This window comes from Streptomyces sp. NPDC020875 (genome assembly GCF_040641415.1).
In the GTDB taxonomy this organism is placed as follows: Bacteria; Actinomycetota; Actinomycetes; order Streptomycetales; family Streptomycetaceae; genus Streptomyces.
In genome coordinates this window covers 1-57,671 of the sequence record NZ_JBFADP010000010.1, presented here as the reverse complement: position 1 = coordinate 57,671, position 57,671 = coordinate 1, and the positions used below count along the sequence as shown (strand labels likewise).

The 57,671-nt window shown below is 72.9% G+C and carries 44 protein-coding genes (1 of these 44 running past the window's edge); 13 read left to right on the top strand and 31 right to left on the bottom strand.

The annotated features are described in order from the left end of the window. The 14 genes from AB0G74_RS08020 to AB0G74_RS07955 form a co-directional block, all read right to left on the bottom strand. On the bottom strand, positions 1-952 hold the 5' portion of the coding sequence (locus AB0G74_RS08020; protein ID WP_361141883.1) for an FHA domain-containing protein. The gene continues 518 nt to the left of window position 1, outside the view; only the first 952 of its 1,470 coding nucleotides appear in the window; it begins with the start codon at positions 950-952; the stop codon falls past the left edge of the window. Positions 953-1,021: 69 nt separating this feature from the next. Next, entirely contained in the window at positions 1,022-2,380 is a 1,359-nt protein-coding gene (locus AB0G74_RS08015; RefSeq protein WP_361141881.1) for a VWA domain-containing protein, read from the bottom strand. A 228-nt stretch (positions 2,381-2,608) separates the two neighbouring features. After that, entirely contained in the window at positions 2,609-4,417 is a 1,809-nt protein-coding gene (locus AB0G74_RS08010) for a protein phosphatase 2C domain-containing protein (protein ID WP_361141879.1), read from the bottom strand. Between the two features lie 3 nt (positions 4,418-4,420). Then, a complete protein-coding gene (locus AB0G74_RS08005; RefSeq protein WP_361141877.1) occupies positions 4,421-7,141 on the bottom strand; it encodes a tetratricopeptide repeat protein in 2,721 nt (906 codons plus the stop codon). Continuing rightward, positions 7,138-8,484, bottom strand: a complete 1,347-nt coding sequence (locus tag AB0G74_RS08000) for a hypothetical protein (RefSeq protein WP_361141875.1) — start codon at positions 8,482-8,484, stop codon at positions 7,138-7,140. The genes AB0G74_RS08005 and AB0G74_RS08000 overlap by 4 nt, the downstream gene beginning before the upstream one ends. Positions 8,485-8,503: 19 nt before the next feature. Continuing rightward, positions 8,504-9,460 carry a glutamate ABC transporter substrate-binding protein gene (locus tag AB0G74_RS07995; RefSeq protein ID WP_361142005.1) on the bottom strand — a complete coding sequence of 319 codons (957 nt, stop codon included), beginning with the start codon at positions 9,458-9,460 and terminating at the stop codon, positions 8,504-8,506. A gap of 128 nt (positions 9,461-9,588) precedes the next feature. Then, a complete protein-coding gene (locus tag AB0G74_RS07990) occupies positions 9,589-10,878 on the bottom strand; it encodes a hypothetical protein (protein WP_361141873.1) in 1,290 nt (429 codons plus the stop codon). A gap of 737 nt (positions 10,879-11,615) precedes the next feature. Continuing rightward, the gene (locus AB0G74_RS07985) at positions 11,616-12,605 is read right to left on the bottom strand and encodes a BadF/BadG/BcrA/BcrD ATPase family protein (RefSeq protein ID WP_361141871.1); all 990 of its coding nucleotides are present in this window, start codon (positions 12,603-12,605) and stop codon (positions 11,616-11,618) included. Beyond that, positions 12,596-13,861 (bottom strand): 6-phospho-beta-glucosidase, encoded by a 1,266-nt coding sequence (locus tag AB0G74_RS07980; RefSeq protein ID WP_361141869.1) that lies wholly within the window; start codon positions 13,859-13,861, stop codon positions 12,596-12,598. Before AB0G74_RS07980 ends, AB0G74_RS07985 begins: the two co-directional genes overlap by 10 nt. 7 nt (positions 13,862-13,868) lie before the next feature. Then, positions 13,869-14,768: a carbohydrate ABC transporter permease gene (locus tag AB0G74_RS07975; RefSeq protein WP_361141867.1), complete on the bottom strand. Its 900-nt coding sequence runs from the start codon at positions 14,766-14,768 to the stop codon at positions 13,869-13,871. Then, positions 14,765-15,709, bottom strand: coding sequence for a sugar ABC transporter permease (locus AB0G74_RS07970; protein ID WP_361141865.1), 945 nt, complete (start codon positions 15,707-15,709; stop codon positions 14,765-14,767). Before AB0G74_RS07970 ends, AB0G74_RS07975 begins: the two co-directional genes overlap by 4 nt. A gap of 17 nt (positions 15,710-15,726) precedes the next feature. Further along, a complete protein-coding gene (locus AB0G74_RS07965) occupies positions 15,727-17,121 on the bottom strand; it encodes an ABC transporter substrate-binding protein (RefSeq protein WP_361141863.1) in 1,395 nt (464 codons plus the stop codon). A gap of 136 nt (positions 17,122-17,257) precedes the next feature. Further along, positions 17,258-18,421 carry an ROK family transcriptional regulator gene (locus AB0G74_RS07960; RefSeq protein ID WP_361141861.1) on the bottom strand — a complete coding sequence of 388 codons (1,164 nt, stop codon included), beginning with the start codon at positions 18,419-18,421 and terminating at the stop codon, positions 17,258-17,260. Between the two features lie 393 nt (positions 18,422-18,814). Beyond that, positions 18,815-19,936 carry a mechanosensitive ion channel family protein gene (locus AB0G74_RS07955; RefSeq protein WP_361141859.1) on the bottom strand — a complete coding sequence of 374 codons (1,122 nt, stop codon included), beginning with the start codon at positions 19,934-19,936 and terminating at the stop codon, positions 18,815-18,817. A 315-nt stretch (positions 19,937-20,251) separates the two neighbouring features. Between AB0G74_RS07955 and AB0G74_RS07950 the strand changes: the two genes are divergently transcribed. Next, entirely contained in the window at positions 20,252-20,788 is a 537-nt protein-coding gene (locus AB0G74_RS07950) for an HNH endonuclease (protein WP_361141857.1), read from the top strand. A gap of 160 nt (positions 20,789-20,948) precedes the next feature. Here the strand turns inward: AB0G74_RS07950 and AB0G74_RS07945 are convergent, their stop codons facing one another. After that, the gene (locus AB0G74_RS07945; RefSeq protein WP_361142003.1) at positions 20,949-23,948 is read right to left on the bottom strand and encodes a beta-N-acetylglucosaminidase domain-containing protein; all 3,000 of its coding nucleotides are present in this window, start codon (positions 23,946-23,948) and stop codon (positions 20,949-20,951) included. A gap of 341 nt (positions 23,949-24,289) precedes the next feature. On the opposite strand from AB0G74_RS07945, the gene AB0G74_RS07940 reads away from it, so the two are divergent. Both AB0G74_RS07940 and AB0G74_RS07935 read left to right on the top strand, forming a co-directional pair. After that, positions 24,290-24,562 (top strand): hypothetical protein, encoded by a 273-nt coding sequence (locus AB0G74_RS07940; RefSeq protein WP_361141856.1) that lies wholly within the window; start codon positions 24,290-24,292, stop codon positions 24,560-24,562. Between the two features lie 58 nt (positions 24,563-24,620). Next, positions 24,621-24,854 (top strand): hypothetical protein, encoded by a 234-nt coding sequence (locus tag AB0G74_RS07935; protein ID WP_361141854.1) that lies wholly within the window; start codon positions 24,621-24,623, stop codon positions 24,852-24,854. A gap of 216 nt (positions 24,855-25,070) precedes the next feature. Here the strand turns inward: AB0G74_RS07935 and AB0G74_RS07930 are convergent, their stop codons facing one another. Then, positions 25,071-25,610, bottom strand: coding sequence for a MarR family transcriptional regulator (locus AB0G74_RS07930; protein WP_361141852.1), 540 nt, complete (start codon positions 25,608-25,610; stop codon positions 25,071-25,073). Positions 25,611-25,748: 138 nt separating this feature from the next. Here AB0G74_RS07930 and AB0G74_RS07925 point away from each other — a divergent pair, with 138 nt between their 5' ends. Further along, positions 25,749-26,816, top strand: a complete 1,068-nt coding sequence (locus tag AB0G74_RS07925; protein WP_361141850.1) for an EamA family transporter — start codon at positions 25,749-25,751, stop codon at positions 26,814-26,816. On the opposite strand, the gene AB0G74_RS07920 is transcribed toward AB0G74_RS07925, so the two are convergent. The 5 genes from AB0G74_RS07920 to pepN (AB0G74_RS07900) all read right to left on the bottom strand — a co-directional run bounded on the left by AB0G74_RS07920 (position 26,771) and on the right by pepN (AB0G74_RS07900) (position 33,168). Further along, positions 26,771-27,466 (bottom strand): ATP/GTP-binding protein, encoded by a 696-nt coding sequence (locus AB0G74_RS07920; protein ID WP_361141848.1) that lies wholly within the window; start codon positions 27,464-27,466, stop codon positions 26,771-26,773. The two genes, AB0G74_RS07925 and AB0G74_RS07920, sit on opposite strands and share 46 nt — an antisense overlap. Next, on the bottom strand, positions 27,447-27,803 hold the full coding sequence (locus AB0G74_RS07915) for a DUF742 domain-containing protein (RefSeq protein ID WP_361141846.1): 357 nt from the start codon (positions 27,801-27,803) through the stop codon (positions 27,447-27,449). The genes AB0G74_RS07920 and AB0G74_RS07915 overlap by 20 nt, the downstream gene beginning before the upstream one ends. Beyond that, a complete protein-coding gene (locus AB0G74_RS07910) occupies positions 27,800-28,213 on the bottom strand; it encodes a roadblock/LC7 domain-containing protein (RefSeq protein ID WP_358823594.1) in 414 nt (137 codons plus the stop codon). Before AB0G74_RS07910 ends, AB0G74_RS07915 begins: the two co-directional genes overlap by 4 nt. After that, a complete protein-coding gene (locus AB0G74_RS07905) occupies positions 28,210-29,742 on the bottom strand; it encodes an ATP-binding protein (protein WP_361141843.1) in 1,533 nt (510 codons plus the stop codon). Before AB0G74_RS07905 ends, AB0G74_RS07910 begins: the two co-directional genes overlap by 4 nt. An 843-nt stretch (positions 29,743-30,585) precedes the next feature. Further along, complete coding sequence (gene pepN / locus AB0G74_RS07900; protein ID WP_361141841.1) at positions 30,586-33,168, bottom strand: aminopeptidase N; 2,583 nt, start codon at positions 33,166-33,168, stop codon at positions 30,586-30,588. A gap of 214 nt (positions 33,169-33,382) precedes the next feature. On the opposite strand from pepN (AB0G74_RS07900), the gene AB0G74_RS07895 reads away from it, so the two are divergent. Next, positions 33,383-33,997, top strand: coding sequence for a DUF1203 domain-containing protein (locus AB0G74_RS07895; protein WP_361141839.1), 615 nt, complete (start codon positions 33,383-33,385; stop codon positions 33,995-33,997). Here the strand turns inward: AB0G74_RS07895 and AB0G74_RS07890 are convergent. The 3 genes from AB0G74_RS07890 to AB0G74_RS07880 form a co-directional block, all read right to left on the bottom strand. Beyond that, entirely contained in the window at positions 33,951-35,261 is a 1,311-nt protein-coding gene (locus AB0G74_RS07890; protein WP_361141837.1) for an MFS transporter, read from the bottom strand. The two genes, AB0G74_RS07895 and AB0G74_RS07890, sit on opposite strands and share 47 nt — an antisense overlap. A 176-nt stretch (positions 35,262-35,437) precedes the next feature. Beyond that, positions 35,438-36,034: a helix-turn-helix domain-containing protein gene (locus tag AB0G74_RS07885; protein WP_361141835.1), complete on the bottom strand. Its 597-nt coding sequence runs from the start codon at positions 36,032-36,034 to the stop codon at positions 35,438-35,440. A gap of 220 nt (positions 36,035-36,254) precedes the next feature. Beyond that, entirely contained in the window at positions 36,255-37,289 is a 1,035-nt protein-coding gene (locus AB0G74_RS07880; RefSeq protein WP_361141833.1) for an aspartate-semialdehyde dehydrogenase, read from the bottom strand. A 194-nt stretch (positions 37,290-37,483) separates the two neighbouring features. Between AB0G74_RS07880 and AB0G74_RS07875 the strand changes: the two genes are divergently transcribed. Together AB0G74_RS07875 and AB0G74_RS07870 are read left to right on the top strand one after the other, a co-directional pair. Beyond that, positions 37,484-37,996 carry a sigma-70 family RNA polymerase sigma factor gene (locus AB0G74_RS07875; protein WP_361141831.1) on the top strand — a complete coding sequence of 171 codons (513 nt, stop codon included), beginning with the start codon at positions 37,484-37,486 and terminating at the stop codon, positions 37,994-37,996. A 1-nt stretch (position 37,997) separates the two neighbouring features. Then, positions 37,998-38,876 carry a hypothetical protein gene (locus AB0G74_RS07870; RefSeq protein WP_361141830.1) on the top strand — a complete coding sequence of 293 codons (879 nt, stop codon included), beginning with the start codon at positions 37,998-38,000 and terminating at the stop codon, positions 38,874-38,876. Between the two features lie 220 nt (positions 38,877-39,096). On the opposite strand, the gene AB0G74_RS07865 is transcribed toward AB0G74_RS07870, so the two are convergent. Both AB0G74_RS07865 and AB0G74_RS07860 read right to left on the bottom strand, forming a co-directional pair. Beyond that, positions 39,097-42,441 (bottom strand): S8 family serine peptidase, encoded by a 3,345-nt coding sequence (locus tag AB0G74_RS07865; RefSeq protein WP_361141829.1) that lies wholly within the window; start codon positions 42,439-42,441, stop codon positions 39,097-39,099. A 578-nt stretch (positions 42,442-43,019) separates the two neighbouring features. Further along, positions 43,020-44,090, bottom strand: a complete 1,071-nt coding sequence (locus AB0G74_RS07860) for a hypothetical protein (RefSeq protein WP_361141827.1) — start codon at positions 44,088-44,090, stop codon at positions 43,020-43,022. Between the two features lie 197 nt (positions 44,091-44,287). Between AB0G74_RS07860 and AB0G74_RS07855 the strand changes: the two genes are divergently transcribed. Beyond that, positions 44,288-44,626, top strand: a complete 339-nt coding sequence (locus AB0G74_RS07855; RefSeq protein WP_361141825.1) for a hypothetical protein — start codon at positions 44,288-44,290, stop codon at positions 44,624-44,626. 394 nt (positions 44,627-45,020) lie between these two features. On the opposite strand, the gene pepN (AB0G74_RS07850) is transcribed toward AB0G74_RS07855, so the two are convergent. Beyond that, positions 45,021-47,636, bottom strand: coding sequence for an aminopeptidase N (gene pepN / locus AB0G74_RS07850; RefSeq protein ID WP_361141824.1), 2,616 nt, complete (start codon positions 47,634-47,636; stop codon positions 45,021-45,023). 143 nt (positions 47,637-47,779) lie between these two features. Between pepN (AB0G74_RS07850) and AB0G74_RS07845 the strand changes: the two genes are divergently transcribed. Then, positions 47,780-48,421, top strand: coding sequence for a DsbA family protein (locus AB0G74_RS07845; RefSeq protein WP_361141822.1), 642 nt, complete (start codon positions 47,780-47,782; stop codon positions 48,419-48,421). A gap of 175 nt (positions 48,422-48,596) precedes the next feature. Here AB0G74_RS07845 and AB0G74_RS07840 read toward each other — a convergent pair whose 3' ends face one another. The 3 genes from AB0G74_RS07840 to AB0G74_RS07830 all read right to left on the bottom strand — a co-directional run bounded on the left by AB0G74_RS07840 (position 48,597) and on the right by AB0G74_RS07830 (position 52,228). Then, the gene (locus AB0G74_RS07840) at positions 48,597-49,232 is read right to left on the bottom strand and encodes a superoxide dismutase (protein ID WP_361142001.1); all 636 of its coding nucleotides are present in this window, start codon (positions 49,230-49,232) and stop codon (positions 48,597-48,599) included. A gap of 409 nt (positions 49,233-49,641) precedes the next feature. Next, a complete protein-coding gene (locus tag AB0G74_RS07835; RefSeq protein WP_361141820.1) occupies positions 49,642-50,637 on the bottom strand; it encodes a 2-hydroxyacid dehydrogenase in 996 nt (331 codons plus the stop codon). A 133-nt stretch (positions 50,638-50,770) separates the two neighbouring features. Next, the gene (locus tag AB0G74_RS07830) at positions 50,771-52,228 is read right to left on the bottom strand and encodes an amino acid permease (RefSeq protein WP_361141818.1); all 1,458 of its coding nucleotides are present in this window, start codon (positions 52,226-52,228) and stop codon (positions 50,771-50,773) included. 490 nt (positions 52,229-52,718) lie between these two features. Here AB0G74_RS07830 and AB0G74_RS07825 point away from each other — a divergent pair, with 490 nt between their 5' ends. From AB0G74_RS07825 to AB0G74_RS07815, 3 genes are all read left to right on the top strand, one after another. After that, on the top strand, positions 52,719-53,303 hold the full coding sequence (locus AB0G74_RS07825; protein WP_361141816.1) for a biotin transporter BioY: 585 nt from the start codon (positions 52,719-52,721) through the stop codon (positions 53,301-53,303). A 160-nt stretch (positions 53,304-53,463) separates the two neighbouring features. Next, complete coding sequence (locus AB0G74_RS07820; protein WP_361141814.1) at positions 53,464-53,952, top strand: ribose-5-phosphate isomerase; 489 nt, start codon at positions 53,464-53,466, stop codon at positions 53,950-53,952. Between the two features lie 117 nt (positions 53,953-54,069). Beyond that, positions 54,070-54,894: a DNA-formamidopyrimidine glycosylase family protein gene (locus AB0G74_RS07815; RefSeq protein WP_361141812.1), complete on the top strand. Its 825-nt coding sequence runs from the start codon at positions 54,070-54,072 to the stop codon at positions 54,892-54,894. Between the two features lie 76 nt (positions 54,895-54,970). Here the strand turns inward: AB0G74_RS07815 and AB0G74_RS07810 are convergent, their stop codons facing one another. After that, on the bottom strand, positions 54,971-56,200 hold the full coding sequence (locus AB0G74_RS07810; RefSeq protein WP_361141810.1) for a GNAT family N-acetyltransferase: 1,230 nt from the start codon (positions 56,198-56,200) through the stop codon (positions 54,971-54,973). A gap of 199 nt (positions 56,201-56,399) precedes the next feature. Here AB0G74_RS07810 and AB0G74_RS07805 point away from each other — a divergent pair, with 199 nt between their 5' ends. Beyond that, a complete protein-coding gene (locus AB0G74_RS07805) occupies positions 56,400-57,545 on the top strand; it encodes a PP2C family protein-serine/threonine phosphatase (RefSeq protein WP_361141808.1) in 1,146 nt (381 codons plus the stop codon). Positions 57,546-57,671 lie beyond the last annotated feature (126 nt).

Genomic DNA, 57,671 nt, shown 5'->3' with positions numbered 1-57,671 from the left:
AGGGCGGCTGGTACGCGCCCTGCGGCGGACCCTGCGGCGGGGACGACTGCGACGGCGGGCTCAGCGGCCAGTCGTCGACCGGGGGAGCCTGGCCGGGGCCCGGCCCGCCGGGGCCCGGTGCGGGCGGCTGCGGGGCCGGGGGCTCGGCGGGCTGGAAGGCCGACGGCGCGGGCTGCCGCTGGAACGCGGACGGCGCGCCACCGGGGCCGCCCTGCGGGCCGTGCGGGTCCTGGCCGCCCTGGAACGGCGAGGCCGGCGGCTGCTGCTGGGTGAAGGACGGCGGGGGCGGCGGTGTCCGGCCGCCGGGTTGCTGGTGTCCCGGGATCTGGCCGGGCATTCCGTGTCCCGGCGCCTCGTGCAGCGGCTCGGCGGGCCGGTTCAGCTGAGAGGGGCGCGAGCCCTGGTAGTCGAACGGGTCGTGCGACTGCGGGCCGGGGCCCTGGCCGCCGTGGCCGGGCACCTGCGGCCCGGCACCGTGGCCGCCGGGCGCGCCTCCGCCGGGGAACCCCGGGCCCTGCCCCTGGGCGCCCGGACCGGGCGGGGGCGGCGGGAAGCCGGGCGGCTGGGAGCCCTGGCCCGGGAAGCCGGGGCCGCCCTGCGGCCCGGGTCCGGACGGCGGTCCGGGCTGGTTGGTGAACCCGGCGGGCAGGTTGAGGCCCGGCCGGGGACCCGTCGCCACCGGGGTGTACGACGTCGCCGTGTTCGTCAGGAAGTTGTACCGGCACTCCTCGCAGAAGGGCGCGTTGGCCTCCCGGGGCGTACGGCACTGGGGACACAGCTCTGCTTGCGCGGTGGCGTTCGGGTCGCCCGGGGGCGGCGGGAAGCCGTACCCCGGCTGCGGCGGAGGAGGCGGTACGGCCCCCGTGGGAGCGCCGGGGCCCGCCATGCGGTGGCCACAGACCTCGCACCAGTCGTCGGAACCCGACTGGTGTCCGTTCGGGCAGGTCGGCATGGAGGCGCCTCCCCCTCTCCTGTCCGGCCCGAGGGCCGCTGCTTCATCCGTCCTGACGGTGGTACGCGGCTATTTCTTGACGCGGACCGTCTTCGTCGAGCGCGTTTCGAGAGTCATCTCGTCGGCCTCGGCGACCTTTGCTTTCAGTCGCACAGTACCCGTCGCCACGTCGACCACGTCCACCACCTTCGAAAGGAGTTTCGCAGTGTCCGCGTTTCCGGAGGCCGCGGCGAGCTGGACGGCCCGGCCCAGTTTGGCCGTTGCGTCGGGTATATCTCCCGATTTACGGGCATCCAGCCCTTGTTGTATGACCTGTGCCAGTTCGGCCTGGCCGGTGTAGTGCGCGACCTGGGGGTTGATCGCGGTCGACGCGGCGAGGTCGTCCGTCCACACCGCCCGGACCAGGCCCTGCGAAAGCACCTCGGGAGCGCCGCCGTCCGGCGCCGGGACGATCAGCGACGCCCGGGCCGCCAGCATCTCCCGGCCGACGGCGGCGGCCGGGACCCGGACGCAGACGTGGTAGTCCCGGGACTCGTCGCCCCAGGAGCCGGTGGGATAGTCACCGGCGCGCGGACCGGCCTCCGTACGGCGCCCGGTGAGATCCTCGACACTCGGCGCCACCTGCTTCACGAACAGGACCTCGACCCCGACGGGTGTCCACAGCCGCAGGGCGACGTCCGCGACCGCCTTGCCCATCGTCCGCTCCATCACGGCCGTGAAGTCGGCCGCGAGACGCGCCGGATCGGCCACGATGTCGGCGGTGCCGAGCAGCGCCGAGGCGATCCCGGTGACCTCCTTCACCTCCCAGTCGGTGCCCACGCCCCGGGCGTCGCAGGTGAACCGGCCCGTGACGGATTCCAGCGCCGCCGCCAACTCGGCCGGTGCCTCGTGCTCGTTCCGGCCGTCGGTGAGCAGGATGCCGTGGCGGATCCGGGCCCCGGAGCCGCCGAGCAGTTCACCGGCGAGCCGGAGCCAGGTGCCGATGGCCGTACCGCCGCCGGAGGTGAGCCGCCGCAGGGCGAGCTTCGCCTCGGCCCGGGTGGCGGCCCCGGCGACCGCGAGCCGGCCGCCGTCCGGATAGATCTGCCGGGCGACATGCGTTCCGGCGACGACGGCGAACTCCGTACCGTCCCGCAGGGTGTCGACCGCGGCGGCCGTCGCGTCCCGGGCGTTGCGCATCTTCTGCGGCGGGTAGTCCATCGACCCCGAGCAGTCCACCATGATCACCACGGCGGCCGACGGGCCGTGGGCCGGGATGCCCGCCGGTGCCCCGGAGGCCGATGGCAGTGGCGCGCCGCCGGTGGTTCCGCCGCCGGTCGAGGTGACCGTGACGATCGCGCTGACCTCCCGGCCGCCCTCCGGCAGGAACTCGTTCTGATAGACGTCGACGGCGAACCCGGGCACCCGGGACTTGGCGAAATCGGCCATCGTAAGGACTCCTTGCACGCTCCGAAAGGGCACGACAGAGGAACAGAGGGGCCAGCGGGGGGAGGCGGGAGAAGCGGGAGGACAGATGAGGTGCCGGGTGCGGGCCCCGCGCGTCCGGCGTAGGACCGGTCCGCGACCGGGGCTGCGCCCGGGGCGCGGCGTACGGGTGTTACGGATCGACGGCCGGGACGCCGGGGCCCCCGGGTCCGGGCGGGCGTCGGCGGCGGGTCAGGACGGCCCACCCCCCTGCGGTCCGACGGCGAACGGGACGACCGCCACCGTCACATTGTCGTGGCCCCCGCCGTCGAGGGCGTGTCCCACCAGCACCTGGGCGGCGTGGAGCGGCCGTACGGCGGCGTCGGCGGGGACCACCCCGGCCATCTCGTCGGCGCCCTCCGCGTAGTTCCACAGACCGTCGGTGCAGACCACGACGACCCCGGAGCGGTCCGGCTTGAACGCGGCCGTGTGCGGGTCGAGTTCATACGCGTCGGCGCCCAGCCAGCCCGTGATCGCGTGGGCGCGCTCGTCCGCGTACGCCTCCGCCTCGTTCATCAGCCCGGCGGCCACCATCTGGGCCGCCCAGGAGTCGTCCTCGGTGAGCCGGGCGGCCGGGGCGGACCGGTCGTCGGGCACCCAGTAGACCCGGCTGTCGCCGACCCAGCCGACGACCAGCAGCTCACCGGTGGTGACCGCGCCGACGATGGTGCACGCGGGGGCGTTCTGCCGCCCGTGGGGGTCCTGGTCGGGCGCCTCGGCGCCGGGTTCCGGCGCCGCCAGGGCGTTGACCGCGCCCGCGGCGGCCACGATCGCGTCCCGCATGCCCTGTTGGGGATGCGTGCCCCGGGGCAGGGCATCGACCAGGGAGTCCCTTGCCGCCCGGGCGGCGGCCTGGGACGCCTCGTCGGGCCTGGTGGCCGAGGAGACGCCGTCGCAGACGATCGCCACGACGGCGGGGGAGCCGTCGGGGAGGGCGGTGGATGCCACGCCGAACGAGTCCTCGTTGCGGTGGTGGCGCAGACCCCGGTCGCTGACGGCGGCGACCGAGTCCAGTTCACGTTCCATGTGGTCGCGCTCCCGGGGCTGGGCGTGTCCGCAGTTCTCGCAGTAGCCGTCGGTGTCGACCCGCCCGGCGCGGCAGGCGACGCAGAGCTTCGTGCCGTCGGCCGTGTGCGGGCTCCGGGGGTCGGCGGCCCCGGGCTTGGGGGCCGTCGCCGGTGCGGCGGCCGGGGGCGCGGTCGGCGCCGGAGGCGGCTGGAGCGTGAAGCCCCCGGATCCGGCGGCCGGCTGATCCGGCTGGCCGGGCCGACTCGATTGACCGGGCTGATCGGGTACGGGCCCGGCGGGATGTCCTGATCCCGTCGTGTACGTCGTCGGCCCGGCGGGCCGCCCGTACGCGTCGGTGGGCGTCGGCACGGCCGTCGCGGCGGGCGCCCGGTGGTCGGTGAGCGCGGCGGGGACGGCGGCACTGTTCGCGGGCCCGCTCATCTCGGCCAGCGCCGCGATCCGCGACCGCGGCGGCTCACCCGACGCCGCCGCGCCCCCGGCGGCCTGGGGCGGTCGGCCCGGCGGCGGTACGGCTCCGGAGGCGCCGGGCCCGCCCGGCTGCCCGGCCGGACCGGTCGGCTGGGCGGGAACAGCCGGGGCGGGTACGGCCGGGGCGGCGGCTCCGGGCGGCGTGTCCGGTACCGGCGGTACGTAACCCGGCGGCGTACCCCCATGGGTGGACTGGCCGGACGGTACGGAGGGTTGACCCGGCGCCGGTACCGCCTCGGCGGCCGGGGTCACCGGATACCCGGCGGGACCCGCGGGATCCGCCGCCGGGAACGAGGGAGCCCCGGGCGGGGCGGCGGGGCGCGGCGGTACGGCCGGCGGGGCCGGGACGCCGATGGCGAGGGTCGGGCGGTCGCCGGAGCGCCCGGCGGGGGCGGGCGGCAGCTCAGTACCGCACCGACCGCAGAAGCGGTCGTCGGACTCCACCGGGTCTCCGCAACCCGGGCAGACGGCCGTTCCGGCCTGCTGAGGATTCTGCGACGGCATCGATCACACCCACGTCCGGGGGCGGAAGCGGTTGGCACGCTCCACCAGGTCCATGCGCTCCTCGCCCCGCCGGGCGAGCCGGGCGAGTACCCGGTAGGAGCGTTCCAGCCCGAAGCGGAGGCCCCGCTCGTCGAGCGGGCTGCCGAGCAGCGCACCACGGGACGCGCGACCCCGCTGGGGCGATGCCGCCGCGCCGGGCCCGGGCGGCGGTGCTCCGGGACTACCGGAGAGTACCCAGTCCAGGGCCGTACCGAGTACTTCGGTGGCGAGTGATTCCCGGCGGACCGCGTCGAGTCCGGCCTCCTCCAGGGCCTGTACCTGGTGCGCGGCGGCCGTCAGTTCGGCCAGCAGCTCCTCCTGCGGGGAGCGTCGGCGCAGCCGGGACCGTACGGCCGCGACCCGGGCCGCCGTGTAGTGGATCGACGCCTCCGGCACCGACTCCAGCGTTCTGACGGCCCCCGCCCGGTCACCGGTGGCGAGTTGGACCCGGGCCAGGCCGAACGCGGCGCTCACATAGCCGGGATCGGTCGTCCACACCAGCCGGAAGTACTCGGCGGCGTTGTCCAGCTGGCCCAGGATCTCCGCACAGATCCCGAGGGCCAGCTTGGGCGCGGGCTCGCCCGGGAAGGCGTCGTACACCGCGTCGAAGGCGAGCGCCGCCCCCTCCTTGTCCCCGACCACCAGGGACGCCAGACCCCGGTACCAGATCACCCGCCAGTCGTCGCCGGACCGGCGCTCCAGCTCCGTCAGGACGGTGAGCGCCGCCGTCGGGTCGGCCATCTCCAGCCGGGCCCGGACCTCCCGCAGCCGGGTCTCGGCCGACGGCGACGGCGCGGTCGCGAGCGCGGCGATCAGCTCGGCGGGCGCGGCGGTCAGCAGCCCGGCGAGGAAACCGGCGTTCGGATCGTCCTGGTCGACCCGGGGGACCGGGAGGGCCAGCGCCACCGCCGGAAGGTCCGGCGGGCGCAGATGAGGCGCGAGCCGCCCCACGGCCTGACCGGCCGGGCCGCCCGTGCCGATGGCAAGGGCCGCGCCGGATACGGCCGCCGATACGGGGGCACCGGCAGCGCCGACGGAGCCGGAGCCCAGCGGCGCGGGGCCGCCGGAGGACTGGGCCGGGATCACCAGCCGGGCGCCGGTGCCCCGGCCGGCCCCGGTCCCCGCCCGCTGCCGGTCCCCGGCCGCCGGACGGGCCCCCAGCAGGGAGACGTCGTCGGTGAGTTCCGCGAAGAGCAGACTGTCGGTGACCTTCACCTCCGGCCCGAACAGGGTGGAGAGCGCCGGGCGCGCCCGGCCCGTCTGGATCGACACGACCTCCCGCAGCACCCCCGTCAGCTGCTCGGCCATCTCCTCGGCCGAGGCGAACCGCCGGGCCGGATCCGGGTCCGTCGCCCGTACCAGCAGCCGGTAGAACGACTCGTAGGTCCGGAAGACCTCGACCTTCTCCGGGTCGGGCAGGGAGTCGGCGTACACATTGGTGTACCCGGTGAAGTCGATGGTGAGGACGGCCAGGGTCCGGGCCACCGTATAGAGGTCGGAGGCGACGGACGGCCCCAGCTCGGGGACCTCCGGCGCCTGGTAGCCGACGGTGCCGTAGATCGCGGACTCGTCGTCGTCCATCCGGCGGACCGCGCCCATGTCGATCAGTTTCAGCTGGTCGGCCTGCTGGATGGCGTTGTCGACCTTGAAGTCGCAGTAGAGCAGATTGCGGCTGTGCAGATGGCCGAGTGCCTCCAGCGCCTCGATCCCGTACGCGCACGCCTGCTCGACCGGGAGCGGATCGCGCCGCCCGCCGTTGTCCCGCCGGTCGTTGGCGATCTCCTTCAGCGACTTGCCGCCGACGTACTCCATGACGATATAGCCGTCGAGTGAGCCGGTGCGCTGGTCGAGGTGCTCGACGAAGTTGTAGATCCGGACGATGTTGGCGTGCTCGATCTCGGCGAGGAAACGGCGCTCGGAGATCGCCGCCTCCATGGCGTCCTGGTCGCCGGTGTCCAGCAGGCCCTTGAGCACCACCCAGCGGTCGGAGACCGCGCGGTCGACGGCGAGATAGACCCATCCCAGACCGCCGTGTGCCAGACACCCCACGACCTCGTACTGGCCGCGCACGATATCGCCCGGCCGGAGTTTGGGGACGAAGGAGTACGGATGGCCGCAGGAGGTGCAGAAGCCCTCGGTGCGCCCGGTCAGCTCACCCCGCGAGCGGCCCACCGGCGCACCGCAGTCGGAGCGGGAGCAGAACCGCTTCCGCTCGGGCACCTCGGGGTCGGTCATCACCGCGGACCGGGGGTCGGGGCGTGGCACCTCGGGCACCGAGACCAGCCCCGCGCCCAGCCGGTTGCGTGCGGAGCCCCGGCTGGTGGAGCCGCTGGAACGGACCGAGACCGAACGGGACGGCGTGGTCGGCGTACTCGTACCGGAGCCGGAGAGGGAGCGGGAGAGCCGGCCCGAGACCGAACGCCGGGACGCCGATGACCGGGCCGATCGTGAGGACCTGGCCGACCGGGCGGAGCGCGCCGACCGCCCCGACGCCGCCGACCTCGACGGACCCCCCGTACCTCGCGCGGACGCCGCCGAACGGCCCGGGACACCACCGCCCGCCACCGGCGCGAGACCGCAGGTATCGCAGTAGAACTCACCGCCGCCGACGTCCTCGTACGTTCCGTCGCAGTCGGGACGCCCACAGCTCCCCGGCCCGCCGCCCCCGTCGCCGTTACCGCTCACACGCCCCCCTCGCGGTCGCCGGAGCCGGTCCTTCCGGGCTCCGTTTGCGCCAGCGCCTCCGCCGCCGCCCGCTGATATCTCAAGACCGCCTGCTCGGCCACCCGCAGATCGCACGGCGCGCTCCACAGCATCCTGCGGGCCGTGTCGTACCGCTCGACCAGCAGGGGGTCCTCGGCCAGCCCGTGCCGGGCCGTCTTCGCCTTGTACGCGTCCAGCCGCCCCCGCAGCTCGGCCCGGACCGCCAGCGGGGCCGTCACCGCCGTCAGCGACTCCCGGGCCCGGATCAGCTCCTCCTCGGCCTCCCGCTCCAACGACTCCAGCAGTGGCGACAGCCGGTGCCACAGGGAGTGCCTGCGGTACTCGGCGGCCGTCACCAGACGCTCCTGGAGCGCCGTCGGCGGGCCGCTGACCGCCGGCACCTCCGTGGCGGCGATCTTCGCCAGCACCTCGCCGCGGGCGGCGCGCGCCTCGCTCAGGGTCCGGTCGGCCCGCGACAGCACGTCCCGCAGCCGGACCAGCCGCTCCTCCGAGTCCTGGCGGACCCCGAGCACCGCCTCGATCTCCCGCCGGATGTCCTCCAGCGCCCGGGCCGCCCGGTCGTACCGGTCGGTGTCGGCGCGGCCGCCGCCCGGTGCCGAACTACGCGTCCCGGGCCGCCAGAACGCCAGCGGATCGGAGATCACCTGCGCCCGCAGCAGGGTCAGCTCGCGGGTGATCGCCTCCAGGTCGTCGCCCGCCGGATGCTCACCGGGCCGTACGCCCACCGAGTGCGCCAGGGAGCGGGTGCGCCGCAGTTCGGCGGAGAGCAGGTCGATCCGGGCGGGCAGCGCCGACCAGACCGTGTCCGCCGTCACCACCATGTCGAGGGAGGCCGCGTACAGCTCGTTCATCCGCTCGACCAGACCTTCGAGGGAGAACCGTTCCGCGAGCTTCGCCGGGGTGCCGGGCACCAGCGCGTCCGGGGCGCCCGCCGCCGGGCCCGGAACCGTCACACCCCGGCCGCGCAGCCGCTCCGTCAGCTCCGCCAGGTCCTCCCGGCTGGCCCACCGCCGCCGCGCCCTGATCTCCCGGATCTCGGTCAGCGCCGCCGAGTACGCCTCGAAGTACCCCCACAGCAGGGCGATCGACCGCTCGGCCGCGGCCCACCGGTCCCGGGTGACCCCGGTCAGCTCGGCCCCTTCGAGGAGTCTGCGGCCCGCGTGGTCCTGGAGGGCCAGCAAGGAGGACTCGACCGCCTCGTGCTCCGCGCCCAGCCGGGCCAGCGCACGGTCGACCTCGTCCCGGTCCATCACCGGCCCGGGCGGACCGCCTCCGGGCCCGGAGAATGATCCGGCGACGCCCATCGATCACCTCTTTCGTCGGTCAGCGGCCGCGGTACTGGGCGGGCGGCACGGACTTGCCGGGCAGATCGTCCTCGAGCCAGTATTCGTACGCGCGCTGCCACTCTCCTCGCCGGTACTCCTCCAGCACCAGATTGATCCGCCGCACCAGATCGTCGTTGCCGAGTTTGGTCGCCACCCCGTAGTACTCGGTGGTGAAGGGCCCCTCGCCCTTCAGCTCGACCGCGGGGTCCTGGGCCGCCTGGCCTGCGGCGAGCGCGTCATCGGTGAGGACCGCGTCGACCAGCCCCTGCTGGAGCCGGACCAGACAGTCCAGTTGATTGGGTACGGTCAGAACGTCCTCGTCGGCCGGTTTCCCGTCGTTTTGGTCCCGGAAGACCGCGCCGAAGGTGTTCTTCCGCAGCTCGTCATAGGCCGTGGAGCCCTCCGCCGAACAGACCCGCTTGCCTCGGAGCGTGCTGTTCCAGCCGGTGACGGCGGACTGCTTCGGCGCCAGGATCTGCTGCCCCGCCTGGAAGTAGGCGGTGGAGAAAGCCACCTGCCTGCTCCGCTCGCAGTTGATGGTCATCGTCCGGACCACGATGTCCACCGTGCCGTTGTTCAGCGCCGGTATCCGCTGGTTCGTGGGGACGGCCCGGAAGACCACGGCTTTCGGGGTGCCGAACAGATTCCGGGCGATCGCCCGCGCCAGATCGATGTCGAAGCCCGTCAGTGTGTCGGTCTCCGGATTGCGATAGCCCCAGCGGTAGCTGTTCTGGTCCACCCCGACGACGAGATGGCCGCGCTTCTTGATCGCCTCGATCGCCGGCCCGCTGTCCGAGGACGCGGGCAGCGACGCCTCGGGGGACTCGCAGTCGTCCACGGTGGCCGGGACCGCCCGGCTCACCCCGGCGCCCCGATCCGGCCCGGCGATGGCCGACCCGGCGTCCCGGGAGAGCGGAATCAGCGTCGCGGCGGCCAGGGCGCACGCGGCGGCCATTGCGGCGACCCCGCCCCAGCCCCGCCGGACGAACCACCGCCGGGGGGACCGGTCTTTGCCGCCCTCGCCGCCCCCGGCGGGCCCGTCTCCGCCCCGCGCGGCCTCCCCGTCCGACATCACGCCCCCTCTCACCGGTACTCCGACAGCCTGCGATTGATCCCGAGCACCGCGCCCAGCGCGCCCAGCACCCCGAGCACCGCCGCCCCCGCGGGCAGCAGCCCGAGGGCGCTCCGGCCGCTCTCGGCGGCTTCGGTGAACTGCCGCTGCTCATGCGCCAGCGCCCGGTCCAGCTCCGCGTCCACCAGGTCGAACTCCCGGCCCGTCGAACCCGCGCCGCCGAGGACCCGATTCCGCGCCTCCTCGTATCGCCCGGCCCGGTCGGCGGCGCTGACCTTGGTATGCGCCTTCTGCCAGAGCTCCACGCTCCTGGCCGCCTTCCGCAGTGGCGCCAGACCCCGCTCGTCGCCCCGCGCCAGCCGCTGCGCCCGGCCCAGGGCGTTGACGAGAACCCCCATGTTCTCGTCGTACTCCGTTTCGTACTTGTCGCGCTTCCCGTCGTCCGTGAGCACCGCGCCCCGGGCGACCAGGACGAGATTCTCGTTGGCCCGGGCCTTCAGGGAGCTGATCCGGGCCTCGTTGAGCGCCCGCAGCGACTGCTCGCCACCGGTCCGTGCCTCACCCAGCTGCGCCGCGGCCACCGCGTGCGCGGCGGTCAGCCAGAGCAGCAGCGCCACCGACGCCGCCGTGGCGGCCAGCAGCCCGTGGTTGAAGACCCGGTTCGTCCGCAGGAAGTTGCGCCGCTGGGCCCAGGCCAGCACACCGATCGCGACCACCCCGGCCAGCAGGGCGAGCACCGGCCAGGCCGTGGCGTCCTCGTCGTCCCGGTCCAGCCGCGCGGTCTCCGCGTCGTACAGCCGCTGCGCGGCGGGCAGCAGTACCTTCGTCATCCGCTCGTTGGCGAACCGCAGATACGCGCCGCCCAGCGGCTTGCCCTGCCGGTTGTACGTCCGGGCGGTCTCCACGAAGCCCGTATAGACCGGCAACTGCTCGTTGAGCGTCCGGATCTGGCGGCCCGACTCGCTGTCGGCCACCGTATGCGTCGCGGCCTTCACCAGCAGCTGGGAGGCGCGGGCGATGTCCTTCTCGTACTGCTCGCGGACCTCGCGCGGCTCCTTCACGGCGCCCGCCAGGAACCCGCTGGACGCGGCCGTGTCGGCGGCCGCGAGGGAGCGGTAGACCAGCGCCGCGTCGGCACTCAGCGGCTGGCTGCGGCCCACCACGTCGTCGGCCGCCGCCGCCCGCTCGGAGACCTCGGCCGCCGTCACCGCGCCGAACGCGAGCACCAGGGCCGCCAGCACTGCCCCGATGATCCGCAGCCGGCCCGGTTCGGTCGCCGCCGCCGCGCGCAGCCGCGCCATCGCCTCCCCGGCGCTCCCCGGCCCTGATCCCGGTCCGGGCCCCGGCTCCGGCGCGGCACCCGGGCCGCCGAAGGAACCGGGCCCGGGGGATCCGGGCGCGGACACGGGAGCCGACGGGTGCGCGGCGCGCACCTTCGGCGGGTATGTCATCTGACCTCCCCCTCGGTCATCGACGGCGGTCCGGCCTCACCACGGGCCGGGCCGGGCGGACCCTTGGCGAGAAGTATGGCGTCGAAGACCGTCACGCACAGCAGGCTTGACTGGATCTTGCACCGGAACGCCGGCCACGGGCCCGAGGTGATGAACCCCGCCCCCCGCCGTGCGCCCCCACCCGGCCGTCCAGCGCCGGATGCCGTCAACCGCCCCGCGTTCTCGCCCCGGACCGATCCCCGGGGGTCACCCGGGCCCGTCGGCCGTCGCCTCGCACGGCCCGCGCCGCACACGCGGCCGTACGCCCTCTCGTCCTGCGGATCTCGTTCCCCCTGTATACGCTCCCGCGCCGCCCGCGGTTCCAGCCGGGGCCACCCCTGTGGACAACCTGGCGAAGGCTCGCCACCCGCGAGCCCGATACCGGCCCCCGGCATCGATACCGAGCACCGGGCCCCGAGCCCCGACAACCGCTCCGACAGCCGCCCCGACAGCCGCCCCGACAGCCGTCCGGGAAGCCGGACGCCCCCGCCCGGCCCGTGTCGGCGGGCCCGGTGGAGGCGTGCGGTGTCATGACGTACGGATACCGGCTACATCTTGTAGTGCTCCCGGACCCTGGCCCGGGCCTCCGGCGGAGCGCCCACCCGGTCCAGACCGAGCAGGGCCGCCCCCAGTACCGGGGGCGCCGTCAGCCAACGGGGCGCCGCCTTCGGGGCCTTCGCCGCCAGCAGGGCGGTGATCCGGGCGTCCAGTTCGGAATGACGGGCCGCCAGCACGCTGCCGCCCAGCACCACCGGCACCGCGTCGGCCAGCAGACCGAGCCGGTCCAGGGTGACCGAGGCCATCGCCACCACCTCCTCGGCCAGCCGGTGGACGAGCGCCGCCGCCACCGGGTCGCCCCCGGCGCTGGTGGCGAAGAGCACCGGGGTCAGCTCGTGCACCCGGGCGTAGGGCAGGTTCCGCCGGTGCAGCGCCTCGATCAGTTCGGCCATCGACCCCAGCCCGAAGTGCGCCGGCAGCGTCCGGGCCAGCGCCGACGGCTGGCCCCGGCCGTCCTCCGCGCGCGCGGCGGCCCACAGGGACTCCTCCGCGAGCCCCAGTCCGCCGCCCCAGTCGCCGGAGATCTTCCCGATCGCCGGGAACCGGGCGGTCCGCCCGTCGGGCAGCATCCCGACGCAGTTGATGCCCGCGCCGCAGACCACCGCGACGCCCCTGGGTTCGTCCACCCCGGCCCGCAGCAGGGCGAAGGTGTCGTTCCGTACCACCGTGGTACGGCCCCAGCCCCGGGCGTGCAGGGCGGCCGTCAGCTCCGCCTCCTCCACCGGCAGATCGGCGTTGGCGAGACAGGCCGACACCTCGGCCACCTCGTCCACCGGGCGGCCCGCGATCCGGGCCGCCTCCAGGGCCGCCGCGACGGGCCCGGCGAGGGCCTCCACCGCCGCGGCGACCCCGACCTTCGGGGGCTGGAAGCCCACTTTCTCCCGTGCCGAGCCGAGGACCGATCCGTCCGGCCCCACCAACGCGACATCGGTCTTGCTGTTCCCCGCGTCGATCGCGAGGACCGCTGCGGTCACGCCCACGCCAGGTGCTCCCGGTTGTGCGCGATCAGCCGGTCGGTCAACCGCTCCGCCGGGGTGAACTGGCCGATCAGGGGATGCGCCAGCAGCGCCCGGAAGACCCGCTCCCGGCCGCCGCGCAGCGCCGCGTCCAGCGCCAGGTCCTCATAGGCGGTGACATTGGCGATCAGCCCGGCGAACACCGGGTCGACCTTCGGCACCGGCAGCGGGGCCGCGCCCTTGGCGCCCACCGCGGCCTGGACCTCGATCACCGCGTCGTCCGGCAGGAACGGCAGCGTCCCGTTGTTGAAGGTATTGACCACCTGGTACGGGCTGCCCGCCCCGCCCAGCAGCGCCGCCGCCAGATCGACGGCCGCCTCCGAGTAGAACGCCCCGCCCCGCTTGGCCAGCAGTTCCGGCTTGGTGTCCAGTTCGGGGTCCCCGTACGTCTTCAGCAGCTGCCGTTCCATCTCGGCGACCTCGGCCGCCCGGGACGGCTTGGTCCGCAGCTCCTCCACGACATCGTCGTGCTGGTAGAAGTAGCGGAGGTAGTACGAGGGCACCACGCCGAGCCGGTCCTGGACGGCCCTCGGCATCCGCAGATCGGCGGCGATCGCGTCACCGTGCCCGGCGAGCAGCTCCGGCAGCCGGTCGGGTCCGTCGGGCCCGCCGATCCTGACCCCGGTCTCCCAGGTCAGATGGTTGAGCCCGACATGGTCCAGATGGACCTCGGACGGTGTCACGTCCAGCAGCCGGGCGAACTTCCGCTGGAAGCCGATGGCGACATTGCAGAGCCCGACGGCCTTGTGCCCGGCGGTCAGCAGGGCCCGGGTCACGATGCCCACCGGATTGGTGAAGTCGATGATCCAGGCGTCCGGGTTGGCCCGCCGGACCCGCTCGGCGATGTCGAGGACGACCGGGACGGTCCGCAGCGCCTTGGCGAGGCCGCCCGCGCCGGTGGTCTCCTGCCCGATACAGCCGCACTCCAGCGGCCAGGTCTCGTCCTGGAGCCTGGCCTCCTGCCCGCCGACCCGCAGCTGGAGCAGGACGGCGTCGGCGCCCGCCACCCCGGCGTCCAGGTCGGACGTCGTCACGATCGTGCCGTCGTGCCCCTGCTTGGCGAAGATCCGCCGGGCCAGCCCGCCCACCAGCTCCAGCCGTTCGGGAGCGGGGTCGACCAGGACCAGCTCCGTAATGGGGAGCGTGTCCCGCAGCCGGGCGAACCCGTCGATCAGCTCCGGGGTATAGGTGGATCCGCCACCTACGACTGCCAGTTTCATATGATTCCTAGCCCTTCACTCCGGTCAGTGTCACACCTTCGACGAACGCCTTTTGGGCGAAGAAGAAGACGAGGATTACGGGGGCCATGACCAGAACGGTCGCGGCCATGGTCAGATTCCAATCGGTATGGTGCGCGCCCTTGAACGATTCGAGGCCGTAGCTGAGCGTCCAGGCGCCGGGTTCCTCGGAGGCGTAGATCTGCGGGCCGAAGTAGTCGTTCCAGGCATAGAAGAACTGGAACAGTGCCACGGCCGCGATCCCCGGCCTGGCCATCGGCAGCACGATCCGGATCAGGGTGCGCAACTCACCGCAGCCGTCCACCCGGGCCGCGTCCAGATACTCGTCGGGGACGGTGAGCAGGAACTGGCGGAGCAGGAAGACGGAGAAGGCGTCGGCGAAGGCCATCGGCACGATCAGCGGCCAGAGGCTGCCCGCGAGGTCCAGTTCCTTCGCCCAGAAGAGGTACATCGGCACCACGACGACCTGCGGCGGCAGCATCATCATCGCGATGACCAGCATCATCGCGAGCCGCTGTCCCCGGAACCGGAACTTGGCCAGGGCGTAGGCCACCGGGATCGAGGACACCACGGTGAGTACGGTGCCGAGTCCGGCGTAGAGCAGAGTGTTCCGCCACCAGGTGAGAAAGCCGGGAGTGTTGAAGACATCCGCATAGTTGCCCCACTCCCAGGTCCTGGGGACCAGGTTCCGGGTGAGCGCCTGCTGATCGGACATCAGGGATGTCAGTACGACGAAGACGAAGGGGAGGACGAAGAAGAGGGCGGCGGCCACGGCGAGGGAGTGCACGGCGATCCAGCGCAGTACCGCCCGGCGGCGGGCGGCGCGGGCGGCGGGCCCGCGGGTGCCGGGGCGGTGGCGCCCGGGGGCCCGGGTCGGGGTCGCGGTCATCGGTCACCCACCCCGATCAGTCCGCCGCGGCGCCGCATCAGTACCGCGGTGAAGAGCATGGAGAGCGCGAAGAGCACCAGGGCGACGACGGCGGCCGAGCCGTAGTCGAAGCGCTGGAAGCCCAGGTCGTAGACGAGTTGGGGCAGGGTGAGGGTGGATTTCTCGGGGTAGCCGGGCTCGAACTGCTGTCCGCTGCCGCCGATGATCCCCGACGCGACCTTCCCCGCCACCAGCGGCTGGGTGTAGTACTGCATGGTCTGGATCACCCCGGTGACCACGGCGAACAGCACGATCGGGGCGATATTCGGCAGGGTGACGAACCGGAACCGCTGGAACGCCGATGCGCCGTCCAGTTCGGCCGCCTCGTACTGATCCTTGGGCACGTCGAGCAGCGCGGCCGTGAAGATCACCATCAGATCGCCGATCCCCCAGAGCGCCAGCGCCGTCAGTGCCGGTCTCGACCAGTCGGCGTCGGTGAACCAGCCGGGCGCGGGCAGTCCGGCCGACTCCAGGAACGAGTTCACCGGCCCCGTACCGGGGTTCAGCAGAAAGACGAAGGCCAGGGACGCGGCGACCGGCGGGGCGAGATAGGGGAGGTAGAAGAGGGTACGGAAGACGCCGCCGCCGGTCTTGATCCGGACCACGAGCAGCCCGATGCCGAGGCCGAACACCACCCGGCAGCCGACCATGACGACGACGAACCAGAGCGTGTTCTCCAGCGCCGGGACGAAGAGCCGGTACTGGGAGAAGACATAGGTCCAGTTCTCCAGACCGTTGAAGACGGGCGGCCGGAAGCCGTCGTACTGGGTGAAGGAGAAGTAGACGGTGGCGATCAGCGGATAGGCGAAGAAGACCCCGAAGCCGATCAGCCAGGGCGACAGGAACGCGAGGGTACGGAGCGCCGAGCGGCGGCGCTTCGAACGCAGGGTGTGGGTGCTCATCCCGGACGGTTCCGCCGCTACTTCTGCTTCTCGATATCGGTGTCGATCTGCCGGGCGGCGGCCTCCAGACCCGCTTGGAGATCCTTCACCTTCCCGGCCTCGTACCGGTATCCGAGGTCCTGGAGGGTGATCTGATAGGCGCCGCCGTCGACCTGGGCGGGGGTGGTGGACGACTTCGGGTGCCGGGCGATGTCGATGAACGTCCGGAACGCCGGGTCGTACTTCAGGCCGGGTGATTCCAGGGCCGCGACGGTGGAGGGGATATTGCGGATGCCGTTGGCGAAGGCGACCACCGCTTCGGTGTCCGTGGTCATGTACTTCACGAGCTCCCAGGCCGCGTTCTGCTTCTTGCTGGTGGCGGCGATGCCCATGATCGTGCCGGAGAGATAGCCCATGCCGTAGTCGGCGGCGAGTTCGTCGGCGACCGGCAGCGGAGCCGTACCGATCTCGAAATCGACCCCGGCGTCTTCGGCCATGCCGAGCCGCCATTCGCCGTCGAGCTGCATGGCGACCTGGCCGGTGTGGAAGGGGTGTTCGGCGCCCCATTCGTCGCCGAAGGTATTGCGGAACTTTTCCAGCCTGGTGAAGCCGCCGAGCCCGTCGACCAGGTTCTTCTGGAAGGTCATCATCTTCGCGAAGGCCGGGTCGTCGGCGATCTTCGACTTGCCGCCGGTGTCGAAGTAGGTCGGCGACCACTGGGACGCGTAATGGGACGTGGTGGTCTCGTAGCCGTGGTAGTTGGGCATGAAGCCGAGTTGCCGGTAGCCGTCGCCATGCGGCTGGGTGAGCTTCAGTGCCACCTTCTCGAACTCGCTCCAGGTCTTCGGAGGTGCGGTGATCCCGGCCCGCCGGAACGCGTCCTTGTTGTAGTACAGCCCGTAGGCGTCGTGCAGCAGTGGCAGCGAGCACTGATTGCCGTCGAACCGGGTGTACTCCAGCAGCGGCTTGTGGAACACCTTGGTGGCGTCGATCTTCGACTTGTCCAGGAACGGCTGGAGATTCACCAGGGCGCCGGTGTCGCAGAACTTCCCGACGCTGTCGGTGGTGAAGGAGGCGATCACATCCGGTGCCTTGGAGCCGCCCGCGCGCAGCGCCTGCTGGATCTTGGGGTCCGTCATGTTCTTCACGGTCTTCACCGTGATGTTGGGGTGGGCGGCCTCGAAGCGGCGGACGTTCTCCTCGATCGCCGCGACCTCGGCCTCCGCCGACCAGCCGTGCCAGAGGGTGAGGGTCGTTTCGGCCCGGGGGTCGTCGTCGGCGGCCGACTCGTTCGATCCGGTACAGGCTCCCGCGAGCAGGGCGAGGGCCGCCGTCAGGGCGAGGGCGCCGGTGGTCCGGCGGCCGTGGACGGCGGTACGGCCCCGGGCGCGGCCGGCGCTGCGGGGCGGGGTGCTCTCCGTGCGTATGGACATGGTGTCTCCTTGGGGCGGTTCGGCCGGATCAAGGGATGGGGGATGTCCGTGCGAGGGATGAGTGGGACAAGAGGGATGAGGGGGGGAGGAGGTGGGCGGACCGGTCGGTGCGGATGGGGTCGGGTTCGGGCCGGGTTCAGCGGGCCGAGGTGTCGAAGACCTCGTCACGGGTGGTCGCCAGGGCCCTCTCCAGCGCCCCGCGCAGTACCGGTTGTTCCCGTACGGCGGAGAGCAGCAGCCGGGGCCGGGGCGCGGCCAGTTCGGTCAGCTCCGCCTGGACCCGGGCGAGCAGCGGCTCCCCGCCCGCGGTGATCGCCTCCCCGGCGAGTACCACCAGCTCCGGGTCGAGGACCGCGACGACGGAGGCGAGTCCGGTCGCCAGCGCCGTGGCGTACGAGTCCAGCAGGGCGCGGCAGGGCCCGTCACCGGCCTCGGCGGCGCGGGCGACCAGCGCCGGGGCGACCTCGGTGTAGTGGCCGCCGCCGATGTTCCCGACGCCCAGTTCGCGGGCGAGCCGGGGCAGTACCTGGGCCCCGGCCAGTTCCTGGAAGCCGCCGCCGTTGGCCCGGGCGACCCGGCGGACCAGCGGGGTGCCGGGCACGGGGAGGAAGCCGACCTCGCCCGCGCCGCCGGTGAAGCCCCGGTGCAGCCGGCCGCCGATCACCACGGCGGCGCCCAGGCCCTCCTCGTTCCAGAGCAGGACGAAGTCGTCGTGGCCCCGGGCCGCGCCGAGCCGCTGTTCGGCCACGGCGACGAGATTGACGTCGTTCTCGTAGGCGAAGGGCATCGGCAGGGCGGCGGCGAGATCGTCCAGCAGGGTGGGGGAGTGCCAGCCGGGCAGATGGGAGGCGTACCGGAGCCGTCCGGTATTGGGGTCGAAGGCGCCGGGGGTGCCGATGACCAGCCGGTGGATCCGGTCCAGGGCGACCCCGGCGGCCTCGGCCGCGCCGCCGACGGCCTCGGTGACCTGGCCGACCGCGTCCGCCGCCCGGCGGCGGGGCGTGGGGAGCTGGTACTCGCCGACGATCGTGCCGGTGATATCGGCGACGGCGGCCCGGATCCGCTGCGGGGAGACGTCGAGCCCGGCGGCGTAGGCGGCCCCGGCGTTGATCGCGTAGAGCTGGGCGCCGGGTCCGGGGCTGCCCTCCGTGGTGCCGGTGGCGACCACGAGCCCGGCGGCTTCGAGCCGTACCAGCAGCTGGGAGGCGGTCGGCTTGGAGAGCCCCGTCAGCTTGCCGATCCTGGTCCGGGAGAGGGGGCCGTGCTCCAGCAGTAGTCCGAGCGCCGTGCGGTCGTTCATGGCCCGCAGTACACGCGGGGTTCCGGGGACCGTTCCGGCCACGGCGGCGTACCTGCCCTTCGGCTGCGGTCCGCCGGTGACCGGCGGACGGGCGATAGGTTGTTAGGAAAGTTTCCTAATCGATCCAGGTGAAAGTAAGCCGGGGTCGAGGGGGGCGTCAATGGCCGGGTCCGTAACGGCGGGCGAGACATCCGCTATGCCGGGTTATGTCATACGGATCACCATCCGCAGGCGGCCCGGGACCGGGCGGATCGCGGCCAGGCGGCCAGGCGGCCAGGCCCGGCCGGGATCTGACGGGCCCGGCCCGGGGCCAGGTCGACGGGCCCGGACAGGCCGGTGGGGCCGGACCCGGGTATCGGGTCCGGCCCCACCGGGCCGCGGGATCCTACGGGATCACTTCTGCAGATTCGGCGGCGCGGGCGGTATCGGCGCCGTGGCCAGCGACTGCGGGGACACCGGGCTGGCCAGCGCCGACGGGGCCGCCATCGACGCCGACGGGTCGGCGGCCGCGCCGTCCGCCTCCGGTACGGGCAGCCCGCCGACGATCCGGATGCCCTCGGCGTCGAACGCCCGCTTGATCCGCCACCGCAGCTCGCGCTCGACGGAGAGCGCCTTGCCCGGCATGGTCTTGCCCGCGACCCGGATCGTCATCTGGTCCAGCAGCACCTCGGTCAGGCCCAGGGTCTCCACCGGGCCCCACAGCTGCTCGTTCCACGGCTCGGACTTCGCCAGCTCGGCGGCCACCCCGCCGATCACCGAGCGCACCTTGTCCAGATCCTCGGTCGGCCGGACCGTGACATCGACCGTGGCCGTCGCCCAGCCCTGGCTGAGGTTGCCGATCCGCTTGATCTCACCGTTGCGCACGTACCAGATCTCGCCGTCGTCGCCGCGGAGCTTGGTCACCCGCAGCCCCACCTCGACCACCTCGCCGGTGGCCACGCCCGCGTCGACGGTGTCCCCGACCCCGTACTGATCCTCCATGATCATGAAGACGCCGGAGAGGAAGTCGGTGACCAGGTTCCGGGCGCCGAAGCCGATCGCCACACCCGCGACACCGGCGGAGGCCAGCAGCGGCGCCAGATTGATCTTGAAGGCGCCGAGGATCATCAGCCCGGCCGTACCCAGGATCAGGAACGACGCGATCGACCGCAGGACCGAGCCGATGGCCTCGGAGCGCTGCCGCCGCCGCTCCGCGTTGACCAGCAGCCCGCCGAGGGCCGTCCCCTCCACCGCCTGCGCGGACCGGTTCATCCGGTCTATCAGCTTGGTCAGCGCCCGGCGCACCAGCATCCGCAGGACCAGCGCCACCACCAGGATCAGCATGATCCGCAGTCCGGTGTTGAGCCAGGAGGACCAGTTCTCCTCCACCCAGCCCGCCGCGTTCCCGGCGCGCTCGGCGGCCTCGTCGAGGGTGACGGGGGCGTCGGGGGAGTCGGTGGGCGGCCCGGACGGGGACGGCGTCCCGGCCGCCCCGGGGGCGGTGGCGAGGACGATCGACGACCAGAAGCCGGTCACGGGGAAAACCTCCAGGCAGGGCGTGCGGCGGACCAACCACCCTAACGGCGGCATCGCGGCCGGTCCCTCGTTCCGGGGCCCGGAGAGACCAGACTCACCCGGGGGACGCCCGGGCGCACGGTGACGGCGGCGGCGACGGGGGCGGCGGAGACGGGAACAGCCGTTCGTTCTCGGTGTGGGGACGGTGGTGTGGTTGAAAACACTTCGAGCCCGTTACCGCCACGTGGTGGCGTTCCGGGCCGCCCTGAGGAGAGACTGACAGCAGATCGTCCCGGCGCGAGCCACGCGTCGCCGGCGTACAAGGAGGCATCAACCGTGCCGCATGTCCTGGTCCTCAACGCGTCGTACGAGCCGCTCGGCGTCGTACCGCTCCGCCGCGCGCTCGTCCTCGTCCTGGAGAACAAGGCCCTGTGCCTGGAGGAGTCCGGCGCCTTCCTGCACAGTGCGACCCGGGCGGTCGCGGCGCCCAGCGTCGTCCGTCTGAAGAGGTTCGTACGGGTCCCCTACCGGGGGCCCGTTCCGCTGACCCGCAAAGCGCTGTTCGCCCGCGACGGCGGACGCTGTATGTACTGCGGTGGCGTCGCAACCAGCGTCGACCACGTCATCCCGCGCAGCCGCGGCGGACAGCACGTCTGGGACAACGTCGTCGCCGCCTGCCGCCGCTGCAACCACGTCAAAGCCGACCGGCACCTGCGCGAACTGGGCTGGCGGCTGCGGCACCAACCGGCGCCGCCGAGCGGTCTCGCCTGGCGGATCATCGGTACGGGACACCGGGACCCCCGGTGGCTGCCGTATCTGCAACCGTACGGCGCCGATGACGCGATGGCCCGGATCGACGGCGTTTCCGCCTGAGAACCGAGCCATTTTTCGTTCCCGGGCCCGGCACTCCCGGGCTTGCCGGGGCCCGTCGAGCCCGACCGGAGCCGGGAACGCGCGGCGCGCCCCGGGCGCCTCCGGCATGCGCCCGTACGGACTGTCGCCGACCACGCACCGGCCGCCCCGGCCCGCCCGGCTACCTCCGGCTTCGGGCGTCCGGGCCGTCGCCGCCCTTCGCGTCCTTCGCGTCCTTCTCTTGTTTTTCTTCGTCCGGCTTCTTCGGCGGTTCCAGCACCCGGTACGCCTCCACCGCGAACAGGGAGTAGCCGAACCGGGTGGCCCGCCGATCCCCCTGGACCCGCAGGAAACGGGTGCCCGGCGCGTTCAGCCGCACCGTCTCCGTACCGCCACGGCCGTCGCCGACCGTCGCCGCCGTCCGCCACGTCCGCCCGTCCCCGGAGACCTGGATCCGGTACCCGGCGGCGTAGGCGTCCTGCCAGCGCAGCACCACCTTGCCCAGCCGGACCGGCTCCGGCAGCTCCGCCTGCCACCACGCGCCGTCCTCGTACACCGACGACCAGCGGGTCCCGGCGTCCCCGTCGACCGCGGCCGAGGCCGGGAAATCGGCGGTCTCGTCGCCCGACGACGACGCCGTCACCCCGCCGCCGCGCAGTAGATCGGGACCGCCGGTACGCGGGAAGGCCCGGACCGTGAACGTCCGCTCGGTCCCGGCGAAGGCGACCGTGACCGGGTACGAACCCACGGGCGTACCCGCCGGTACGGTCACCCGGACCGGGACCGTCACCGGACGGCCGCGCTCCACCGTCACCCGCTCCGGGACCTCGACCCGCACCCCGGACGGCGCCTTCGCCGTCAGCGCGCCCGGGACGGCCGCGGGCCGCTTCGGCGTCAGCCGCAGCCCCACCGTCACCGCCGCGCCCCCGATCTCGGCGTCCGCCTCCCGGCGCTCCGGCGCCACGTCGACCGCGGGCTCGTCCGCGTACCAGGGCACGATCGACCGGACCGCAGCGCCGCCCGCCGCCCCGGTCACCCGGAGCGCGTCCGCCCGCAGCCCGCCCGTACCGGCCTGGGTCCAGCCGTCCGGGGAGAGCACGGCGACCGTACGCCACCCACCGCCCGGCACCCGGGCCTCCAGCCGGCCCGGATCCGTCCCCGGCGCGCCGGGCGCCGCCATCACCGTGACCGACTCCAGCGCCCGCGCGTCCGCCAGCCGGACCGTGCCGTCGCCGTCCGGGCGGGGCGCGCCCGCCGCCCCCGTCCACACCGCCGCCTCGGCGACGGCCCGGTCCAGGAAAGGCCCCAGCACACCCCGGCCGACCACGGCCCGGTCCGCGTCCGCCCGCTCCGCGCGCAGCGGCTCCAGCGCCAGCGACGCCCGCCAGGCCGCCCGGGCGTCGCCCCTCGCCTGCGCCTGGAGCAGATCGACCGCCAGCTCACCGGCCCGGCCGTACCGGGCCAGCTCGTCCAGCCACGGCCGTATCTCGTCGTCCAGCCGCCCCGCGTCGACCCCGGCCAGCTGCCCCGGGGCCCGGCGCATCGCCGAGAACCGGTCCCGCAGCGCCTCCGCCGCCCGGGCCCGGTCCGCCGGGTCCGTACCCGCCGCCCTGGTCCGCCGGAACGCGTCCAACTGGGGCCGCAGATAGCCCGACTCGGCCTCGGCCAGTACCGACGACATATGGTTCCCGGCCAGCACCCCGAGCGCCTCCCGGGCCGCCGGATCACCCGCCGCCAGATCGTCCAGCGCCGCCGACCACGACTCCCCGGGCCGGTAGCCGCGCGGATTCCAGGCGTAGTCGGCCGCCGTGAAGAGGGGGATCCGGGACGCCGCCGCCTGCTCCATGGCATTCGCCAGCAGCGCCGCCGAACCGGCCGCGACCGCCGGATCCCGGCCCGTGTAGGGGCCGAGGAAGAGCCGGTTCTGCGCGTAGTCGTTGACGGGATAGTTGTCCATGGTGACCAGCGGATGGCCGAACGCCTCCCGCGCGCCCGCGACCTGACGGCCCGTAATGGTCTTCGGTACGACCCCGACCCCGGTCCAGGCCACCTCGATCCGCCCGTCCAGCTCCGCCGCCAGCGCCCGCCGGTACTCCGTCTCGCCCCCCTGGTAGAACTCCGTCGGCAGCACCGACAGCGGCGCCGACCCCGGATACCGCTCCGCCAGATGCCCGGCCACCGCGTCCGCCACCCGGGCCTGGGCGCGGGCCGCCGCCTCCGGGCCCCGGCCGAAGGCGCGGGCGTCCGCGTCGCAGTGCCACTCCGTATAACTGACGTCCTGGAACTGGAGCTGGAAGGCCCGGAACCCCAGCGCCCACATCCCGTCGATCTTGCGGATCAGCGCCCGGAGGTCCGCGTCCCCGGAGAGACACATCTCCTGACCGGGCGCCACCGCCCAGGCCAGGGTGACGTGGTTGCGCGCCGCCCGCTCCGCCAGCGCCCGGAACTCCGCCCGCCGCTCCGCCGGATACGCGTCCCGCCACCGCGCCTGCCGGAACGGGTCGTCCCCGGGGGCGTACAGATAGCGGTTCTGCTTGGTCCGCCCCATGAAATCGAGCTGCGCCAGCCGCTGCGACCGGCTCCACGGGCGGCCGTAGAAGCCCTCCGTCGTCCCGCGCACCGCCGTACCCGGCCAGTCGCGGACGGCGACCCCGGGGACCGTGCCCCGGGCCGGGCCGCCCGCGATCAGTCCGCGGAGCGTCTGGACGCCGTGGAACAGCCCGTCGGGTCCCGTACCGTCCAGGGCGACCGTGCCCCGGCCGCCCACGGCGCCCGCGGCCAGCCGGTAGCCGCCGGACGGCAGATCGCCCGGGGCGGCGACCCTCAGCGCGCGCAGCGCCGTATCGGCGCCGGGCCCGCCGAGGTACAGCACGGGGCCGCGGCCCGGCAGCTCGGTGTAGAGCGTGTCCACCCCGGCGTCCCGCAGCACCCGGTGGGCCGCCTCCACGGCGTACGGATCGGCGTCCGGGGCGGCCACGACGGTGACCTCGTCGCCCAGCGGTACGGCGGCGCCCAGCGGCTTCGCCGACTGCGGACGCGGCCAGACCGGCGGTACGGACGCGGTACGCGGGGTACGCGGGTCGGTGGCCGGGGTCCGGGGATCGGCGGGGGTACGCGGCCCCGCGCCCGGCCCGCCCGGGGCGGCGACGGCACCCTGCGCGCCGCCGAGCAGCCCGCCCATCACCGCGACGGCGACCGCCGCGGCCGTACCCGTCCCGGTACGCCTCCCGCGCGCGAACCGCACGTCGACTCCCTTCCGTACCCCACCCGCTCCGGCGCCGTCGCGCCGACGGCCCCGGCAGCCTCCCGGGGCCGTGCCCCGAGGTCTCCGAACGGTAACGAGCCCATCACCCGTCACCCGGGAGTGTCAATGCGCCCGCGAGATGTGCGGCATATGCCGGGTGCGCGGTGCGGGCGGTGTCGGGGCGGGTGCGGGGCCCGGCCGTGAGATCGGTACGGATGGGCGCGCCGTCACCGGGTAGGCGCGACCCGAACCGCACACCCCGTACGAGGAGTGACGAGATGACCGCGTCCGCCGCCCAGCTGCTGCTCTCCGCGCTCACCGACCTGTCGGTGCCGACCCGGGACGACGCGGGCGGCACCGCCGGTCCCGGCCCCGGACCCGCCGGTCCCGTCCCCGGGGAGGACACGGTCCCCGGACCGCTCACCAGCGAGCCGCCGCTGTTCTCCGCCGCGCCGCTGACGAGCGAGCCGCCGCTGGTCGAACTGCCGCCGCTGACCAGCGAGCCGACCACCCTCGGAGCCGCCGGTGGCGGCCCCTCGACCGGTGGCTGAGGCCCGTACGGCACCCCCGGGCGCGCGGCCCCGACAGGGGTTCGCTACTTTGGGCACCGTGGACAAGAAGAACGCTCTGCGCACCGGCACCGTCGTGACCGGTACGACGCTGATGATGCTGCTCCTGTCGTCGCCCGCGCTGGCGCTGACCCGCGACGACGGCGACGACCCGGGCCCCGGGCTGAGCGTCGCCGAGACGCTGGGGCTGTTCGTGGTCGCCCCGGTGGCGATCTTCGCCTTGATCACGGTTCTGGTGATGGTCTTCGACAAGTCGAGGCAGCAGCAGAGCTGAACCGCGTGCCGGGTCTTCGGGCCCGGCACTGCTTTTACAGCCGTTCGCGCCGAAGCGGCCCGCGGGTTCCCCCGTCGGGCCGCTTCGCCGTTCCTCCGGGCTGCCGTTGCTCCGGAGTTCGGCCGCGTCTGCCGGGTCGGTCTCGTTGTCGGGCTACCCGCCGTGCGTGGTTGGTCGCGCAGTTCCCCGCGCCCCTGGTTGCCCCGGGGCAACCGGTCAGTGCGCGGCGAGGAGTTTGCGGAGGAGGGGTGCCAGCTGGGCCGCCTCCGTCGCGTCGAGCGCCTGGTCGAAGATCTCGTGCTGGGCCGCCAGGCCCGCCGTGACCGCCTGGTCGACGAGTTCGAGACCGGACCCGGTGAGGGTCACCCGCAGCGCGCGGCGGTCGTGCGGGTCGGGGTTGCGGGTCAGTAGCTCGGCCTTCTCCAGTTTGTCGAGGCGGCCCGTCATCCCGCCCGATGTGAGCATCAGCGTCGCCGACAGCTGCCGGGGGGAGAGGGTGTACGGCGGTCCCGAACGGCGCAGGGTCGCCAGGACGTCGAACTCGCCCCGGCTGATCCCGAAGCGCGCGTACTCCCGTTCCGTGCGTTCCCCCATCGCCTGGGCGATGCGGTAGATCCGCCCGTACGCGGCCATCGGGACGGTGTCCAGATCGGGGCGGCAGACGGCCCACTGGTCGACGATCGCGTCCACCGCGTCGAGGGGCGGCTGCGCGGAGGGGTCGGCGGGAACGGGGGAACCGGCGGCACGGGAGGTCATGGCGGAATTATCGGCCGACGGTCAGTCTTTCTCAAGTAAGTGAATGAGCACCAAGCATCTTGCGGAAAAGTAGCTTAGCGATAAGCTACTTCCCGCTGAGCAACTCACATCGTCGCCGCCCGCCCGAAAGGCCCCGCCATGCGCCGCGCCGCCGTCATCGCCGTCACCGCCCTCGCCCCGATCTCCTGGGGCTCCACCTATGCCGTCACGACCGAGTTCCTGCCGCCGGACCGGCCGCTCTTCACGGCCGTACTGCGGGCCCTGCCCGCCGGATTGCTGATCATGGCCCTGACCCGGGTACGACCACGGGGGACCTGGTGGGGGAAGGCCGCGGCGCTGGGCGCGCTGAACATCGGGGCCTTCTTCCCGCTGCTCTTCCTCGCCGCCTACCGGCTGCCGGGCGGGGTCGCGGCCGTCACCGGCTCGGTCGGGCCGCTGCTCGTGATCGGGCTCGCGGCGCTGCTGCTGGGGGAGCGGGCGTCGACCCGGGCCACGCTCGCCGCGATCGCCGCGTCGTTCGGCGTCAGCATGGTGGTGCTCCAGGCGGGTGCCGCACTGGACACCGTCGGTGTGATCGCCGGACTCGCCTCGTCGGCCTCGATGTCCGCGGGGACCGTGCTCACCAAGCGCTGGGGCCGTCCCGAGGGGGTCGGACCCCTGGTGATGACGGGCTGGCAGCTCACCGCGGGCGGTCTGCTGATCACTCCGATCGCCCTCGCGGTCGAGGGCGCGCCGCCCGCCCTGAACGGTACGAACGTCGCCGGGTACCTCTATCTCGCTCTGGTCAACACCGCCGTGGCGTACTGGCTCTGGTTCCGGGGCATCGAGCGGCTGACGGCGACCTCGGTGACCCTGCTGGGCCCGCTGTCGCCGATCACCGCGGCCGTGGTGGGCTGGGCGGCGCTCGGCCAGGCGCTGACGCTCGTACAACTGCTGGGGATGGCGGTGGCGTTCGGCGCGACCCTTATCGGTCAGTGGCAGCCGACCCCGCGCCGGACCGCGCGGCCGCCCGCCGGAAGGACACCGGCCGGAAAGACACCCGCCGGGAAGACCCCGACCCCGGAGACGCCGGTCCCGGTACGGGTCCCGGAGCCGCCCGCCGCCGGAGCCCCGGCGGTCGCGGGGGCCGCCGCCGGGGCCGGAGACGTACGGCCGGAGCTTCAGGACGCGGGCGAGTCCGCCGCCAGGGCCAGGCCCCGGAGGTAGCGCATCAGGGTCATCAGCACATCGCGGCTGGAGCGCCGGAGCCGGGCGTCGCACTCCACGATCGGTACGTGCGGCGGCAGATCGAGGGCCGATCTGATCTCCTCGACCGGGTGGACCGGCGCGTTCGGGAAGGCGTTGACGGCCACCACGAACGGCACCCGGCGCTCCTCCAGCCGTCCGATGACGTCGAAGCTGACCTCCAGCCGCCGGGTGTCGACCAGGACCACCGCGCCCAGCGCCCCTTCGAACAGCCCCCGCCACAGGAACCAGAAGCGTTCCTGGCCGGGGGTGCCGAAGAGATAGAGCACCAGCTCCTCGTTGATGCTGATCCGGCCGAAGTCCATGGCGACCGTGGTGGAGGTCTTCCGCTCCACCCCCGCGACGTCGTCCACGCCGACGCCCGCCTGGGTCATGGTCTCCTCGGTGGTCAGCGGCCGGATCTCGCTCACCGCCCCGACCAGGGTCGTCTTGCCGACTCCGAAGCCGCCCACGATGACGATCTTCACGGCGGCGGTCGCGGTGTCCGGCAGTACGTCCTCGGCGCGCGGCCCGCTGGGCCGTTCCACCGCCGTGCCGGTACCGCCGGTGCCGCCCGGGGCGGCCGTACCGCCCGCTCCGCCGCTGCCGGGCTCAGAGCTTCTGTAGTCCATCGATCACTGCCTCAATCAGAGCTCGGTCGGGGAGGGGCGCGCGCCGGACCGGTGCCCGTGCCGTCACGTGCTCGTCGACGAGGAGATCGCCGAGCAGTACGGTCACCACACTCACCGGAAGCCCCAGATAGGCGGAGATCTCGGCCACCGACAGCGGCGCGGCGCAGAGCCGGACGATGGCGGCGTGTTCGGGCTGCATCCCGTGCCGGGGGCCCGCCGCGGCCACGATCAGGGTGACCAGATCGAGGGTGGCCGGGACCTGCGAGCCGCTCCGCCCGCCGGTGATGACATAGAGACGTTCCGGATTGGCGCCCTCCCAGTCTCCCGGTCGACTCACGCGGACTGCCGATCCTGACGCGGCGGGGCGCTGAGGTGCTCGCCGATCCGGAGTACGAGATCGCGCATCCGCTGGCCCATCAGGCCGGCGTCGACGCCCTCGTCGGCGAGTACGGCCAGGAAGGCGCCCGCGCCCGCGGCCATCAGATAGAAGAAGCCGCCGTCCATCTCGATCACCACGAGCCGCATCCGGCCGTCGCTGCCGGGGAGTTCGGAGGCGACGGCGCCGGCCAGGCTCTGGAGTCCGGCGCAGGCGGCGGCCAGCCGGTCGGCGGTCTCGTCGTCGGCGCCGTGCTGGGCGATCCGCAGCCCGTCGGCGGAGAGCACGACGACATTTCTGGTCTGCGGTACGCCTTCGGCCAGGTCTTTGAGCATCCAGTCCATGTTGGTCCGGTACTGCTGCTGCATCATGGCTGCGTACTCCCCTTGTTCGGCTGAGGGTCTTCACCGGCGAGACCGCTGTGGAACGCCGCGAGCCACATCCCGGGCTGGACGGGGGGCGTGTCCTTCGGCTGGTCGGGCCGGGGTGCCGCCACGACAGGGGCGGCGGTGAGGTCCGGGGCGGGTGTCTTGCGGCGCCGCTGGGGCAGTCCGCCCGGGGTCCGCTCGGTGACGAGCGGCACTTCGTCGTCGGGTCCCGTCCCGTCGGCCGCCGGGACGGCCGCACCGGCCCCGGGCCGCGCCGGTGGTACGGACGGCGCGGCGGAGGGCCCGGTGGCCTTCCGGGCGCCGTTGGCGGCGCCGGCCCGGCTCGCGGCGATGGCCGCCGGGTTGGGCCGGGGCCCGGACGCGGTGCCGATGCCGTGGGCCAGGCCGGTCGCCTTGGCCGCGGTGGTGATCAGTTTCTTCGGTACGACGATCACGGCGCGCACCCCGCCGTACGCGGAGGACCGCAGCGACACCTGGAAGCCGTACGAGCGGGAGAGCCTGCCGACGACCGCGAGGCCGAGCCGCGGGGTCTCGCCGAGGTCGTTGAGGTCGATGCCCTCCTGCGCCTGGCGGAGCATCCGCTCGGCGCGCAGCCGGGCCTCCTCGCTCATCGCGACACCGCCGTCCTCGATCTCGACGGCGATGCCCGAGTTGACGTCGACGGCGGTGAGGTGGACCCGGGTCTGCGGGGGCGAGTAGCGGGTGGCGTTGTCGAGGAGTTCGGCGATGGCGTGGATCAGGGGCTCGACGGCGGGGCCGACGACGGCGACCTCGGAGACCGAGTGCAGTTCGACCCGCTGGTAGTCCAGGATCCGGGACATCGCGCCGCGCAGCACGCTGTACAGCGGTACGGCCCGGCTCCACTGGCGGCCCGGCCGGGCGCCGCCGAGTACGGCGATGGAGTCGGCGAGCCGGCCGACCAGCGCCGTGGCGTGGTCGATCCGGAGCAGATCGCCGAAGACGGCGGGGTTGTTGCCGTGCCGGTCCTCCATCTCGCGCAGCTCCAGCGCCTGCTGGTGGATGATCGCCTGGACCCGGCGGGCGATGTTGACGAAGGCCCGCTGGGCCGATTCGCGCAGGTCCTCCTCGGTGCTGAGGGCGTCGAGGGAGGCGGCGAGCACGGCCCGGTGCGCGGGCGGCAGATCGACCGTCCGCAGCATGTCCTCGGGGTACTCGCCCCGCTGGACCCGGATGAGCATCGTGGGCAGCAGCTCGGTCGTGAGCCGCTTGGACGCCTCGTGGTCGCGGGCGATCTCGGCCTCCCGCTCGGCGAGCCGGGCGGCGAGCGCGTCGGCCCGGCGCCCCTGCCGTACGGCCGCCAGGGCGGCGATCGCGACGGCGCCGACGGCGACGGCGCCGATCCAGACCGCGGCGCCGCGGGCCGGACGGGAGACCAGTGCCGCCGCCGCGACCGTGGCGGCCGCGGTGACGACGACGGGCACGAGCCAGAGCCAGGAGGCCGGTGCGGTCGAACTCCGCGGACCTCCGGTCGACGTTTTCTGTCGGGCCATCAGCACCCTCAAACCATCGGAACGGGAATGATCATAAGACGACGGTCCGGAAGCATATCCCCGTCCGCTTACGGTTCGTGACGCTCGGTCAATGATTGGCGCGATGTGGACGATGGCCGTTGGCCGAGACGCTGGTGCCGCGCGGAGTGGACATGCGAGCGACTATTTCCGGCCAGGGTGATCCACGGGGCGGCGAATCGGGCCGCCCGCCGGCCCCGGTCCGGCGGCGAAGGGTTCGACGGCCCGAAGCGGAATCCGCGGCGGATCTCATTCCGGCGGTGCTGACCTGGAGTTCGACCCCTGTTGCCGGGTGTTCGTGGACGCGGGTGCGGGCGTGGAGTGCGGGTTCGAGGGCTCGGAGTGGTGTTCCGTACGGCTCGAAGGGGGAGGTACGCCTCCGGTGGCGCACGCCCGCGCGGAATCCCCGCCCGCCGAACGCGCCCCGGCCCGGCGGCGGCCGGACGGCAGACCTCCGGGGTCGGGAAGAGATCATCGGGGTGATCGGCACAAGGCGGGTACCGGCCAAGGCGCGACCCCGCTTCCGGCCGTGATCCGGAGGGGGTTTTGGACATGATCCACAGGGTTCCGGCCGACCGGCGGCCCCCTCCGCCATGCCGCCGTCATATCCCGCTGTCCCAGGCTGTTACTGCTGGTCACGACGGTGGGTCCGGCACGGACTCCGTACCGGACCCACTCGTAGACGATCACGGACCCTGCCGCCGACGGTCTCCCGGCCACCGACCGGTCATCCGGCCGCAGTCATGGACCGGCGGCAGTCATGAACCGGCGGCCGGAGCCCGCCACGGGCCCCGGCCGCCGGTACAGCCCTCCGGATCAATACACCTAGCCGCGCGAGGCCGCCGCCTCGTCCGCCGCCCGGGCCCGCAGGGCCCGCTCGACCCCGGCCCGGGACTCCGAGATCAGCCGCCGCAGCGCCGCGTTCGGCTCCGCCTCGGCCAGCCAGGCGTCCGTCGCCGCCAGCGTCTCCCGCGACACCTGGAGGGACGGGTAGAGCCCGACCGCGACCTGCTGCGCCATCTCGTGGCTCCGGGACTCCCAGACGCCCTTGACCGCGGCGAAGAACTTCGCCGTGTACGGCGCCAGCAGCTCCCGCTGATCGGTCTGGACGAAGCCGCCGATCACCGCCTCCTGCATCGCGTTGGGCAGATCGTCCCGCTCGACCACCGACGCCCACGCCTCGGCCTTGGCCTCGGCGGTCGGCCGGGCCGCCCGCGCGGTGGCGGCGTGCCGCTCGCCCGCGGCGGTGCGGTCCCGCTCGTACTCCGCCGCGATCCCGGCCTCGTCGACCCGGCCGGTGGCCGCCAGCCGCTCCAGGAACGCCCACCGCAGCTCGGTGTCGACCACCAGGCCCTCGACCTCGGCATTGCCGTCCAGCAGCCCGGCCAGCAGCTCCAGCTGCCCGTCGGTCCTGGCCGACGCCGCGAAGGCCCGGGCCCACGCCAGCTGGTGGTCCCCGCCCGGCTCGGCGGTCCGCAGCCGGGTCAGCGCCTCGGCGGACCAGGTGTGCAGCAGCTCCTCACGGGTCGCCGGGGCCGCGTACAGATCGATCGCCAGCTTGACCTGCCGGTGCAGCGACTGCACCACGCCGATGTCGGTCTCCTTGCCGATCCCGGCCAGTACCAGGGCCACGTAGTCCCGGGTGGCCAGTTCGCCGTCCCGGGTCATGTCCCACGCCGACGCCCAGGACAGGGCGCGCGGCAGGGACTCGGCGAAGTCGCCCAGATGTGCGGTGACGACCTTCAGGGACTCCTCGTCCAGCCGGACCTTGGCATAGGACAGGTCGTCGTCGTTGAGCAGGATCACCGCGGGGCGCCGGGTGCCCTCCGGCAGCGGTACCGGGGTCAGCTCCGCCGCCTCGACGTCCAGTTCGATCCGGTCGGTCCGCACCAGCTTGCCGGAGCCGTCCAGGTCGTAGAAGCCGATCGCGATCCGGTGCGGGCGGAGCGTCGGCTCGCCCTTCGCCCCGGCGGGCAGCGCCGGGGCCTCCTGGCGGACCGCGAAAGACGTGATGGCACCGTCGGCGGAGACCGCCAGCTCGGGCCGGAGCACATTGATGCCCGCCGTCTCCAGCCACTTCTGGGACCAGACCCGCAGATCGCGCCCGGAGGTCTTCTCCAGCGCGCCCAGCAGATCGCTCAGCCGGGTGTTGCCGAAGGCGTGGGTCTTGAAGTACGCCTGCACCCCGGTGAAGAACGCGTCCTCGCCGACATACGCCACCAGCTGCTTCAGCACCGAGGCGCCCTTGGCGTAGGTGATCCCGTCGAAGTTGACCAGGACGTCGTCCAGATCCCGGATCTCGGCCATGATCGGATGCGTCGACGGCAGCTGGTCCTGACGGTAGGCCCAGGTCTTCATCGAGTTGGCGAACGTGGTCCACGAGTGCGGCCAGCGCGACCCGGGGGCCGCCGCCTGGCAGGCGATCGAGGTGTAGGTGGCGAACGACTCGTTGAGCCAGAGGTCGTTCCACCACTCCATGGTGACCAGATCGCCGAACCACATGTGGGCCAGCTCGTGCAGAATCGTCTCGGCCCGGATCTCGTACGCCGCGTCCGTCACCTTCGACCGGAAGACGTACTGGTCCCGGATGGTCACCGCGCCCGCGTTCTCCATCGCGCCCGCGTTGAACTCGGGCACGAAGAGCTGGTCGTACTTGGCGAACGGATAGTCGTAGTCGAACTTCTCCTCGAACCAGTCGAAGCCCTGCCGGGTGACCTCGAAGATCGCGTCCGAGTCCAGGAACTCCGCCAGCGAAGGCCGGCAGTAGATCCCCAGCGGGACGGTCCGGCCGTCCTTCTCGTACGAGCTGTGCACCGAGTGGTACGGGCCGACGATCAGGGCCGTGATGTACGTCGACATCCTCGGCGTCGGCTCGAACCGCCAGACGTTCTCCACGGGCTCCGGCGTCGGCGAGTTCGAGATCACCGTCCAGCCCTCCGGGGCCGTCACGGTGAACTGGAACGTCGCCTTCAGGTCGGGCTGCTCGAAGTTCGCGAAGACCCGGCGGGCGTCCGGCACCTCGAACTGGGTGTACAGATAAGCCTGCTCGTCCACCGGGTCGACGAAGCGGTGCAGCCCCTCACCGGTGTTCGTGTACGCGCAGTCCGCCACGACCCTCAGCTCGTTCGGGCCCTCGTGCAGATGCTTCAGCTCGATCCGCGCGTCCCGGAAGACCTCCGCGACGTCGAGCGACTTGCCGTTCAGTACGACCTCGTGCACGGCCGGGGCCACCAGGTCGATGAAGGTGTGCGCGTTCGCCTCCGCGGAGTCGAACCGTACGGTCGTCACCGAGCGGTAGATGCCGCCCTCCTGGGCGCCGCTCAGGTCGAGCTCGATCTCGTAGGCGTGAGTCGTGAGCAGGCGCGCCCGCTGCTGCGCCTCCTCGCGGGTCAGATTCGTGCCAGGCACGCGGTGTCTCCTCGGTATATGCGGTGTTTGCGGCCATCCTTCCATGGGGTCGGTGATCACGGCCGTCGAGTTCTCCCCGGCCGCGCGGGCGCGCCGGATCCGGCCCGGAACCGGGTCGGAATCGGCCCGGAACCGGCCTCACCGGGCCCGCGGGCCCGAGCGCGATGTCCGTTTTCCGCCGGATACCGGGAGCGGACCGGGCGAGTCTTGGCCCATGACACCCCTACCGTCCTCCCCGGCTTCCCCGCTCGCCCCGAGCCACGCGACGGCCCCGCTCACGGCGACACCCGGCACCCCGGGTACCCCGGGCGGCGCCCCGGAACCGTCCGCCGCCGGACCGCGCCACCGCCCGCTGCCGATCGCCCCGGCCGTCCTCGCCGCCCTGCGCGGCACGGACGACGCCGGACGCCCCGCCGTGCCGTTCGCCGACCCGGAGGGCGGCGCCCCGCTCCGCTGCTGTCTGCGCCGGAGCCGCCCCGGCGAGAGCCTCGCCCTGGTCTCGTACGCTCCACTGCGCCGCTGGGCCGCCGAACGGGGCGCCGAACCCGGTGCCTACGACGAGCAGGGGCCCGTCTACGTCCACGCGGCGGAGTGCGGCGGCCCGGCCGGTGGACAGGGCTATCCCTTCCTCCGCCCGGGTGCCGTCCGGGTGCTCCGGCGCTATGACGCGCGGGGCCGGATCGCCGGTGGGCGGCTGCTGGAGCTGACGGACGCGCCGGACGGCGGCCTCGACGCCGCGCTGGACGAGGCGTTCGAGGATCCGGCGGTCGTCCTGGCGCACCTCAGGTTCGCCGAGTTCGGCTGCTTCCAGTACGAGGTCCGTCGCTGACCCGGCCGTGCGCCGGGGCGGGACCGCCGACCGCGCACGGTACGGGACCGGCCGCGGGCTCCGGCGCGGCGGATCCGGCCGGGGCCGGGGGACCGGCCGGGCGGGCGGTCGGACCGGCCGCCCGGCTCCGGCGGGCGGCCGACAGCTCCGGCAGCAGGGTGGCGAGTCCGGCGACGGCCAGGGCCGCGCCGAGCCAGAGCGGCGCCCGCAGCCCCCATGCCTCGATGACGACCGCCCCCACGGCCGAGCCGATGATCACACCGGAGGTGATGAAGGAGGAGTGGACGGTGTTGACCAGGGGACCGGTGTTCCCGGTCCGCTGCACCCGGGTCACCATGGCCGGGTTCATGGTGACGCCGACCAGGCCGACCCCGAGCAGCAGGGCGACGGCGGGCACCGGGAGATGGGCCAGCAGGGCGAAGCCGGTCAGGAAGGCCAGGTTCAGCAGCAGCCCGGCCGTCAGCACCGGGAGCGCGTACCGGTCCGCCAGCCGCCCGACGACGGTATTGCCGACCACGGTCGCCGCGCCGTACGCGATCAGCAGCAGCGGTACGGTGCCCCGGTCGAAGCCGGTGACCTCGGTGAGGATCGGATTGAGATAGCTGAACGCCGAGAAGGTGGCACCGATGACGAAGGTGCTGGTGGCGAGGGTGAGCAGCAGCCGGGGGCGGCGCAGGACGCGCAGTTCCCGGCGGAGCCCGCCGGTGGCCGCGGGGCGCGGCGTACGGGGTACGCCGAACGGGGTGACGGCGGCGGCCAGCAGGGTGAGCCCCGAGATGGCCCAGAAGGCGGCCCGCCAGCCGTACCGTTCACCGACCACGGTGGCCAGCGGCAGCCCCAGCAGGGTGCCCAGCATCAGTCCGTTCATCACCACGGCGATCGCCCGGCCGCGGACCTCGGGCCGGGTGAGGGCGGCGGCGAGGGAGAGCGAGACGCCGAAGAACGCCTGGGCGGCGACGCCGGTGACGATCCGGGCGGCCAGCATCACGGGGTAGCCGGTGGCGACGGCGGCGAGCACATTGCCCGCGAGAAAGACGGCGAACAGCGTCATCAGGGCGGTACGCGGCGGCAGCCGGGTCAGCGCGAGGGCCAGGAAGGGCCCGCCCGCCGTCATGGCCACCGCGAAGGCGGTGATCAGAAAACCGATCCGCGGTACGGAGACGTTCAGTCCCTCGGCCATCTGCGGCATCAGACCGGCGACCACGAACTCACTGGTCACCATGGCGAAGATACCGAGCGCCAGGACGTAAACGGCACGGGGCACGGTGGTGCTCCTTCCGGGAAAAGTTATGTATTGGTCAGTCCAAAACTTGGGCGTGCGAAGGCCCGGGCGATGCTCGTGGGGCCTCGGCGGCGGCGCTCGTCCGGTCGGTCGTCCGTCGGGTGTCGGTCGTCGTGGAACAGGGGCGCCCCGGACCGGTCCGGTCCGGGGCGGGCGTGTCAGGGGGTCAGTGCGGCCAGGGCGACCTCGGCGACGGACTCCAGCGCGGCCCGGTCGGCGCCGCCCTGACCCGACACCCGGATCCCCGCGATGGTGGCGTTGACGAACCGGGCCTGCGCGCCCACGTCCTGGGCCGTGCCGACGCTGCCGTCCCGGCGCCCGTCCTCCAGTGCCGCCCGCAGCAGGGCCAGTCGTACCGCGAGATCGCGGGCGAGCACGGCGGCGGTCCCGGGGTCGCGTCCGGTCATGCCGATGGTGGTGTTGACCGTGAGGCAGCCCATCCCGCGCCCCCCGGCCCGGTGCTCGGTCTCGCCGTCCACGACCTCCGCGAACAGATCCGCGATCCGCTCGCCGCCGGTTCGGCCCGGTCGCTCCAGGATCTGCCGCTGCCGGCCCGTCATCAGCTCGATATAGCGGATCAGGGCGCGCTCGAAGAGGTCGTGCTTGCTGGTGAACGTGTTGTAGATACTGCTGCGGCCCAGTCCGGTGGCGTCGCACAAGTCCTGGGTCGAAGTGGCCTCGTAGCCCTTCTCCCAGAAGGTGCGCATCGCCGCGTCCAGGGCCCGGTCCTCGTCGAACGTCCTCGGTCGGGCCATGGCCGGACGGTATCACTGTTTTGAATCGAGCGGTCCATTATCGGGTCGGTGAGAAGCCGGAACCACTCCCTCCGGACAGTGGGTGAAGGATGACGGGAACCCGTTGCCACGGCCCCGCCGCTGCCCGCCGTCGCGGGCCGACCGCCGGGCGCCCGCCGTCCGTACCGCACATACGAAAGGGCCCCCGGGGGGGGGAATCCCCGGGGGCCCTGCCGTACGGCTACTTCTGCTCGGACAGCTCGTCCGCGACCAGCTCCGCCAGCTGCACGGCGTTCAGCGCCGCGCCCTTGCGGAGGTTGTCGTTGGAGAGGAAGAGGGCGAGCCCGTTCTCCACCGTCTCGTCGACCCGGATCCGGCCCACGTACGACGCGTCCCGGCCCGCGGCCTGGAGCGGCGTCGGGATCTCGGACAGCTCGACGCCCGGCGCGTCCGCCAGCAGCTCACGGGCCCGCTCGACGCCCAGGGGCCGGGCGAAGCCGACATTGACCTGGAGGGAGTGCCCGGAGAACACGGGGACCCGGACACAGGTACCGGAGACCTTCAGCTCCGGCAGCTCCAGGATCTTGCGGGACTCGTTGCGGAGCTTCTGCTCCTCGTCCGTCTCGGCGGAGCCGTCGTCCACGAGGTTGCCCGCGAGCGGCACCACGTTGAACGCGATCGGCCGCCGGTAGACACCGGGCTCGGGGAACTCGACGGCCGCGCCGTCGTGGGCCAGCTCGGTGGCCCGCTCCGCGACCGCCTTGACCTGGCCGTCCAGCTCGGCCACGCCCGCGACTCCGGAGCCGGAGACCGCCTGGTACGTGGTGGCGACCAGGGTGAGCAGGCCCGCCTCCTCCGACAGCGGCTTCAGGACCGGCATGGCGGCCATCGTGGTGCAGTTCGGGTTGGCCACGATGCCCTTGGGGCGGTTCCTGATCGCATGCGGGTTGACCTCGGAGACCACCAGCGGGACCTCGGGGTCCATCCGCCAGGCCGACGAGTTGTCGATCACGACCGCGCCCTGGCCCGCGACCTTCACGGCCAGTGCGCGGGAGGTCGCGCCGCCCGCCGAGAAGAGTACGATGTCGAGGCCCGAGTAGTCCGCGACGGCCGCGTCCTCGACGGTGATCTCCCGGCCCTCCCAGGAGATCGTGGACCCCGCCGAACGGGCCGAGGCGAACAGCCGCAGCTCGTCCACCGGGAACTTCCGCTCCGCGAGGATCCTGCGCATGACTGTGCCGACCTGACCGGTGGCTCCGACGATTCCGACCCTCACGGATACTCCTCTGCGTACGTTCCGGGCTGCCGCTCAATGATGCGTGTGCCCCCGGCCGACTTGTCCAGTCCATTGTCCAAGGGGCGGAATGTGTGACGCTTCGAACACTCCCGTGCCCCCCTGGAAAGGCAGCCGCCGTCGAACGTTTCCGCCGCTTCCCGCGTCACAGAGGAAACGCGTAGGGGGAGGAAGCCTTGGCGGTTGCGGACGGCGGAGTGGACCCGCTCGCCCCGGCACAGGTCAGCCGGGTGTGCGCGGTGCTCGCGCTCGGCGGTGTGCCGAGATCCGATCTTCAGGACGGGGTCCAGCAGATCCGGCTCCGGCTGCTGGAGCGCCGGGCCCGGGGCGAGGAGCCGCCGAGGGACGTGGGCGCCTGGGCGGCCGTGGTCGCCTCCAATCTGGCCGCCGACTGGCACCGGGCCCGGGGGCGGTTCGAGCGGACCGCCGCCCGGCTCGCGGCCCTCAAGGTCTGGAACCCGGAGAGCCAGGGCGGCCAGGAGGCCCGGCTGCTGGCGCTGGCCGTCGCCGAGGGGCTCGACGGGCTGCCGTCCGCCCAGCGGCAGGTACTCGTCCTGCGGTTCTACGCGGATCTCACCGTGCCGCAGATCGCCCGTGAGCTGGGGGTGCCCGAGGGCACGGTGAAGAGCAGGCTGCACACGGCGGCGAGGGCGATGCGGGAACGGCTCCGTACGGACGAGGTGGTGTGAGATGCGCGACGGATACGACGAGGGCACCGGAGCCGATGGCACCGGGCCCGACGGGGACGCGCTGATGGCCGTCCTGATGGGGGAGCCCGTACCGGAGGGCGACCCGGCGGCCGGGCGCGCCGCGCGGGACATGGCGGTCCTCGCGGAGCAGCTCAAGCTGATCGGCGGGGTGCTCGCGTCCGATGCCGACGGGGAAGCCGCGGCGGGCCCGGTCCCGGCCGGGTCCCCTCCGGCCGCCCCCGTGACGGCCCCGGCCGGACGGATCGTACGGCCGCTACGGCTCCGGTCCCGGCCGGCGCGGTCCCGGCCGGGTGCCGATTCCCGGCCGGGGTCCGGGGCCGGGAATCCCGAGCGCCGCCGGACCGTGCTGGCCCTGGCCGCCTCCGCCGCCGTACTGGCGACCCTGCTCGGGGCCGCCGCCCTGGTCCAGTACTACGTCGCCGCCCCGGGGGACTCGCTCACGGCGTCGGACATCGCGGCCGAGAAAGGGACGTACCCACGGGCTTCCACGGGTGAGGAATCCGCCGCGAAACGCGCCCCCGCGAAGGGGGCGGCCTGCGCCCGGCTGATCGCCGAGGGCACGGTCGTCGCGGCCGGGACGGAGAAATCCGACGGCGGGGCCGGTTCGGGCCGGTTCACCGTCACCCTCGACGTGGACACGCATCTCCAACCGGGACAGGGGCTGCGGCGGGAGCGGGTGGTGTTCCCGCCCGGGACCGAGCCGGAGGTGAGGATCGGCACCCGGATGCTGGTGGTGGTCCCCTCGGACCCGGACCAGAAGCCGCTCTACTACCTCGGTGACGATGTCCCCGAGGGCCGGGACCGGGTCCAGGAGGACCTGTCGGGGGAGCGGGGACTCGTCTGCCCGGGAAGGGGCTGAGCCGGACAACGGGCGGACGGGAACGGGGAAACGGGGAAACGGGGAAACGGGGGATACGGGGGTACGGGCCCCGGCCTGACCAGCCGGGGCCACGACCACCGGGTCGGGCCACCACCGAGCCGGACCACCGGTTCACGGCCCGGGGTACGGCGAAGGGGCGGGCACCCACCGGGTGCCCGCCCCTCCTCGTCCGTGGTGGACGTCCCTCACGGGTGGCGTGTTACGGGACGACCGACCCGATCACGACACTGCCGGTGCCCGCCGCGGTACCGCGGCCGTTCACCAGCCGGATGTCGCCGAAGAACTGGCGTCCCTCGGGCGCCGCGCCCGCGACGACGACCTCGCCGCCGACCTTGGCCGACTCACCGGTGCCCAGGCGGATCTGCCGGTTCGCGTCGACCTTCAGCTCTCCCAGGGCGGGGGAGAAGAAGACGTCGCGGTAGTCGTACTGGGTGCCGCCCGCGGCGACCGCGTAACCGGCGACCACGATCCGGTAGGTGCCCGGGGCGGGCTTCTCCAGACTCACGGCCTCCTCGGAGTCCGCGTCCGCCGCGACCGCGACCCGCTGGCCCGCCTGGTTGTAGACGGACAGGTCGAGGTCGGCGCCCGCGTCCGAGGTGTTGCCGATGGCGACGTCCAGCCGCTCGACGCCCGCGCCGACGGTCACCGTCGTGGTGTGGTTCTCACCCTCGGCGATCGTCGGCCGGCTCACCTTGGCGGAGCCCAGGGACCCGCCTTCGAGCCGCCCGTCGAGCGGGCCGACCTTGTTGGTGACGGTCCACTCGACCGGGGCCGGGGTGCCGACCTTGGCCTCGGGCAGCGTCTGCACGGCCGGGGCGAAGTCGGCGCCCAGCAGGGTGACGTCCAGCTGGTACGGGTTGTCCAGCAGCGGCGAGGTCCGCCGCGACTCGACCTCGATCTCCCAGACGCCCGGCGCCGGCTCCTGGTAGGAACGCAGGTCCGGACGGCAGGTGTTGGACGGGTTCGGGTAGTTCGGGTAGCAGTAGATCGTGGCGCTGTCCTCCATCTGCACCCCGTACGGGTGGATGGAGATGAACCGCGTCTGGCTGTCCTTCGCGAGCCCGCCGAGCGCGACCTCCAGGGTCTTCGCGCCCTCCGGGACGGTGATGAAGTACGAGCGGTGGCTGTTGCGCTCCACCGAGCCGGACGCCGAGAAGCCGTACGACGGGGCCGCCAGCGGCGTGGAGACCACCACGGTCGCCATGATCTGCTTGTCGACGCCCTCGGTGCGCGGGTCGTCGGCCTCCAGGATGGCGCTGTGCACGCCGTCCGTCTTCGGCTTGGCCTGGACGGTCACGGTCACCGGCTGGTTCAGCGGCAGCTTGACCCACTTGCCGGTCAGCAGCCGGAAGGTGCCGTCGTTGTTCCGCCAGTCCAGCTCGTGCCAGACGGCCCGGTCCGGACCGGTGGTCCGGGTCACGGTGATGTCGTACGTCCGGGCCTGACCGGCCTTGAGGCCGCCCTCGCGGTCGTACAGACCGGTACCGAAGCCGGGGGTCTTCAGGGCGAAGTCGATCGCCGTGTCGACGGGCGCCTTGACCGTGTACTCATGGGCGCCGACACCGTCCTTGATCGACTCCCAGGCGTCCACCGTGTCGATCAGACCGGCGCCCTGCTCGTGCGCCTTCACCCCGGGGATCTTGTCCGCGGTGCTGGTGAGGGCGGTCCGCAGCTTCGCCGGGGTGAGGTCGATCCCCCGCTGCTTGGCGGCCGAGAGCAGCAGCGCGCCCGCGCCCGCGACCTGCGGCGAGGACATCGAGGTGCCCTGCATCATGGAGTAGCCGACCGGCAGTTCGTAGCCCGCCTCGCGGACCGGGCCGCCGGGCGACCAGGTCTGGGTGGTCTGGACCGCCGAACCGGGCCCGGTGACGGTCGGCGTGAAGCCGCCGTCCTCCCGCGGGCCGCGCGACGAGAACGGCATCATCTGGTACTTCTTCGTCACCAGCGACCCGTAGTTGGCGGCCCAGCTCTCCTTGGAGATGGAGGCGCCGACGGAGATCGCCTTGTCGGCGACGCCCGGGTCGCCCAGGGTGTTGGTGCCGGGGCCGTCGTTGCCCGCGGAGATCACCAGCTGGACGCCGTAGGTGTCGATCAGCCGGTTGTACAGCTCGGAACGGGCGTTGTTGCCGTCGTTGAGCGCCGGGAGACCGCCGATGGAGATGTTGACGATGTCCACACCCCGGTTGATCACCAGGTCGGCCAGACCCTCGGTGAGGGCGATGTTGGTGCAGCCGCCGCCCCAGGAGCAGGCCCGCGACGAGACCAGCTTGGCGCCGGGCGCGGCACCGTTCATCTTGCCGCCGAAGAGCCCGTTGGCGGCGGTGATACCGGCGACGTGGGAGCCGTGGGAGCCCTCGATGATGCCGATGCCCGCGTAGTCGGCCTTGGCGCCCGCGGCGTTGTAGACGACGTCCTTGCGCAGCTCGATCACGAACGGGATCCGCTCGGCGATCGCCGTGGCCGGGTCGTCCTGGCCGAAGTAGCCGATCTGGAAGCCGTCCTTGTACGGCTTCATCGGCGTGTCGTCGGTGAAGTCGGCGTTGTTGTTCAGGTCCACCCGGACGGTCCCGGCGGCGGCGTCGTAGAGCAGCGCCCAGGTGTCGGTGGTGTCGCCGTCCCGGTTGAGGTCACCGGCCATGTCGCCGGTCCGGGTGATCGCCTCGGCGAAGATGTTGAACTTGTACGTCCCGGCGGGCGCCGTGTAGGCGCGGCCGTTGACGGAGAAGCCCGGACCGGTCACCTCGGTACGCATCTGGCGCCAGGTGCCGTCGCCGTCGAGTACCGGGTCCGTCGCGGTGACCCAGTCGACGATCTTGCGCTCGCCGGTGGTGGTCTTCTGGAGGGCCGGGTGCGCGATGTCGACGCCGGAGTCCAGGATGCCGATGGTGATCCCGCGGCCGTCGTACTTCGGGTTCTTCTTCACGAAGTCGACCGCGCCCGTCTCGAAGGACGGGTTGTACGGGTTCTTCGCGGGCGTGTTCGCGTCCGGCGCCGGGTAGCTGCGGACCTGCTTCCCCGCCTTGCCCGACGCCGCCTTGACGGTGTCGGCGCCCGGGGTCGGGTCGTCGAGCTTCACCTCGTGCCGGAGGTCGATCCCGTGCACGCTGGGCAGCTTCGCGGCGGTCCGCAGAGCGCTCTCGGCGTGCTTGGTGGGGAGGGTCGCCCGGACGTAGCCGAGTTGGTCGTACGTCTTGCCGACGATCGCGCCGTCGACGGCGCCGAGCTGGGCTGTGACCGCCTCGGTGGCGCCGGGGGCGGTGGCGATCATCACGGTGATCTGCTTCTCGCCCTTGGCCTCGGCCTCGGCGAGCAGCTCGACATCGGCCGTGCCGAGCTTCTTCTCGGCGGGCTCGACGGCCTTGGCACCGGCCGGGGCCGAGGTCCACGGATCGTCGGCCGGGGCATTGGCCGGGGCAGCGAAGGCGGGTACGGTGCCCGCGGCGACGAGGGCGGTCACGAGCGAGGCCGCGGCGGCGATCCGGGCCGCGCGTCTCCGCCCGGTGACGGAGCCTCCGGATATGGGGCTCTGGGGTTCGGGGGTCATCGGCATCCCTGTGGGTGAATGAACGGTTCCCTGGCTGATGGCAACACTGGTCATCGGTCCGGATTTCGGTACCGGACGACCGCTCAGCCTTGCGTACGAGACGGTGTTTTGGGGAGAGCGTTCGGACAAAGTGATGTGACCATGGCAGAAAACCGCTGCCAGGGGGGTTCCGTCAAGAGGAAAAAGTGGGCGGAAAAGGAGAGTTGTCCCAGGTGACACGCGCCGTCTACGCGCGGCGCCCCGCTGGTGACAAACGAGGCCGCTGGGGTTCGTGGCTGAAAACCGCCGCTCTGGCTGACGGGGGGTCGGTCAATGGTCCGGTCCGCCCGGGAGCGCCCGTGTCGTCCCGGTATCGCGGCCACCGGGCGCTCTGTCCACCGGACCTGCCGTGTGCCGAGCGCGGCCGGGCGGGCGCCGGACGTACCACCGGCGGCGGGCCAGGCGGCCGGAGCGGCGACCGAACGGGTCGCGGCCCGCGACTCGGCGGCCCGCTCCTCAGCGGCGTTCGCGGCGGCGGCCTGCCCGGCGCCCGCCCGGTGCCGGTACCGGCGGCGGTGCCCCGGCGCCCCGCGTCCGGCTCAGCGGGGGAGTGCCACGACATACGCGGGCGGCTCCCGGTCCACCGCCGCCGCCAGCGCCGTCCCCACCACCATCGCCTGCTGCTCCGGCCAGTCCCGCAGCTTCCTCGGCGTCAGCGGTACGACGGTGATCCCCAGCCGCTCCAGATGCTCCCGCCGCCGGACGCCCGCCGCCCAGCCCGCGTCGCCGTCCCGCCCGGGACCGCAGTCGCCGCCCGGCGGGACGTCGAGGACGACGGCCACGGACCGCTCGGGCCAGTACGCGTCGACCGGCCCGAGCCCCGGCCCGGCGGGCAGTCGCAGCTCCACATTCCACAGCGGCTCGGGCAGCCCGAACGCGTACACCAGCGCGTACAACCGCTCCTCGGCCCGCGACCGCCCCTCCGCGAGCAGTGTCCGTACGGCGTCCAGCACATACGGGCGGCGCAGCAGCCCGGCCCGCTCCAACTCCCCGACCAGGGTCGCCGGATCGCAGTGACCACCGCCCACGGCCTCGGTCACCAGCAGCCGTACGCCGGCGGCGTCCGCCGTCACCGTCACGGCGTCCGCGACGGCCCGCGCCACCGGCGCCACCGGCAGCCCGCCGACCGGCACCGGCTCCGGCAGGGCGGCGGTCCGGACGATCCGGGCGCACCCCGTGGACCGCAGCCGCCGGGTCCTCGGCACCAGGACGTCGACCGCACCGGCCTCCTCCGGCGACGGTACGGAGCCGAACCCGTACAGCGCGAGGGCGGCGGCCCCGGTCAGCACGGCGTCCCCGTACGGCCGCACCGAGCCACCGGTCCGCCCCGGCGGGCGGCCCGCGTACAGCAGCACACCCCGCAGTACCTCCGCCCCGGTCGGCACGCCCCGGCGCAGCAGATACACCCCCGGCAGCAGCGGCTGCCACGGCCCGCCCGCCCGGCACCGGGCCGCGAGCCGCGCCCCGGTGACGCCGCGCTCCCGCAACTGGGCGGCGGACAGCACGTATTCGGCGCCGGTCGCTTCGGATGAGCCGGGCGAGCCGGAGGGGTCGGACGAGCCGGAGGAGTCGGAGATGGCGGAACCGGAAAGAGGGGTGTGGGGAGTCATGCGAGGGGGATGCCCGCCCCGCCCCGCCCGATATCCCCTGTTACACCCCCGTCGCCAACCCGGCACGCCGCTGCGCTGAAGTCCGCCCCGCGTACCCCCGTCCGGCCCGTCAGCCCCATGCGCCCCGGCGGGCGCCGCCGGGGAGGTGAGTACCCGTACTCATGCCCGGCCGCCGGGCGACGGCGCAGGCTGACCGGATGGACGAGACGGCGAGAGTTCCCTCCGGCGGCCGGACTACGGGCCGGGCCCGGAGCGCCGACCCCTTGGTGGCCGGGCTGGTCGTACTGGTGAATCTGCTGCTCTGTGGCTGGCTCGCCCTGATGATCATCGGAACCGGCCTCTCCACCGGTACACCGGAGGACGCGCGGGAGGCCGAAGCGGGCCAGACGCTGGCGGGCCAGGTGTACTTCGGCTGGCTCGTGGGCGGACTCCTGCTGCTCGCCCTGCTCCGGCTCCCCCGGTCGGCCCTGTGCCATCTGGCGAGCCTGCTCCTGCCCCCGGCCCTCCTCGCGATCTGGTTCCTGGCGAACGCCTGACCGGGCCCTGGGCGCCCGGCGCCCCTCGATCGCTCTCCTGGTGAATCCGGACGGCCGCCGCGTTCCCGGGGCGGGCCGGGAAGGTCCCCCCGGGGCGCTGGGGGTCCCCCCATCGCCGAAGGCATAGGGGGCAGAACCGCGCCCGGCCCACCACGGTCCGCTGACGAACCGCTCCTCTGCCGAGTGCTCGGCGCCTTCAGGGGGCGCTGCTGTGGGGGCATTCAGGGGCGTGGAGAACCGCGCGCCCGGCCCTCCACGGCCCGCTGACGAACCGTTCGCCGTCGGCGCGGTTCCTCCCGGCCGCGGACACGCCCTCGGGGTGACCGGGGCCGACGCGCGACGGGGCGCGGTCGCCCGATGGCGACCGCGCCCCGTCCCGGGCCGAAGACGGCGGCTACCCGCCCAGCGCCGCGTCCTTCTGCTGCGCGTTCAGCGCCCGGACCAGGTCGTCGTGGGACTCCAGGACCAGCCGGCGCAGGGCCGGGGCCGCGTCCTCGTGGGCCGCCAGCCACTCCTCGGCCGCGACCCGGGCGCTCTCGCCCTGGAGCGCCGGGAAGAGGCCGGAGACGACGTCCATCCCGATCTGGATGGTCCGCTCGCCCCAGAGCCGTTCGATCGCGGCGAAGTACTTCGCCGCGTACGGCGCCAGCAGCTCCCGCTGACCGGACTGGACGAAGCCCGAGATCGTCGCCTCGACCAGGGCGTTGGAGAGTTCGTCGGACTCGACGACCCGGGCCCACGCCTCGTCCTTGACGGCGGCCGACGGCCGGGCGGCCAGACAGCGGACGTGGTGGCGGGTCCCGGACGCGGTGTCGTCCCGGGCCAGTTCGGCAGCCAGCCGCTCCTCGTCGGCGATGCCGTGGGAGGCCAGCGGCTCCAGGAACGCCCAGCGCAGTTCCTGGTCCACATCGAGGCCGTCGATCTTCGCCGTGCCGTCGAGGAGACCGTCGAGCAGCTGGAGATCGGCCGCCGACTCCGCGACCGTGGCGAAGAACCGGGCCCAGGTCAGCTGGTGCTGACCGCCGGGCTCCGCCAGCCGCAGCTCCCGCAGGGCGCCCTGGGCCAGCAGCCGGCCGCCCTCCTCGCGCCACGCCGGGGCCGCGTAGTGCGTCAGGGCGATCCGGGTCCAGGCGTGCAGCATCTGGAGTACGCCGATATCGGACTCGCGGCCCGCGAACCTCAGTACCAGGTCCACGAAGTCCCGGGCGGGCATCAGCGCGTCCCGGGTCAGGTTCCACAGCGCCGACCAGCAGAGCGCCCGGGCCAGCGGGTCGGAGACCTCGCCCAGCCGCTCCCGGAGCACGGCCAGCGACCCCTCGTCGAAGCGGATCTTGCAGTAGGTCAGGTCCTCGTCGTTGACCAGGACCAGCGCCGGGCGCTCGGACCCCGCCAGCTCCGGTACGACGGTCCGCGCGCCGACCACGTCCGCCTCGGCGGAGGCGTAGCGCACCAGCTCCCCGTCCTCCTGCCGGTAGAGGCCGACGGCGACCCGGTGCGGCCGCAGTACGCCCTCCTCGCCCCGGACGGTTCCCGCGTCCTGGACGATCGCCAGCTCGGTGATCCGGCCGCCCGCGTCATAGGTGACGACCGGCGTCAGGGAGTTCACCCCCGCCGTCTGGAGCCACGACCGCGACCAGGCGGACATGTCCCGCCCGGACACCTCCTCCAGTACCGACAGCAGATCGGCGAGCCGGGTGTTGCCGTACGCGTGCCGCTGGAAGTAGCGCCGCGACCCCTCCAGGAACGCCTCCTCGCCGACATAGGCGACCAGCTGCTTCAGCACGCTGGCGCCCTTGGCGTAGGTGATCCCGTCGAAGTTGAGCTTGGCGTCCTCCAGGTCGCGGATGTCCGCCGTGACCGGATGCGTCGACGGCATCTGGTCGGCCCGGTACGCCCACGCCTTGCGGTTGTTGGCGAAGGTGATCCAGCCGTTGGTGAAGCGGGTCGCGCCGACCATGGCGTACGACCCCATGAAGTCGGCGAAGGACTCCTTCAGCCACAGGTCGTCCCACCAGACCATGGTGACCAGGTCGCCGAACCACATATGCGCCATCTCGTGCAGGATCACATTGGCGCGGCGCTCGTACGACGCCTGGGTGACCTTGCCCCGGAAGATGAACTCCTCCCGGAAGGTGACGCACCCCGGGTTCTCCATCGCGCCGATGTTGTACTCGGGCACGAACGCCTGGTCGTACTTGCCGAAGGGGTACGGGAAGTCGAACCGCTCGTGGAAGAAGTCCAGGCCCTGCTTGGTGACCAGGAAGATGTCGTCGGCGTCGAAGTGCCGGGCGAGACCCTTGCGGCACATCGCCCCCAGCGGAATCTCCAGCACCGTTCCGTCGGAGAGGATCCGGGAGTAGAGGTCGGTCTCGTAGTGGTACGGACCGGCCACCACGGCCGTGATGTACGTGGAGATCGGCCGGGTCTCCGCGAACCGCCAGACCCCGTCCCCGGCGTCCCGCTCCCCGGCGCCGTTGCTCCACACGGTCCAGCCCTCGGGCGCGGTCACCTCGAACCGGAACGGCGCCTTGAGGTCGGGCTGCTCGAAGTTGGCGAAGACCCGGCGGGCGTCGGCGGGCTCGTACTGGGTGTAGAGATAGACCTCGCCGTCCTCCGGGTCGACAAACCGGTGCAGACCCTCACCGGTCCGGCTGTACGCGCACTGCGCGTCCACCACCAGCACGTTCTCCGCCGCCAGGCCGTCCAGCCTGATCCGGGCCCCGTCGAAGACCTCGGCCGGATCCAGCTGCTCGCCGTTCAGGCTGACGGCGGTGACGGCGGGCGCCACCAGATCCGCGAAGCTGCTCGCGCCCGGCCGGGCCGAGCGGAAGCGGATCGTCGTCACGGAGCGGAAGGTCAGCGGACCCCCGCCACCACCACCCGGACCGCTCTCCCCGGTACCGGCGGTCGCCGATGTGACGTCGAGCGCCACCTCGTAACCGTCGACGGACAGCAGCTCGGCCCGCTCGCGGGCTTCGTCGCGGGACAGATTCTCACCCGGCACGGGCACTCCTTCGTGTCTCGGTCCAACGGCCCGATCCTCCCATGCGCCCGAACCGGCGGTACCGGGGGGAATCGGCCGGTCACCGACCTTGTTGTCGCCGTGGACGGCAGCACCGCGCGCGCAGCGCCGGTCCCTGGTGAGGAGAGACGATGTCCGACAACGGCCGAACGCCCGCCGACTTCTGGTTCGACCCCCTCTGCCCCTGGGCGTGGATGACCTCCCGCTGGATCCTGGAAGTGGAGAAGGTCCGGAATATCGAGGTCCGCTGGCATGTGATGAGTCTCGCCGTACTCAACGAGGACAAACTGGACGAGCTGCCGGAGGAGTACCGGGAAGCCCTGAAGGACGCCTGGGCGTCCGTACGGGTGGTCACCGCCGCCCGCGCCCAGCACGGCGAGGAGGTCGTCGGCCCGCTGTACACCGCCCTCGGCACCCGCTTCCACAACGAGGGCCGGGGCGCCACCCGGGACGCCATCGCCGACGCCCTCGAAGACGCCGGGCTCCCCGCGAAGCTGCTGGAGTACGCCGACAGCGACACCTACGACGCCGCGGTCCGCGCCTCCCACCAGGAAGGCATCGACAAGGTCGGCCAGGACGTCGGCACCCCCGTGATCGCCGTCCCCGGCGCCGACGGCGAGCAGATCGCCTTCTTCGGCCCCGTCGTCACCCCCGCGCCGAAGGGCGAGGCGGCGGCCCGGCTCTGGGACGGCACCCTGCTGGTGGCCTCGACCCCCGGCTTCTACGAGATCAAGCGGACCCGGACGGCCGACCCGGACTTCTCCAACCTCTGATCCCTGACCTCTGACCTCGGGCCTGCGGCGCCCCGGGCACACGGAAAGGCCCCCGCGAGTCACGTCCTCGCGGGGGCCCTCCGTCATACCGTCCGCACGTGAAAGGTGAGAAGACGATCACGAGCAGGACGTTCTTCGCGTACGACCGGGACGGTCCCACCCGGCCGTACCCCGGTCACGGGGCGATGAGCGGGGTACGCCCCTTCGCCTCGTTGTAGCGCTTGGCGACGTCCTGCCAGTTGACGACCTGCCACATGGCCTCGATGAAGTCCACCTTCTGGTTCTTGTACTGAAGGTAGAAGGCGTGCTCCCAGGCGTCGAAGACCAGGATCGGCACCGAGCCCTGGCCGACATTGCCCTGGTGGTCGTAGATCTGCTCCACGATCAGCCGACCGCTGACCGGCTCGTACGCCAGCACGCCCCAGCCGGAGCCCTGCGTGGTCGCGGACGCCTTCGTCAGCTGCGCCTTGAACTTGGCGAACGAACCGAAGGACTCGGCGATGGCGTCGGCCAGCTCGCCCACACCGTCCTTGTCCAGCGGCTCGCCGCCGCCCTCACCGGTCATGTTGTGCCAGTAGATGCTGTGCAGGATGTGCCCCGAGAGATGGAACGCGAGGTTCTTCTCCAGCCCGTTGATCGCACCCCACGCGTCCTTGTCCCGCGCCTCCGCGAGCTGCTCCAGGGTGTCGTTCGCGCCCTTGACGTACGCCGCGTGGTGCTTGTCGTGGTGCAGCTCGATGATCTCCGGGCTGATGACCGGCGCGAGCTCGGCGTAGTCGTAGGGGAGTTCGGGAAGTGTGTAGACGGTCATGGTGTCCGGTCCCTCCGGGTGCTGCTTATTGCACATCTTATGCATCTGCACGTTAGCAGCAGAAAGTGCTGCGCCCGGATCATGCGTTGGTCCTAGGACTTCCGATGGCCCCATGCGGGGGGCTGCGAGGCCGGCACCCCTCCCCTGCGGGCTCACCCGGAGGTGTTCAGGGAGACTGGCCCTTTCCTGCCGGGTCGCCCGGAGGTGTTCAGGGGCGCGGGGAACTGCGCGAACGGCCACGGACGGCGGTCCGTCCGCACACCGTCGGCACGCACCACGGCGCGACCCGGGACCCCGCCGTAGAGATGGCGTCATATGCCGAGTGCGACCCGTCGGTGGTTGCTCGCGCAGTCCCCAGCGCCCCCGAGGGCCTCCGCAGGCGGCCGTCGGGCAACGGTGAGGAGACCCCCTAGAGCGCGCGCAGCGCGTACGCCCGGATCTGGGTGGCGATGAACGCCGCCGCCTTCCGTGCCACCTCCCGGCTCGCCCCGCCCACATGAGGGGTGAGGACCAGGTTCGGGGTGGAGAAGAGCCGGCTGCCCGGTCTCGGCGGCTCCTCCTCGTAGACGTCGAGCGCCGCCGCCGCGAGCCGTCCGCTGTCGAGCGCGTCGCAGAGCGCCTCGGTGTCCACGAGCCCCCCGCGGGCGGTGTTCACCAGGACGGAGCCGCGCGGCATCAGGGACAGTTCATGGGCGCCGATCATGCCCCGGGTCTCGGGGGTGAGCCGGGCGTGCAGGGTGATGACGCGGCAGCGGCGGAGCATGGCTTCGAGGGAGGGCGCCCGCATGCCGTGGACGTCGCCCCGGACGTACGGGTCGTAGATGTCGACGGTCGAGCCGAAGGCGCCGAGTACCCGGGCGACCCGGCTGCCGACTGCCCCGTAGCCGATGACGCCGACGGACGCGTCCTCCAGTTCGGTGCCGCTCTGTTCGTAGGTGTAGGAGGAGCCGTCCCAGTGGCCTTTCGCGGTGAGCGAGTTGTGCGCCTCGGGGATGCGTCGGAGCGCCGACAGCATCAGCCCGAGGGTGAATTCCGCGGTCGCCGCCGCGTTGCGGCCGGGCGCGCAGACCACCCGGATGCCGCGCGCCTCGGCCGCCGCGACATTGACGTTGACGGGCCAGCTGCGGCAGACCGCGATCATCCGGAGGGCGGGGGCCGCGTCGAGGACCCGTTCGGTGAACGGCGCCATCTGGGTGACGCAGACCTCGACCCCGTCGAGCGCCGCGATCAGCGCGTCCTCGGCGTCGCTGGCCTCCTCCACCTCTCCGACGGGCCCGAAGGGCTCCAGCGGCCAGGGGAGGGTCAGCTCGGTCAGGTCGAGCGCCGCGTCGGGCAGATCGCGTCTGAGGGCTTCGGCGATCAGGGAGTTGCGGACGAAGTGGTCTCCCGCAGCCAGGACTCTCATGCGTCGCCTCCGCGTGTGCGGGCGCGGGGGGCCGGTCGGCTCCCTCGTCGTCCTGGCCCCCCGGCCGCCCGACCGTCCATCGATGTGTCGATCCGTCGATGGCATCCGAGCTTGGAACCGCGGGCGCGGAGCGTCAATCGTTCGCGCGTACCTTTCGCTCGGTGCTTGTGATTCGCTGCCGTGCGTAGCCGACGGCGGCGAGTGCGGCGACGAGTCCGCCGGTGTAGTAGAGCTGGGTCCTGGTCTCGGGCTCACGGGCCATCAGGACGAAGACGGTGGCCATCGCGGCCAGCGCCAGCCAGGTCAGATAGGGGTAGGCCCACATCCGGACGACGAGCCGTTCGGGTGTCTCGCGTTCGGTGCGGCGGCGGAGCACCAGCTGGGAGACGGCGATGAAGATCCAGACGACCAGGATGATGGCGCCGATCATCTTCAGCAGCCACATGAAGACGTCGTCGGGCCGCCAGTAGCTGAGCAGTACGCAGCCGAAGCCGAAGACGGAGGAGGCGACGACGGCGATCCTCGGCACCTGTCCGAACGTCCGGCCGATGACGGCGGGGCCCTGGCCGCGGGCGACGAGGGAGCAGGCCATCCGGGACGCGCCGTAGATATTGGCGTTCATCGCGGAGAGCAGGGCGATCAGTACGACGACGTTCATGATCTGGTCGGCGCCGGGGATGGAGAGGTGGTCGAGAGTGGCGACGTAGGGCCCCTTGCTGACCACATCGGGGTCGTCCCAGGGGACGAGGGTGACGATGACGGCCATGGAGCCGATGTAGAAGACGGCGATCCGCCACATCGCGGTACGGACCGCCTTGGCGACGCCCTGGACGGGGTGCTCGGACTCGGCGGCGGCGATCGAGACGGTCTCCAGACCGCCGTAGGCGAAGACGGATGCGAGCAGTCCGACGATCAGTCCGTCCACGCCGTGCGGCATGAAGCCGCCGTCGCCCAGGAGATTGCTGGTGCCGGGGGCGTCGGTGTCGGGCAGGGCGCCGACGATGGCGAGTCCGCCGATGACCAGGAAGAGGACGATCGCCCCCACTTTCAGGGCGGCGAACCAGAACTCGAACTCGCCGAAATTCTTCACGGACGCGAGGTTCGTCGCACAGAAGACGATCATGAAGAGGGCGACCCAGGCCCACTCCGGGGTGCCCGGGAACCAGCCCGTCATGATCTTCGCGGCGCCGATGCCCTCCAGGCCGACGGCGACGCAGAGCAGAAACCAGAAGGCCCAGCCGGAGGTGAATCCGGCCCAGGGGCCGATCGCCCGTTCGGCGTGGACGGAGAAGGAGCCGGAGGCCGGGTTCGCCGCCGACAGTTCGCCCAGCATCCGCATCACCAGCATCACGAGCAGGCCGGAGATCGCGTAGGCGACGACGATGGAGGGACCGGCGGCGGCGATGCCCGCGCCGGAGCCGACGAAGAGTCCGGCGCCGATGACCCCGCCGAGGGCGATCATCGACAGATGGCGCTGCTTGAGCCCGTGGGAGAGGGCGATATCGGTGGAGCGGCGTTCACCGCCGCCGTCCGGGCCGCCGGACGGCCCGGGGGGCTCCGTGTGCTCGGCGGAAGCTGAGGTACGGGACATGGGGACGCCCTCTTCGCTAGCGGTTCGGCCGACGGCGCGGCCGGGAGGCCGGGGGAGTGGTGCCGTCGTCGGTAAAGGGCCACAGTCTGGGTGCCGTAACCGGCCAGAGGGAACGGTTGTCCGCTATACGGTCACGAGGCTCACACATCGTATCCATGCCTCTACTCGCGGGTAATGAGGCGATCATGGCTCCGGCGCCCGGAAGGCGCCCCCGCGGTCTTTGGAGAGACCCTACAGAGCGCCCCCTGTCGCGCCGACGCGCCCCCTCCCCGCTTCACGCGTGATCAGCGTCACGTCCCGCCTCGGGTGTGAAGGACTCTTTGTGGACTCCCCATGAAGGGCTCGGGTCCGCCTTTGTCAGCCGCTGATGGTGTAGGCGCCACCGGCCTTGGGCTACCGTCGGCCTGTTCCCGACATCCAGGGCCCGTGCGGCACCGGACCGGCTCCCCCTGCACTTCCCTTCCCTCTTCCCGAATCCCGCGGAGACCCGATGAGCACTGCCACCGTCACTTCCCGTCCCGGCGTGGTCCTCGCGGACCTGCTGCCCGCCTCCCGCACCCGTGACATCGCGCTCGTCGCGGGCGGTGCCGTCCTCACCGGACTCGCCGCCCAGATCGCCGTCCCCGTGCCCGGCTCCCCGGTGCCCGTCTCCGGCCAGACCTTCGCCGCGCTGCTCGTCGGGACCGCCCTCGGCACCCGCCGGGGCCTGCTCTCCCTCGCGCTCTACGCCGTCGCTGGCGTCGCCGGGATGCCCTGGTTCGCCGAGGGCCAGTCGGGCTGGGGCATGCCGTCCTTCGGCTACATCCTCGGCATGCTGCTGGCCGCCGGAGTCGTCGGCGCCCTGGCCCGGCGCGGCGCCGACCGCTCGGTCTGGCGGACCGCGGGCGCGATGGTCGTCGGCTCGGCGATCATCTACGCCGTCGGTGTCCCCTATCTCGCGCTCGCCACGGGCATGACGCTCACCCAGGCGGTCGCCGCCGGACTCACCCCGTTCCTGATCGGCGACGCGGTGAAGGCGGCCCTGGCGATGGGCGCGCTGCCCGCCGCCTGGAAACTCGTCGGCCGCAAGGGCTGAGAACTCCCCCGGCCCCGGCCGGGGTCCGGTGACCGCGGAGGCTTCCCGGGGCGTACCACCGCCCACCGGGGAGCCTCTCGCACTTCCCCCGCCGCGGGGGCCGTCCACAGGTCCGGCCCCGGCGACGGTCCGGCGGCCGGGGCCGTGCCACACTCGGACCATGCGCGTGTACCTCGGTTCCGACCATGCCGGATACGAACTCAAGAACCACCTCGTCGAGTGGCTCACGGCCCAGGGCCACGAGCCCGTGGACTGCGGCCCCCATATCTACGACGCCCTCGACGACTACCCCCCGTTCTGCCTGCGCGCCGCCGAGCGCGTCGCCGCCGACGCCGACAGCCTCGGCATCGTCATCGGCGGCTCCGGCAACGGCGAGCAGATCGCCGCGAACAAGGTGAAGGGCGTCCGGGCGGCGCTGGCCTGGAGCGAGCAGACCGCGGCCCTCGGCCGTGAGCACAACAACGCCAACGTCGTCGCGGTCGGCGCCCGGATGCACTCGCGGGACGAGGCCGTGAAGTTCGTGGAGATCTTCCTGACCACGCCGTACTCGGGCGAGGACCGGCACACCCGCCGGATCGAGATGCTCAGCGCCTACGAGACGACGGGCGAGCTGCCCCCGATCCCCGAGGGCCACCCCCGGCAGCCGTGACCTCCGCGGGCGGCCCTGCCGGGCACGGCCGCCCGCCACTCCCTCCCCGTCCGCCTCCCCGTCCGCGGGGTGTCTGCCGATCCGTTCCCGTTCTCGTTCTCGTTCCAGGAGCCGTACGTGCCCGAGGGGCATACGATCCACCGGCTCGCCGCCGACCACCGGGAGCGGTTCGCCGCCCGGCCGGTCCGGGTGAGCAGCCCGCAGGGCAAGTTCTCCGACTCCGCCGCCCTCCTCGACGGGCAGCCGATGACCGGGACCGAGGCCCATGGCAAGCATCTCTTCCTCGGCTTCGGGGCCCAGGGCTGGATCCATGTCCACCTCGGGCTCTTCGGCCGGGTCGACTTCGGTACGCCCCCGCTCCGGCCGCCGCTGGACACGGTCCGGCTGCGACTGGCCAACGAGGGCGCGTACATGGATCTGCGCGGCCCGACGACCTGCGCCCTGATCACCGACGCGGAGAAGACCGCGATACACGACCGGCTGGGCCCGGACCCGCTGCGTCCGCCCGGCGATCCGCTCTCCGGCGACCCGGACACCGCCTTTGCCCGGATCAGCCGCTCCCGGACCACGATCGCGGCCCTGCTGCTGGATCAGAAGGTCATCGCCGGGGTCGGCAACGTCTACCGGGCCGAAGTCCTGTTCCGGCACGGGATCGATCCCTATCGCACCGGCCGTGAGCTGCGGCGGGCCGAATGGGACGCGATCTGGGCCGATCTGGTGGCGCTGATGCGGGAGGGTGTGCGCCACAACCGCATCGACACCGTACGGCCCGAGCACACCCCGGAGGCGATGGGCCGCCCGCCGCGCGTCGACGACCACGGCGGCGAGGTCTACGTCTACCGCCGGGCGAACCTCCCCTGCCTCATCTGTACGACCCCGGTCCGTACGGCGGACCTCGCCGCCCGCAACCTCTTCTGGTGCCCCACCTGCCAGCGCGCCTGAGGCGCCCGGGCCCGGACCCTTCCGTCCGGGCCCGGTGCCCTTCCCGGTGGCCGGGGGCATCGCGCCGTACGGCGGATCAGAAGTCGTGCGGATACCAGGGGGCGGTCTCCGAGCCGAACGCCGCCGAAGCCGCCGCGAGCGCCCCGGGCCGTACCTCCCGGACCAGTCCGGCCGCCGCCAGCGACGTCAGCGTCACCCCGCCGAGATACACCGCGCCCAGCGCCCGTACCGGCAGGGCGAGATCGGCCGGATCGGCCGTCCGCTCGCAGACCGCGCCCGACGCGTCGGCCGTCAGTCGCCACCGGCCGGTGTTCCAGCCGCAGAACGCGTCCTCGACGTCGATCACCACATCCACCGGGCACCGGTAGCCGCGGGCCGCCAGCGCCGCGCCCACCTCGACCGGCCGGACGTGGAGCCCGTCCCACTGCCGCAGCCCGCACCGCCGCGGGTCCGAGACCAGGTGCAGCAGCGGATCGTCCACCGGCAGGCTGTGCTTGGTGAGCTTCGAGGTCAGATCGATCCCGAGGAGATAGCGCCAGAGCGCCGCCCGGGACGCCGGATCGTCCGCCTGGAGGTCCTGCACCTCGACGGAACCGGCGGGCCCCGACTCGTCCCACGCCGACCGGTTGCGGTAGCGGGCGTAACCCGTGACCTCGCCGTCCCGCTCGGCGAGCACACAGAGCAGCGGTGCCGACGGATCACGGTCGAGGACCTGGAGCGGGGCCCAGCCGGGCAGCCGGGCGATCATGCCGGGCCTGGTGGGCACCGCCCGCGCGTAGACCGCCTCGCAGGCGTCGACCGCCGCCTCGTCGCCGACCGGGGCCGTCCGTATCCCGACCTTCTCCGTACCATCGGGCAGCGGCCCCAGCCGGACCCGCGCGGTGTCGATCTCCAGCCGGAACTGGCGGCTGGCCGTGCCGTAGCCGTACCGGCCGTAGATCGCCGGTTCCGAGGCGGTCAGCATGGCCAGCGCCTCGCCCCGCTCCCGCAGATCGTCCAGCTGACGCCGCATCATCGCGGTGAGGATCCCGCGCCGCCGGTGGGTCGCTGCGACACTCACCATCGTCACCCCGGCGACCTTGGCGAGCCGTCCGCCCGGCACCGTCACCTCGAACCGGAAGGAACCCGCCGTCCCCGCGAACAGCTCGCCGTCCCGGGCCGCGATCAACCGGCCGGGATCGCTGATCGCGCGGATCATCTCCCGGTGCTCCGGCCCCTTGGTGCCGCCGCCGAAGGCGGCCTCCAGGACGCCGTACCACTTGTCCCAATCCATCGCGGACAGCACATGAAGCTCAGTTGTGGTCATACGGCCATCCCTACCTCAGAAGACCCTTTGCAACCAGCGACTTTTCCGTTGCCTCAGCGGTCTCGGGAGCCCCGGGAGGGTGTCCTGTCATATGCCATGATGATCGGGCGATATGTCGACAGTGCGATCCGATTTCGAACGCATTGTCTGAGGGGTCCCCCTGCACGAACGGCTGATGGATCGATAGGGTCACACGACAATGGCCCAGAAGAAGGCGGCGGAATCGATGCGGGCCCGGATGCGCAAAGCCGTGCACCGGGTCCGAGTCGCGCTGCGCAAGTCCGCCGTCGACTATTTCCGCGGCGACGGCTCCGACACCATCGCCCTCGCCGGGCTGCTGCTCACCGTCCCCCTGCTCACCTGGGGCACCACCCTCGACCCCGAATGGATCTCACCCGCCGCGCTGGTCCTGCCGATCGTCGCGGGCGCGCTGGTCCTGCGCCCCGCCAGCCTGCTGGGCCTCTACGCGGCCTGCGCGGGCGGCCTGATCGTGGAGAGCGTCGCCCTCGGCCCCTACGGCGACGGGCCCGGCAGGGTCACCCCGGGCATCGTGCTCGTGGTCGCCGCCTGCGGCTTCTTCGGCCTGCTGATCGCCCAGTTCCGGGCCCGGGTCGGGGTGCCCTGGCGACGCGGCGGCACCATGCTCTTCGACCTGCGCGAACGCATCCGGGTCCAGAGCGCCCTGCCCCGGCTCCCCAAGGGCTGGCACCGCGAGATGGCGCTCCGCCCGGCCGGAGGCCAGTCCTTCTCCGGCGACTTCGTCGTCGCCGCCCGCACCAACGGCGGCCGGACCCTGGAGATCGTCCTCACCGACGTCTCCGGCAAGGGCATGGACGCGGCCTCCCGGGCCCTGCTGCTCTCCGGCGCCTTCGGCGGACTCCTCGGGTCACTGCCCCCGCACGGCTTCCTCCCCGCCGCCAACGGCTATCTGCTCCGCCAGGACTGGGACGAGGGCTTCGCCACCTCCGTCCACCTCGTCCTCGACCTGGACTCCGGCGACTTCGAGTTGTACTCGGCGGGCCACCTCCCGGCGCTCCAGCTCAACGCGGGCAGCGGCGTCTGGGAGGAGAAGGGCGCGGAGGGCCCACTGCTCGGGGTCTACGACGGCGCGCAGTTCGACCCCGTGAAGGGCGCGCTCCGCCCCGGCGACGTCCTGATGCTCTTCACCGACGGTCTGGTCGAGGCACCGGGCCGCGACCTCGGCGAGGGCATGGACCGGCTCACCGGCGAAGCGGACCGCTATGTCCAGGCGGGCTTCGAGGGCGCGGCGTGGCATCTCATCGAGGCGGTCGCGAAGGACGTCAACGACGACCGCGCCCTTCTCCTCCTCTGCCGCGCCGCGTGACGCCCGCCTCCCGGGAGGCGGGTGCCAGGTGCCCAGGGGCGCTGGGGTCCCCCCATTGCCGAAGGCATAGGGGGCGGAACTGCGCGACCAGCCACGCACGGTCCGCGGACCGGCGGCGGGCGCGAC

What these genes read in the sequence shown, in the direction of transcription:
- AB0G74_RS08015 (WP_361141881.1), bottom strand. Translation starts at nt 2,380, where the DNA reads ATGGCCGATTTCGCCAAGTCCCGGGTGCCCGGGTTCGCCGTCGACGTC.
- AB0G74_RS08010 (WP_361141879.1), bottom strand. Translation starts at nt 4,417, where the DNA reads ATGCCGTCGCAGAATCCTCAGCAGGCCGGAACGGCCGTCTGCCCGGGT.
- AB0G74_RS08000 (WP_361141875.1), bottom strand. Translation starts at nt 8,484, where the DNA reads ATGGGCGTCGCCGGATCATTCTCCGGGCCCGGAGGCGGTCCGCCCGGG.
- AB0G74_RS07995 (WP_361142005.1), bottom strand. Translation starts at nt 9,460, where the DNA reads ATGGCCGCCGCGTGCGCCCTGGCCGCCGCGACGCTGATTCCGCTCTCC.
- AB0G74_RS07990 (WP_361141873.1), bottom strand. Translation starts at nt 10,878, where the DNA reads ATGGCGCGGCTGCGCGCGGCGGCGGCGACCGAACCGGGCCGGCTGCGG.
- AB0G74_RS07980 (WP_361141869.1), bottom strand. Translation starts at nt 13,861, where the DNA reads ATGAAACTGGCAGTCGTAGGTGGCGGATCCACCTATACCCCGGAGCTG.
- AB0G74_RS07975 (WP_361141867.1), bottom strand. Translation starts at nt 14,768, where the DNA reads ATGACCGCGACCCCGACCCGGGCCCCCGGGCGCCACCGCCCCGGCACC.
- AB0G74_RS07970 (WP_361141865.1), bottom strand. Translation starts at nt 15,709, where the DNA reads ATGAGCACCCACACCCTGCGTTCGAAGCGCCGCCGCTCGGCGCTCCGT.
- AB0G74_RS07965 (WP_361141863.1), bottom strand. Translation starts at nt 17,121, where the DNA reads ATGTCCATACGCACGGAGAGCACCCCGCCCCGCAGCGCCGGCCGCGCC.
- AB0G74_RS07960 (WP_361141861.1), bottom strand. Translation starts at nt 18,421, where the DNA reads ATGAACGACCGCACGGCGCTCGGACTACTGCTGGAGCACGGCCCCCTC.
- AB0G74_RS07945 (WP_361142003.1), bottom strand. Translation starts at nt 23,948, where the DNA reads ATGGGCGGGCTGCTCGGCGGCGCGCAGGGTGCCGTCGCCGCCCCGGGC.
- AB0G74_RS07940 (WP_361141856.1), top strand. Translation starts at nt 24,290, where the DNA reads ATGACCGCGTCCGCCGCCCAGCTGCTGCTCTCCGCGCTCACCGACCTG.
- AB0G74_RS07930 (WP_361141852.1), bottom strand. Translation starts at nt 25,610, where the DNA reads ATGACCTCCCGTGCCGCCGGTTCCCCCGTTCCCGCCGACCCCTCCGCG.
- AB0G74_RS07925 (WP_361141850.1), top strand. Translation starts at nt 25,749, where the DNA reads ATGCGCCGCGCCGCCGTCATCGCCGTCACCGCCCTCGCCCCGATCTCC.
- AB0G74_RS07920 (WP_361141848.1), bottom strand. Translation starts at nt 27,466, where the DNA reads ATGGACTACAGAAGCTCTGAGCCCGGCAGCGGCGGAGCGGGCGGTACG.
- AB0G74_RS07910 (WP_358823594.1), bottom strand. Translation starts at nt 28,213, where the DNA reads ATGATGCAGCAGCAGTACCGGACCAACATGGACTGGATGCTCAAAGAC.
- AB0G74_RS07905 (WP_361141843.1), bottom strand. Translation starts at nt 29,742, where the DNA reads ATGGCCCGACAGAAAACGTCGACCGGAGGTCCGCGGAGTTCGACCGCA.
- AB0G74_RS07895 (WP_361141839.1), top strand. Translation starts at nt 33,383, where the DNA reads ATGACACCCCTACCGTCCTCCCCGGCTTCCCCGCTCGCCCCGAGCCAC.
- AB0G74_RS07885 (WP_361141835.1), bottom strand. Translation starts at nt 36,034, where the DNA reads ATGGCCCGACCGAGGACGTTCGACGAGGACCGGGCCCTGGACGCGGCG.
- AB0G74_RS07870 (WP_361141830.1), top strand. Translation starts at nt 37,998, where the DNA reads ATGCGCGACGGATACGACGAGGGCACCGGAGCCGATGGCACCGGGCCC.
- AB0G74_RS07865 (WP_361141829.1), bottom strand. Translation starts at nt 42,441, where the DNA reads ATGACCCCCGAACCCCAGAGCCCCATATCCGGAGGCTCCGTCACCGGG.
- AB0G74_RS07860 (WP_361141827.1), bottom strand. Translation starts at nt 44,090, where the DNA reads ATGACTCCCCACACCCCTCTTTCCGGTTCCGCCATCTCCGACTCCTCC.
- AB0G74_RS07855 (WP_361141825.1), top strand. Translation starts at nt 44,288, where the DNA reads ATGGACGAGACGGCGAGAGTTCCCTCCGGCGGCCGGACTACGGGCCGG.
- AB0G74_RS07845 (WP_361141822.1), top strand. Translation starts at nt 47,780, where the DNA reads ATGTCCGACAACGGCCGAACGCCCGCCGACTTCTGGTTCGACCCCCTC.
- AB0G74_RS07840 (WP_361142001.1), bottom strand. Translation starts at nt 49,232, where the DNA reads ATGACCGTCTACACACTTCCCGAACTCCCCTACGACTACGCCGAGCTC.
- AB0G74_RS07835 (WP_361141820.1), bottom strand. Translation starts at nt 50,637, where the DNA reads ATGAGAGTCCTGGCTGCGGGAGACCACTTCGTCCGCAACTCCCTGATC.
- AB0G74_RS07830 (WP_361141818.1), bottom strand. Translation starts at nt 52,228, where the DNA reads ATGTCCCGTACCTCAGCTTCCGCCGAGCACACGGAGCCCCCCGGGCCG.
- AB0G74_RS07825 (WP_361141816.1), top strand. Translation starts at nt 52,719, where the DNA reads ATGAGCACTGCCACCGTCACTTCCCGTCCCGGCGTGGTCCTCGCGGAC.
- AB0G74_RS07820 (WP_361141814.1), top strand. Translation starts at nt 53,464, where the DNA reads ATGCGCGTGTACCTCGGTTCCGACCATGCCGGATACGAACTCAAGAAC.
- AB0G74_RS07810 (WP_361141810.1), bottom strand. Translation starts at nt 56,200, where the DNA reads ATGACCACAACTGAGCTTCATGTGCTGTCCGCGATGGATTGGGACAAG.
- AB0G74_RS07805 (WP_361141808.1), top strand. Translation starts at nt 56,400, where the DNA reads ATGGCCCAGAAGAAGGCGGCGGAATCGATGCGGGCCCGGATGCGCAAA.